This window comes from Corynebacterium sp. MSK218, assembly GCF_030232655.1.
In the GTDB taxonomy this organism is placed as follows: Bacteria; Actinomycetota; Actinomycetes; order Mycobacteriales; family Mycobacteriaceae; genus Corynebacterium.
The window spans coordinates 171,630-227,405 of the sequence record NZ_JASPGN010000002.1 but is presented as its reverse complement, the minus strand read 5'-3'; the positions used below and the strand labels follow the sequence as shown (position 1 = coordinate 227,405).

The following is a 55,776-nucleotide window of genomic DNA, read 5'->3' as shown; positions in this document are numbered from 1 at the left end:
GAATGTACTTGGTGTCTACGCTGTGGTCCTCACGGAATGGAGTGGGAACACAAACAATGTAGGCATCGGCATCGATCTGTTCCGTCTGGGCCGATAGAGTTCCCTCCTCGACGACTCGTGCAAGCAGCTCCCCGAAGCCTGGTTCAAAGAAAGGCACCGTGCCGGCGTTGATGCTGTCCACGGCATCCTGATTCACGTCGATGCCGACTACGGGGATTCCCTTGGAAGCTATGAACGCGGCGGTGGGGAGGCCGATGTAGCCAAGGCCAACGACGCTGACCTTGCCAAAGGCACGGGAATCGGTTTTGTTCGGAACCATGTCCGCCTTTCTATTAAATCGCTGCCAATTACGGTAGCACGGTGACGGTTACCTGCTTGCGGTCGAATGGGCCGATGTCGGTGTTTTGTCTCAGCCCATACTTCATTCCTGGATCCCCTGAGTGAGCGTTTCCCAAGTGTGTAGTGTGTGCGACTACAGTAGGCAGCTATGGCACTCAGGAGAAACTACGCGCGCTACGGCGCTTCAACGACTTTTTTCGACTCTGTCGAGGAGTTTCTCAATTCATCCGTGCCCGCCAGCTCTTCCGAGGAAGCTGAGGCCATTTCGATTCGCTACGGCGCTGCATTCATGGATGTGCTCGTTGAGGATCGCGGCGCCGATACCACGATCGTGTTGTTTCACGCGGCGATCAACCTGGCGCAGACAACTCTCCCGGTCTTCATTGGGAGGCAGATGGTTGAAGGCGTTGACGCGAACATGGTGTACATCTCCGATCCATCACTCGACCGAGGCACAAATATTGGTTGGTTCACAGGGGATGAGACGCGACCATTTCAGGAAGACCTCACTTCCTGCCTGACTCATATTTTCGCTAGCTTTTACCCTGATGTGCCTATCGAGGACCTGGGAAAGAAGGCAATCTTCTTCGGCGCATCAGCCGGTGGATTTGCCGCACTGTATTTCTCGCGTCGCTTTCCCGGTTCATTGGCCGTGGTGTCTAACCCCCAAACCCATATTGGGCGCTACTTAGAGCCGCAGGTAAAGGCGTACCGCAAGAAGTGTTGGAGTAGCCGAAAGCTTTCCGAGACCACCATGGCCTTCGATCTGGTTACTGAATACGGCAAAGGTTTCGATAACTACGTGGCTTACCTTCAGAACGAGGATGATGAGCTGCACTACACCCACCATTATCTACCTTGGTCCAAGGCAGTGGCTGAACGCACGCAGCAGTGGAGGCTTCTCCTCGGCGATTGGGGCGAAGGTCATGCCCCTGCTCCACAGATGCTTCTTACTGGCATTCTCGGCTACGCAGCATCGCTTGCTGGTGATTGGGAGCGACTCTTCGAGGATGAGGTGTTTGCCAACTCAGACTAGGGCCGCCCCTAGTTGCGCAGCTTCTTTTTCAGCTGGTCCAAGCGCGCGATGACTTTATTGGCACGGTCTTCCCCAAGAACGCTGCGCACGTTAGACACGATGCTCGTCCGATTCTGATAAACGCTGTCGATGGCTTGGTCAACAAGCCCACGCACGCCTTGGCTTCGCGCCGAATTCCAGCTCTCCTGACTGACGAAGTGCGCGTTCCCGCCTCGCTGTTGAATTACGAGTTTTTTTACTTGGACTCCCTCGGCTTGCTCGCTTTGTGCCAGAATACGGAAGCCACGAAGGACGTAGCCGTGCTCCAAATGAAGGCTCACCAAGGTTCGAAAAGTGCCACTCACCGTGGGAACGTACGCGAAATGCCCGATGCTTGGGTTATTGGAGGCAGCAAACCCCTCGACTGACTTGTAGGAGGGAACGCGTCGCCCACGGGAATCTTCGATCCACAGGCTCACAAGGAGCTCATTATCGAGCTCATCATCCAACTCGCCGTGGATGACGAAGCTGACATCCCCGCTGGCAGGCTGAAGAAGGTAGTGCTGGCCGCTGCCAACGGTGTCATCAATACTTAGCGATGTGCTCGTGCTCTGCATCTGCTTGGCAACCGAGGGAAAGGCCGACTCAAGGGCAGCTACATCCGTAAACGGAGGGAAAGCCGCCATGTTCTCCATGAGGCGTGCCATGACCACACCTGGCTCATGGCGCATGGCGTTGTCCTGGCCCGCGTGGATCGCACGCAAGTAGCCCACCTGGGAGGCGTCCAGAATCACGGGCGCATAGCGGTCTGATTTATCGTGTGGCCCGCTTTGGGGTTCCACTACGGTTCCGTCTTCCTTCACGGAGCAGATGGACATCAGACCCATCGAGTTCATCGGTGTGTGGGCCCCGCGCAGGTGAAAGAATTGGCCATCCACATAGACCGCTTCAATACCGAGGGGCAAACTAACGAGCATACCTTCAAACTCCGGCTTGATATAGGGCGCGGTGGTCTGGAAATAATGAGCGGACAAGACATCATCGTCGTCTAGGCGGTAGCGACCGAACGTGCCCTTAAAGCCAGTTGCTCGGACGTAGCGACGCACCGCTGTCCACCCGCTATCACCATCAGGAAGCTCATCGAGGTGCAAGACATCGAACTCGTCCGCTGCCTCCTGCAATTGTGCTTTGAACTTCTGAGGCAAAGACTCAGAGAAGGAGACAACGTGTTTCACATCGAAGCCTTTGGCGGCTTTCGCAAGTGTTGGCACGGTGTGGTTGAGAAAAATGTCCGTGCGTAGCGACAGGCGCGCATCGTCGTAGAGGTAGTCGCGGTATTCATCTTCCGAGAACCCGGACTCCTCGTTGCTCGCACGCCACGACGCCGAATCGGGGACGAAGAGACTAAAGCGAGTGTGTCCAACGAACATGAAGAAACCTCTACCTCTTCCCTGCGAGTGATATCTGACGGACAGTGTAGCTTTGCTTGGAGGTGGGCCTGTAAGGCGCCACACTGGACCGCTTGAAAAAGCGGGTTGTTCTGGCGATTTGTAATCATCACTGCAGACCTTATATAGTTACATCTCGTTGCAGCGAGCAAGGCTTCTTGCCCAAGCAACCCACACATATTCCTCCATAGCTCAGTTGGCAGAGCATTCGACTGTTAATCGAAGGGTCACTGGTTCGAGCCCAGTTGGAGGAGCACATAAATCACCTCCATTAGTTTACTTTTGCTGACTGGTGGGGGTTCTATCGTTTTTCGATTTCCCGCCCCGGATTCTAGCCCTAAGGGGCATACGTCGTAGGGTCCGCTCGCCTGAAAAGGGCGCACGGGACTGCCAACGTCACGCGCGGACCCTACCGCACATCGACGAGAAAGCCGCGCACGCACTCTACCCACCACAAGTAGTCGGGCATGCTCGTGGACCAATTTACGCGCGACTTACCAGCATAAACCCAAGTAACAATAGGGTGTACCCGAGAGAAGCATTTACATACTATAGCTAAGGAAATCGAGATTAGATATCCTCGACTTGAAGACCACTTGAACTAAGGAGTGCCAATGTCTGATGATTGGAAGCGCATTAATGGAACCGGATGGATTCCCCTGGAAGGCTTCGGGAGAATCAATCCTCGACGGGACAATGAGGGGGACGCTGGCCGGACATTCTTCACCGCTATGACAGATAATGGCGAATACGCTCGGGTGCTTGGTGATTGCATCACCGGCGGCCCTGAAACTTGGTCCTATGAGCTCGACCAGCCCTTCTATCTTTCGGATTCAACAGGGAAAACGTGTGTGGAGGTGGAGATTTCCCTCCTAGAGGGCGGGAAATATGGGATCCGGTTCCGCCCGGGGCAATGGCCACAGGCAAGTGGCGGTGCCTGGTAAAAGGTCACTGTCAACAATCCTCTACAGAATGGGCGCACGTCCTTCCAGATTACCGAAGACAACCTCCGCGCATCCATCACTCAGCCAGCTGCTGGCAACTCCCAGTGGGTCTACACCATGTAAACCCCAAAATCAGGAAGCTGATATCCTAACTCCCCGCCTTATGAGCGAATGGTGAGGTAATTTCCCCCTGGCGGTTTACAAAACGCTAGGGGAATTATTCTATCCCCACCCACGAAAGTTCGCCCCCTATGCCAGACCATAACAAAGCCCCTAAAATCCTGGGGCAAGGATCGCCATTATCGCCGCCTGATCAGCTCCAAGCCGCGACGTGGCAACATGACACCGAGCATTTGGAACTCATATGACAACTGGAATACATGGTTCACGCTGAGCAAGAAGGAGCGGAATTGCTCCGAGCAGTTTTGGCCAACAGGCTGATTACACCCAATTGACTTGGAACTCCTCCCAGTTAATTGGGCCCAGTTGGCTTAAGGGACATTTCACGTGGGTTTTCTCCCCACATATCTGACGTCCAGCCCCCCTAAATGCGGCCTGCGAACTCGTGCTCACCTTCCAAGCTTCCACTAAACTGTACTCATCACAACGAGGTGCCCCATCCACAACGTAACAAGATTTCAAGCAGCAGAAACCTAAGAGGGACAATGACGACAGTACGAGTGACCATTGAGCCGGCTGTGCTCGATTGGGCAATTGAACGGACGGGTCTGAGTCTCGACGATCTGGTGAAGGATTTTCCGCGGATTAGGGAATGGGTTGAAAATACTTCGCAGCCAACTCTGAATCAGGCGCAGGACCTCGCCAAGAAAGCTAAGATTCCTTTCGGCCGTCTTCTCCTGCAAACCCCGAGCGAGCCTAGGATTTCCATTCCGGATTTTCGGACGGTTCGAAATCTCTCCCTTGAGACTTTCAGCCCTAACCTTGAGGAAACCTTGGCCGCTTCGGAATCCCGCCTTGACTGGTACGCCGATTTCGCCGAGGAAGAGGGCGTCGATGGTCCTCCATTCCTCGGATGCGCTGATACTAGTAAAATCCCAGAAGCTATAGCCGATAGAACAAAAGAAATCCTTGGGCTCGCCATAGACACTTTTCTACAAGGCCCTGACAAAGTGAAGACTCTCTGTTCAGCTCTTGAGGACTCTGGTATTTTGGTGTCTCGCAATTCAATTGTCGAAAGCAGCACCACCCGTCCGCTGAGTATCGACGAGTTTCGTGGGTTCACGCTTATCCAAGCATCTTATGCTCTGATATTTATCAACACCCGTGACAGCAAGACAGCCCAGCTTTTCAGCCTTTCGCACGAACTAGGACACGTTGTTCTAGACCAGCCCGGAATCTCAGATCACGGGGAAAGTCGCGATATTGAGCGTTGGTGCAATCGATTCGCTGCAGGTTTCCTTGCCCCAGCGCCGCTCGTCTTGAGCACGGTTTCGCCACGTGATTCCCCATTCGATAGCATCAAAACTCTTTCCCGCAAGTCAGGGATGAGCCAAGAAGCCGCCCTGTGGAGACTGGTCCACCTCAACGTCATCGATAGGAATGAAGCTTCCACACTCCTTCCTCTCGTTGCAACACAGCCGGTTCAAGCCACGGACCCCTCGTCACAAAAAGGTGGCCCGGCGCGACACCGTGTGGTGAAAGCCCGCGTGGGAAATCGATTCTTCGATGCCGTAACCTACGCGGCTGTTGCAGGGAAAATTCCACAGAAGGAAGCTGCTCAACTCCTTGGATCTGCAACTGCTGACAGCCTAAGTAAGCTCATTGCGCACTCCCCCTCTGCAGAATGGAGGGCCAGTTAGCGTGTATTTGATTGACACGAACTTTATCGGGACAGTGGCGTCTGTCTATCCACGCGATGTATTTCCTTCTCTGTGGGTTCAGCTCGAAGAACCGATTTTCAGGGGTGATTCCTACTTCCATAAGACCGTCGATAAGGAAATGAAAGAGTGGAAGGATCCAACTCTCGATTGGTATCTGAAACACATAGATCCGCAATACATCGTGAGCACTGATGACAATGAGCTTGCGCTATATACGGATGTGGTTCGCTGGGTCGCGGACGAACGTCAACCCCGGTACAAGGACAGAGCTGTCAATGTGTTCTTGGATGCAGCGGATTCATGGCTAGTGGCTTCCGCTCTCAGGCACGACGCAACCATTGTGACCAACGAGGTACGTACAGCCCCTGATTCGAGGAGACACGTCAAAATTCCTGATGTAGCCGATCATTTCGGGGTGCGCTGCATCGGCCTTCTTGCCTTTCTACGGGAGATGAAAATCAGCATATAATTGGCTTCTACCGCTTCACCACGTGCACATCCACCCCGCCAAAAAGGCTGAAGCAGTTCACCACGACTTCTGGGGCGCTGGCGGGTAGGTCGGCGGGGTCGATGGCTCCCTTTTCGACCTTGATGTCGTGGCCGCCAAAAAGGCCAATGCCGCTGACGCGGACACGGAAGCCTTCAGGAACCCAGACATCAACGCCGCCGAATACCCCGACCGCTTGGATCGTCGTGACGTGTTCTTTGAGGGAGGCTCCGCGAAAGTCCACGTCAGTGCCGCCAAAGATGCCCATGGTGGTGTGATGAGAAGCGATGGGCGTACTACGCACCGTGGTGCCGCCAAAGATGCCGAGGGAGAGGCTCTTCGCGCCATGAACGGCAGGCTCAATCTGGGCCAAGGCACGGCTTACTACTGGTTCGTTCCCACTGTTGACGCGGGCAGTGTTGAGCTCATGGGAGCTCCGCTGTGTAACCTCATGGCCACCAAAAAGTACTCTTTCAGGGTTGTCGAGGAGGTCTGATACAAGGTCAAGCAACTCACCACGGGTTACTGCTTCCGCACAAGCATCAGAGCGTTCCTCAAACTCGGTAACGCTGAGTTGTCCCACAGACATCGCATCAGCCAAAATTTGTGAAGTCGTGGTGCGCTGGGGGGTTGTGCATTTAATGTCGCGTGGTTCCATACCTTCATTTTACCTAGTGCCGAGCTGTTCAGCGCGAGAAAAAGAAGTGGTCTCTCCCCCACACTGAAACAGGTTAAGCACCAATTTCCGGAGAAAAGTCTGGAAAGCGCTTCCCTATTCCAAGGAGCTCAGCAATGGCTGCCACGGCGCGTTGCGCCCCCTTGCCATCGCCGTATGGGTTTACGGCATTAGCCATAGCGTCGTAGGCAGCAGCATCATCAAGGAGCAGTTTCGCCTCTGCCACGATGAGGCTACGGTTCGTGCCCACCAGCTTCACGGTGCCGGCTACAACAGCTTCGGGGCGCTCAGTGTTCTGGCGCATGACCAGCACCGGCTTGCCCAAAGCCGGGGCTTCTTCCTGAACTCCGCCCGAGTCCGTGAGGATAATTGTTGCACGGTCTAGAAGCTTGGTGAACTGGTCATAAGGCAGCGGATCCGTGATGATGACGTTAGGCAAGGATTCGACCTCCGGAAGCACGGCCTCACGGACTTTGGGGTTGAGGTGCAGGGGCAGAGCGAAGTTGATGTTCGGGTAGGCCTCTGCCAAATCCTTAACAGCGCCGCCGATTTCCTTCATGGCTTCGAGGTTCTCGCGGCGGTGGGTGGTGGCAACGACTAGGCGCTTGTCGGATGCTGCGGCCTCCTGGAGTACTGCATCTTCAAACTCGGTGTCCCAGCTGGCAGCCTCAAGAAGCGCATCAATTACCGTATTGCCTGTCACCGCGATGTCCTTGGAGCGAACGTTTTCGCGACGGAGGTTCTCCATGGAGCCTTCCGTGGGAGCTAGGTGTAACTTGGCCACCTGGGTAATGAGCTTACGGTTGGCTTCTTCGGGAAAAGGCGAATCAATATCGCCGGTGCGCAGGCCAGCTTCGAGGTGCACGATTTTTACACCACGGTGGAATCCCGCAAGTGCAGCTGCCATGGCGGTGGAGGTATCTCCTTGGGCAATGATGACGTCGGGCTGTTCGGCATCGATAACCTCATCAAGGCCCATAAGAGCACGAGAGACAATCTCATTGAGGCTCTGCCCGGGCTTCATCAGGCGCAAGTCAAGCTTCGGTTCGATGCCGAACATTGTGTTGACCTGCTCCAGCATCTCGCGATGCTGGCCGGTAGAAACGGCAATAGATTCGAAGCGCTTGTCTTTGTCCAGAGCGGAGATGATGGGAGCGACCTTGATGGCCTCCGGCCGGGTGCCGTAGATGGTCATGATTCTAGGACGAGTCATTGTTCTCCTTGCTCTGAGAAAAATGGAGATAGTCCGATTCTTCCATACAAGATGAAGCGGGCTGAATTCCCTTCGCGGGGACTAGGTGTAAGGCTAGGCGTAAGGCACCGAATATTGTGCTCAGCGCCAATACTATGAGTCCACGTTTACCGAACCATCTGCGTTGATGGTCACCTGCGCACCCAACGCCTTCACCAGGTTGATGCGCTGCCACGAGCCGGAGCTGCCCTGCCAGTCCAGTGGGGTGCCGGGCGCGGTGGCGGTTTGACGGAGGACGTCGGCGCGCTGTTCGTAGTTGAGGTTGGGGTGGGCTGCCTCAAGGAGAACGGGCGCAGCTTTCGGGACAATCATGGGCGCGTCCGGGTGGTAGATGGTGCTCAATCCGTAATCGGCCATAGGTTCATACCGCTCGGCGGCTTGGGCAGCGGTGGCATAGGTGGTGCCGGCCGCATTCTGTTCGGACACGAGGGTGGCGATGTCCTTGCCGGTGCGCCACTGGATCTCAGCGCGGATTTCGGCCTCGGCTTGGCGGAGGGCATCGCGCATGCGGGGATCGTTGAGGCGGTCTGCGGCAGCGGCAAGGCCGGTCATGCGGCCGCCGATGACGTCCAGGGGCGAATGCACGCCCATAACCACGCGGTGATTGCCTGCCTCAACCCCGCGCAGGGCCAGCTGCGGGCCGACCTCCGGGAGCATGGTGACTAGCAGCGTGGTGACCCACACCGCTTGGTTAGTGTGGCCGGAGGGAAAGGCTGGGGAATCCAGGTAGTAATTCTTCCTGCCGTCGTTGTAGCGCTTGATGCGGTCCGGAGCCTGTTGGAAAGGACGGGCAGCTTTGAAGTAGTGCTTCTCGGCAAAGGTGGAGCTAGCTAGTCCACCCGCGCGGGCGAGGTAGCCGTTGCCCAGCAGGTATTCGGTCTTGGGCAGGCGGTGCTCAGCCAGGGCATCGCGGAAAGCCTGGCCAAGCTCAGGGCCCATAGCATCGGATACAGCGGCCATGACGCCATCGGTGTCCGCGGCGGCGTCGCGTTGGGCGCGGGCGATGAGGGTGGCGTCGCCAGCCGCGGCGTTGTTGATGGCCACGGCTTTATCGAGGTCCTCGGCCATTGTGGTGGGGTTGGTCTTGATGTCGTCATAAAGCCGCACCACTTCCCAGTACACGCCGTACTGATAGGACGAGACATCGCTGGGAAACCCCACGAGGTAGTCCGGGGTAAAGGGCCGGGGTGTGGGTGCGCCAGGGTGCTGTACTGGTGCTTCACCGGTGCTTGAACCCGTCATGGGGTCTGCGAGCGCGGGGATGGTGAAGGGAAGGTCGGCCGCCAAGGCTGTGGGCGGGGCGGAGGTGGCCACCAGTACGGCGGCAATCGGGGCCGCCAGCGCGCGGGAAAATGTAGGCATAAGGGATGTCTTACACCTTGGAGGTGTCCGCGACGTGACGGGAAGGTAAACGGCGATGGTGCGCCACTAGTCTTCCGCGGCGCTGACCTCGCGGATTTCCTCCGGGCAGGCAGCGCGGGTTTCGGCGGGGTTCAGGCTGGCGGTGAGAAGTGCCGCCATGGCCACGGCTGCCGACGCCGCATGCGTTCTCTTCGAATTCTCCACACATTTAACCTAACGTGAGGTGGGCCGCAGGGGAAGTCCTCAGCGGAAAACTATTCTCCACTCCCCACATAGCCTTACTTTGCGGGCTCGCGGCAGGTAGGCTGTGTCTCAGACGTGTACGTGCCGGCACAGCCGTCTGCGCGCGTACTGTGAACGCTGATGTGAACGCCACCGCTGGTACTCGTTGCCGGCTGAAGAAGGGGATGACTAGTTTCCGATGATCCAATTTGTTGTGGGCGCTGCCGCCGGATATGTCTTTGGAACCAAGGCTGGGCGCAAGCGCTACCACCAAATTAAGGGCGCCTACGAAAAGGCCGTGAACTCCCCTGTCACCAAATCCGCGGTGCGCTCGGCGCGCAAGGCTGTGGCCAACCGCTTGGATCCGGACCCGCGCATGCGCGAGCTCAAGGACTACAACAAGGGGAACCGCAGCAAGCGCGGTTCCCGAGGTAATGGAGACGTACAAGCGGATCGGATTTACGAGCCGGACGAAGATTAACGCGCACGCTGGTCGCGTGTGCGTGGACACGGATTAGTGCACTTATTAGCGCACGCCGCGGAAGGCGCGGTCGTTGAGCTCGCGGCGGGCTTGCTCGAGTGCGACGAGGTCGGCGAAGAGTGAGTTATAGGACTCTTCGTCATCGGAGGGGCGCATGCGGCCGAGTTGGGCCTTGAGTTGTGCGACCTGGTCGCCCACGCGGGCTTCCTGAAGGCGGGAGAGCACGGAATCGGCGTAGGCCTCAAGGTCGGTATCGGGGTTGCCGGTCTCCCCCAGCTTGATAGGTTCCACGGCCAGCTCAGAAACGAAGTTGCGGGCCATGAGATCCGGCATTTCGCCGGCCACGGCGGCTAACCATTCCACGCCGGGTTGTTCAGCGCCGGCGGTCACGCCACCGAGGGTGGAGATGGCCTGGCGCACGGTGCGGTAGGCCTCGTTGGAGTAGGCATCTTCCGTGATGCCATCGAAGTAGCTGCCGGCGATCTGCGGGTACTGCAGGGCCAGCTTGAGGGCCTCGCGCTGTGGCCACAGGTGCGGCTCGCGGGGACCGGGGATGTGCATGACGGGAGTATTAGCCTGCGCCGGTGCTGAGGACGTTTCCTCCAAGCTGGCAAAACGCGGGCGCTCCTGCTTTTTAGGTTTGCAGGCCTCCTGCCGCACCTGGTGGAGGACTTCCTCCGGGTCCGGCCAGCCAACCCACCCGGCCAGACGGCGGGCATATTCGCGTTGCAGGGGTTGGTCCCGGATCTGGGCCACGACGGGCACCGCGCGGCGCAGGGCTTGGAGGCGGCCTTCGGCCGAGTCGATGCTGAAGTCCGCGATGACGGAGCGAATGACGAACTCAAACATAGGGATGCGGTCCGCCACGAGATCGCGCACGGCGGCATCGCCGCGCTCAAGGCGCAGGTCGCAGGGATCCATGCCGTCGGGAGCAACGGAGACAAAGGACTGCCCGGTGAACTTCTGCTCACCTTCGAAGGCGCGCATGGCGGCCTTCTGGCCGGCCTCGTCGCCGTCGAAGGTGTAGATGAGCTCGCCGTGGAAGTAGGAATCATCGAGCATGAGGCGGCGCAGCACTTGGAGATGGTCCCCGCCGAAAGCCGTGCCACAGGAGGCCACGGCCGTCTTCACCCCGGCGGCATACATGGCCATGACATCCGTGTAGCCTTCCACCACCACGGCCTGGTGCTGCTCCGCGATGTTGCGCTTGGCCAAGTCGAGGCCAAAGAGCACTTTGGACTTGCGGTAGAGCATTGTCTCCGGGGTGTTCATGTATTTGCCCAGCTTGTCATCGTCGAAAAGCTTGCGGGCACCAAAGCCGATGACATTGCCGGAGAGATCCTTAATGGGCCACAGCAGGCGGCGGTGGAAGCGGTCAATCGGGCCGCGTTTGCCCATCTTGGAAATGCCCGCGGCCTCCAGCTCTTCGAAGGAAAAGCCCATGCGTAGCAGGTGCTTGGTGGCGGTATCCCAGCCCTCAGGCGCGTATCCACATTCAAAGTCGTAGATAATGTCCTTGGAAAATCCACGGTCAAGGAGGAACTCGCGGCCCGTTGCTGCCTGCGGGGTTTCTAGCTGCTGGCGGTAAAACTCGTGCGCGGCCTTGTTGGCAGCGATAAGTCTCTGGCGGGTGCCGGGCTTTTCATCGCGTGCGCCGGTGGAGCCGCCCTGATAGTTGATGTGGTAGCCAATTTTTTGGGCTACTGCCTCCACAGCTTCCGGGAAGGTGACCTGTTCCATCTCCATGAGGAAGCTAAAGACATCACCGCCTTTGCCCGTGGAGAAGCAGTGATAATAGCCGCGCTGCGGGCGCACGTGGAAGGACGGGGTCTTCTCATCTTTGAAGGGGCTCAGCCCCTTGAGCGAGTCATAACCCGCGGGCTTGAGCTGGACGTATTCGCCCACGATTTCCTCAATAGGCGCGCGTTCACGGATAGCTTGGATGTCGCTGTCCGGAATTCTGCCTCGTGCCATGCGTACAGACTACCCCGCGCGGTGGTGGCGGAGCCATCGATGGCTATGAAGCCTGCCGCGCGGCTTACAGTACGCGCGGACGGGATTTCAGTTTCGGCCCTATAGCTGCAATGATGGGAGGCATGTCCCAGTCCTCCCCCTCCAGGAAATCGCTACCGACCCTCATCGGCGGTGCGGTGCTCGTGCTCGTTGCGGGTTACTTCGGCATCGACCTCGGGAGCGATGGTGGGAGCAGCAACGGTGGCCAGACGGAGCAGGCCTCGGAGAAGGGCGATAAGGGGGACGTCGGCAAGCACGGCTCTGAAGAGGGTGACCTGCCCACCTGCGCTATGGACTCCCTACCCGAGCAGGCGGAGGAGACCGCGCAGGACATTCTGGCCGGCGGGCCCTATGACTATCCGGACAATGACAACGTGCGCTTTGGCAATTATGAGGGCGTGCTGCCGCAGCAGGATAAGAATTATTACCGCGAATACACGGTGGAAACGCCGGGCATTGGTCACCGCGGCGCTAAGCGCATTGTCACTGGTGGGGGCAGTGAGACGGACCCGGATGTGTGGTACTACACCGATGACCACTACGAGAGTTTCTGCACGATTCCCGACGCCGAGTAGTGCGTAAGAACTAAAGGATTGTTAAACAGCATGGACCGCATTCTCATTACGGAGGCTATCCGCAGCCGCGAGGATTTCTATGGCGCGCTGGGCCGTCTGCGCAGCAACGCGGCGGGGGCGCCGCATAACCTCGATGACCTCGCGGATTTCTTGCGGGAGCAGCACATTCAGGCGATTATCGCCGCCGACTTTGACCTAGAGCAGGATGACTTGTCGCGGATTTCCTCGGTGTTGGAGGATCAGGGCGTAGCGCTCGTGCGCTAGCTAAGGAATCCGAAAAGCTCGGCGCTGCGCTGGGCAAGGCGTTCGAGTCGGGATTCTGTCATGGAGGCGATCTGGTCGATGATAGCGCGGTCGCGCTCCAAGTCGGTCTCGGCCTGGTTCCACCACAGGGCGAAGGTGGCGTCCAGCGAGCCGGGGGCGCCGGCGACAAGGTAGTCGTAGACGCGGTAGATGCGCTCGCGCTGGCGGTCTTGGCGGGCAAGGTGGGCAGGCTCGTCCATGACGTAGAGGACGGCGATGGTCTTGAGCAGGGTAACCTCCGCGACTGCTCCTGGAGGGACGTGGAGGTCACCATTCATGCGGCCGAGCAGACCGTCATTGGCTTCGAGGGTGGCGGAGACGGTCGCGCCCACGTAGCGGCCGACGAGCTCGGAGGTCATCTTCTTTAAGTTGGTATAGGAGCGCAGGGAATAATCGAAGTTGCCGATGGCATTGATGATGTCCAGTTGGCGCAGGCGGTCGGCGGCCTCGAGGAGCTCGTCGGCGGTACCGCCGAAGGCCTTGGCGCCTTTGTCTGCGAGGTGGGCCAGCTCGACTAAGTCCCAGAGCACGCCCAGTGAAATGCGGCGAGAGATGATGCCGTCTTCGACGTCGTGGACGGAATAGGCGATGTCATCAGACCAGTCCATCACTTGGGCTTCCATGGACTTGCGCTGGTCGGAGTGGCCCTTTCGGAGCCACTCCAGGACACCCGCGTCTTCGTCATAGGCGCCGTATTTGCGGTTGAGTGTGCCGTCGGGGTTGGTCTTGGTCCAGGGGTATTTACAGGCGGCATCGAGCGAGGCGCGGGTAAGGTTGAGGCCATAGCTGCTCAGGCCGTCAGGTGTCTCGAGGACCACCTTGGGTTCCAGCTTGGTGAGGATGCGCAGGGTTTGGGCGTTGCCTTCGAAGCCGCCGAGGGCCACCTCGTTGAGCGCGTTCTCACCATTGTGGCCGTAGGGCGGGTGGCCGATGTCATGGGTCAGACCGGCCATATCGCACAGATCGGGGTCGAGGCCCAAGCCAGCGCCGATGCTGCGCGCAATTTGGCTGACCTCTAGGGAGTGGGTCAGGCGGGTACGCGGGGTATCGCCATCGCGGGGGCCGACGACCTGTGTCTTATCCGCCAGGCGGCGCAGGGCCGCCGAGTGTAGGACGCGGGCGCGGTCCCGGGAGAAGGCGCCGCGGTGCTCCTCGGTGGAACTTAGGGCCGAGCCTTTGGGGCTCTCGGCGGCCAAGCGGGCGACGTCATCGGCGGAATAGTTGTAGCTCACGAGGCTTTAGTTTAGGCGCTGTCCTTATCCTGCTGGGGCTGCCTCGCGCCAATGACGCGGTGGCGCAGAGCCTGGTTGGGGCGGATGATGCGCTCGATGCGGTAGAAGGCCGTGCGCAGGCCAGCGGAGCGCTTCTCCCCTACGACGGTACGCAAGCCCAAATAGATAAGCCCGCCGACCTCGTGGGCTAGATAGCGCCACCACGGGATGGAAAAGCGCGGCGAGGGGTAATAAGGCGTGCCGAGGACAGTGGCCGTGATTCCTTCCTGGCGGGCGATGAGGAAGGTGCGCAGGCGATGGAGCGGATCAGTGACGATGACGGCCTCGCGCACGTTGAGCTTCTCGCGCGCGGCAACCAGCGAGCTGCGGGTGTCGAGGCCTTCGGTGAGGGCGGTGACGTTAAGGGGGACGTCGGCAAGCATGGCCCTAGCTACCCCAGCTTCGGTGAACCGGTCTCCGGGCAAGTTGCCGCCCACGGTGATGATGGGGAGGTTGTGCGCGGTGGCGTACTCGGCGGCGTAGCGCACGCGGCCAGTCAGGATGCGGGAGGGGCGGCCGTCATACTGCGCGGCGCCTAAGACAATAACGTATTTCACTGCCTCACTACCTTAGCGCCGGGAAGGTATCGTGGTGCGCATGACTACTGCTGCTCGTATTGGCCGCGCTGCCCTCGCTGCCCTCGTGTTGGGATGTGCGACGGCCGGGCCTGCTTTGGCCACGGAATTCGTTGTTGCCGCACCTGAGGCTGCCTCGCTCAAGGACAAGGTGACGGATGAGGCTGGGGTGCTCTCAAGCTCGGAGAAGTCCGAGTTGGAGGACAAGATTGTCACGCTGCAGCAGGAACACCACGTGGTGATTTTCGTGGTCTTTGCGTCCTCCCTGCCGGAAGGTGCGGAAGCCTATGCGGGTGAGATTGTGAAAGCCAAGGGGCCGAATTCCGCTGCCTATGTGGTGGGCGTGGAGGATTCCACGATGGGCGTGCAAACCGGCAAGGAGTGGCCGCGCGGGCGCCTGGACGCGATGTATGACGCGGCGTACGGCAAGTTGGCTGGGGGCCGCGAGTATGGGGCATCGGCGCTGGCGCTTGTCGACGCTGCAGCTTCCGGCTCTTCCGGTTCCTCTGGCTCTTCGGGTTCTTCGGGCTCCTCTGGTTCTGCTGGTTCCTCTGATGGCTCCGGCGGCAACGGTGGGTTGTGGCTGGCTGGTGGTGCAGGCGCCTTGGTCCTGGCTGGCGGCGGCATTGCGGCGGCGAGCCGGCGCAAGACCAAGAAGGACTCCGCGGCCACGTTGGAATCTGCGCGCCAGATTGAGCCGGGGAATACTTCGCAGCTTGATCGTCTGGATATGGCCACTCTGTCACAGCTGGCGCAGGAAGAGTTGGTCTCTACTGACGAGTCCATTCGCCGAGGCAAGGAAGAGCTCGATATCGCAGTGGCCGAGTTCGGCCCAGAGCGAACCCGGCCGTTCACGCGCGCGATGAACCACTCAACGCTGACCTTGCAAAAGGCCTTCCAGTTGCAGCAGCAGCTCAATAACAACCTGCCGAAATCTGAGGGAGAGCGCCGCCAGATGCTGGTGGAGATTATTTCTTCCTGCGGCCAGGCTGATGACGCTTTGGACCAGCAGGCGGCGGACTTCGCCCAGATGCGTGACCTGCTGATTAACGCTGGCTCTAAGCTCGATGAGCTGACTCGCCGCACGGTGGATCTGCGGGGCCGCTTGCCGCAGGCTCGTACCACCTTGGCTTCGCTTCGCGGTTCCTATTCCGAGGAGGCGTTGTCCTCCATCGCGGATAATCCGGAGATGGCGGAGGTATCACTCACCGAGGCTGAGAAGCTTCTCGACCATGGCCGCTCGCTCCAGTCCCAGCCTGCCGGCCAGCAAGGTCCGCTCGTGGGCATTATTCGCGATGCCGAACATGCCCTTGAAGTCTCCGACCGTTTGCTCACTGGTGTGGAGAACGCCGAGAACTCCATCGCTTCTGCCAAAGACAACCTGCCGGCGCTCATCGATGAAATCGAGGGCGAAATCGCCGAGGCCCAGCAGCTGGAGCAACAGGGCAAGGCCCAGGGCTCGCCGGCCGATTGGTCCGCGTTGGAAGAACTGCTCTCCTCTGCTCGGTCCGCTGTAGATGAGGCTCGCAGAAACGGCCAGGCTGACCCGTTGGGCCAGTACACCGCGCTGACGGCTATCGATACCAAACTCGACGAGCAACTCGATACCGTCCGCGAGACCAATTCCACTCGTGAGCGCCAGATTGCGCTCTACCGCCAACAGATCGCCGCGGCCGAATCCGCCATCCAGGCAGCCGAGGACCTGCTCTCCTCCCGCGGCCGCGTGGTGGGCCCCGATGCGCGCGTCGCGCTTGCCGATGCCACCCGTCTCTACGCTCAAGCCCAGAATTCCGCATCCAAGGACCTCCGTGCGGCGCTTAACTTCTCCCGCGATGCGGCTGCGGCTGCCCAGACCTCGCTGAATCGCGCCAAGGCGGACCTGGAGGCCTACCGCCGCCAGGAGCAGCGCCGCCAAGCCACCGATGCTGCGGGCAATATCCTCACCGGCATGGTGCTGGGCCAGGTCCTCGGCGGCGGCAGCTCTCGCGGCCACAGCGGTGGTTTCGGTGGCGGCTTTGGAGGTGGTGGCTTCTCCGGAGGCGGCTTCGGCGGTGGTGGCTTCTCGGGCGGCGGTGGCGGCGGTTTCCGCGGCGGCTCCTTCTAGCCGCGCTGTACCGCATTTGACATCGGGCGATTGGACTCCGGTTCGGTAGTCGTCCATGCAGATGCTCGGATACGGGGTTGGTGCACATACATGGTAGGTGTAAGCCGGTCATGCACATGGTTCTAGTCAAAAGGTTGCAGTCAAACGGTTTACCTGGAGGCAAGTAAACCTTCTGCACCGAGCTAGAAGGTTCGTTTGGGGGGAAACAAACCTTATGACTGCAGCCATCTGACTAGAACCCTCTACTGGCATACCAACCCAAGCAAGCACACGGGGAGAGCTCCTCTTCGAGGACAAACTCCGCTTCTCACATGCCGGTGCAGGATATATCGCGGATGGTCCCATTAGTTTGGTGCCTTTATTCTGGTCTCTTTGCTCAGTAAAGGGACCATCTATCTGGCGAAAAGCCGCCTCAAATGGTCCCTTTACACAGACAAGGGACCAAAGTAGAGGGACCAAACTAGAAGGGCCGTCTATGGGTGAGCGGAAAGCTGGGTCAGGCGCGCAAACGGGCGGAGCTGCGCAAGGTGATTTAGGTGCGGAGGGGGCGGGTGGAGCCGTCGAGAAGCAGGCAGCAGTAGCTGGTGAAGGCGGCGTCGGAGGCGGGCAGGTCGCCGACGGCGACTTCGAGGTCGCGGCCGCGCGGAGTCGTGCGGGCAACGTCGTTGCCGGAGTTATCGCGGATGCGGCGCTCGCGGCGGAAAGGGTTGGTGCGCTCGAGGGTGTACTCGCGGCCCTCGCAGACTGCGCGCAGTGTGTTCACGGTAAAGCCCGCTTGCTCAGCCGAGAAGGAAGGCCCGCGCACGGCGAAGCGGCGAGCGCCCAGGGTGTGTTCAAAGGTGATGGCAGGCTGGCCCGGTATGAGCAGACCCGTCGGCGTCACGCGGGCAACGGTCTCGCCCTCCTCGTTCACCAGCGCCCCATCGCGCCACACCCAGCGCTGCATTAGATCAGCACCGTGATGATAGCGACGATGGATAACAGCACCAGCGTTGCGATGATGGGAATCGCGGTGCGCTGCGTGCGGGCTTCCAAGATGACGCGCGTAAACCAGCTCAAGCCCGCGACTTCCCAGTCGTCGAGATCGCCGGAGTCAGAGCTGTTCTCCCCCTCAAATTCGAGGATGGCCTTGCGCACGCCGGAGTTCTTGGAAGAGAATTGGGCCACCTTGGTGCCCGAGCTGTCCTCCACAATCCAGTCCCCGCCGGCCTCGTTGATGAAGGCGAAGGTACGGCCGTCCAGGGAGGCCTCCAGGCGCTTGTCGCGCTTGACATTGCCGGCGAGGCGGTAGACGCGGTCATCCTCCAAGGTGATGGAGGCGCCTAAATCGTCGAGGGCCAAGCGCCAGTGGTCGCCTTCCACATCGGCCGAACGTTCCTGGAACATGCCCAGCGATTCTGGCCCGTCCTCCACGAGGAGGACGGGGTTCTTGCTATCGCTGCGGTCCCAGCTGGTGTAGTGCATTAGCAGCCAACCAGGCGGGCAGCCAGGTATGCCTCAAGCTCGTCGAGCTTGACGCGCTCCTGCTCCATGGAGTCACGCTCACGCACGGTGACCGCGTTGTCCTCGAGGGTGTCGAAGTCATAGGTCACGCAGAACGGCGTGCCGATTTCGTCCTGGCGGCGGTAGCGGCGGCCAATAGCACCAGAAACATCGAACTCAACGTTCCAGTTCGCGCGCAGCTTGTTGGCCAGCTCGCGGGCCGGGGTCGACAGCTCTTCCTTCTTCGACAGCGGCAGCACGGCTACCTTGACCGGAGCCAGGCGGCGGTCCAGGCGCAGGACTACGCGCTTATCGGTGCCGCCCTTAGCGTTCGGAGCTTCCTCTTCGTCGTAGGCATCGATGAGGAAGGCCATCATGGCACGGCCCAGGCCAGCCGCCGGCTCGATGACGTACGGGGTCCAGCGCTCGCCGGCTTCCTGGTCAAAGTAGGACAGATCCTCGCCGGAGCCCTTCGCATGCACGGACAGGTCGTAGTCCGTACGGTTGGCCACGCCTTCCAGCTCGCCCCACTTGGAGCCCTTGAAGTTGTAGGCGTACTCCACGTCGACGGTGCGCTTGGAGTAGTGCGAGAGCTTCTCCTGCGGGTGCTCGTAGAGGCGCAGGTTCTCTTCCTTAATGCCCAGGTCGATGTACCAGTTGTAGCGGTCATCGATCCAGTACTGGTGCCATTCTTCGTCCTCGCCCGGCTTGACGAAGAACTCCATCTCCATCTGCTCGAACTCGCGGGTACGGAAGATGAAGTTACCCGGGGTGATCTCGTTGCGGAAGGACTTACCAATGTTCGCGATACCAAACGGCGGCTTCATACGCGCCGAAGTCATCACGTTCTTGAAGTTGACGAAGATGCCCTGCGCGGTCTCCGGGCGCAGGTAGTGCAGGCCCTGCTCATCGTCGACCGGGCCCAGGAAGGTCTTGAGCAGGCCAGAGAAGGCCTTCGGCTCCGTCCAGTCACCCGGCTGGCCGGTCTCCGGGTCATTGATGTCTGCCAAGCCATTTTCCGGCTCGTGACCGTGCTTTTCCTCGTAAGCCTCAATGAGGTGGTCAGCGCGGTAGCGCTTACCGGTGTGCTTGGACTCCACCAGCGGGTCGGTGAAGACCTCGACGTGGCCGGAGGACACCCAGACCTGGCGCGGCTGGATGACGGAGGTGTCCACACCGACGACGTCATCGCGGGACTGCACCATGTGGCGCCACCACTGCCGCTTGATGTTTTCCTTCAGCTCGACACCCAGCGGGCCGTAGTCCCACGCAGAGCGGGAACCGCCATAAATTTCACCTGCCTGGTAGACCAAGCCGCGGCGCTTACACAGGCTGACGACAGTATCAATGACGGATGCCATGGTTAGTGGGACTCCTCTGGTAGGGGACAGTCTTTTTCAATGCGGACTAGTCTAGCGTGCACGTGCACGCTCCGCGCCGTCACCCCACAAGTGTGGTGTATTTTATACACATTTTCGCATCCTTCGGCTATAGTATGTATATCTCTACCTCTATAGAAACGATCGAAAGTGAACGGCGTGAATACCACTCCTGAAGCCCCTCTCTCCTTTGATATCGATGCCGCCACAACGGTCATCAGTGCTTTAGATTCACCTTTGCGTATCGATATCATTCAGCGCCTAGCTGAACGTGATCACTATGTGCACGAGCTCGTTGCCGCTACGGGCAAGTCACAGCCGCTTATTAGCCAGCACCTGCGCGTTCTCAAGCGCGCGAACATTGTGGACAGCGAGCGCTCGGGGCGCGAGGTGCGCTACTCGTTGGCAGCCCCTAAGGTCTTGCCGCTGCTTGCCGACGCTGCCCTGGCCACCACCTAATACCCTTACTGAAAGTGTATTGATAAGCTGAGCACCATGGCCATCCACGACAGCATCCCGAAGCTCGGTGCACGTAATACTCGTCAGCGCACCGCCGTGGTCGAGGTCCTTAGGAAACTCGACAAGTTCGCGTCCGCTAAGGACATTCACCAGGCGCTTATCGACGACCACCAGAAGGTCGGCCTCACCACCGTCTACCGCACGCTGCAATCGCTCTCTGAGATCGATGCGGTCGATGCGCTCCACATGCCTTCTGGCGAGACACTGTACCGCCACTGCGACACCGATGCCCATCACCACCATTTGGTGTGCACCAAGTGCGGCCGCACCGAGGAGATCGACGGTGGCCCCATCGAGCAGTGGGCTTCCTCGGTAGCCAAGAAGCATGGATTCGAGCTCACCGGGCACGATGCCGAAGTCTTCGGCATTTGCGCCGACTGCTCCAAAGCTTCCTAAGCGCACCCGCTCCACACAGAGACCTTTTCACCTCAGCCTGCGCCCTAACATTGTGGCGCAGGCTGAGGTTTTTCTTTGCCTTTTACCTGCGGCAACGCCACTTCCTCCAGCAAATAACGTCAAGCACCCTTTACAGTAAAGGTTGCTTGACATATGGTGTCCGTAAAGCACGCTTTACAATCATCGCTGTCAGGAGGATCACCATGCCCACCACTCGCTTTGGCCGCCCCAAATTTGGCGGTACCCAAACCACACTCATCGTCTTATCCCTAGCCGTGGGTCTACTCATCGCCGCGGCCGCCGGCGCTGCCCTGGGGACCTTCGTTCACCGCGAAGCGCCGTTGCTTGCCGTTGCGGTGTACACCTTGTGTCTCCTGCCCGTTGCCTCTGTAGCTAGCTGGGCTTTCATGGTGGACCGTTCCACCATTCGGGGTGCTACCCCGGCCCCAGAGAATTCCATCGAGTCTCACTGGTATGCGCAGGCTTCCGAAAACACACTGCATGCCATGCTCTTTGCCATTGGTGGCCTGGGCATCATCTCATCCATCTGGGACTTCAGCGTCTCCGGTACTCTGCTCACCATCATTCTGGGCGCCTTCGTTACTGGCACCTTTGGTATTAGCTATCTCGCCCACAAGCAGGCGGCGAGCTAAGCCGTGGATAACCGCCTCAAAGAGATACGAGAACAACGCGGGCTCTCACAGCAAGGCCTCGCCACCGAACTGGGAGTCTCGCGCCAAACCATCATCAGCATTGAAAAAGGGCGCTACGATCCTTCGCTCCCCCTCGCCTTTCAGATTGCGCGCCACTTTTCCTGCCGCATCGAGGACATCTTTATCCCAGATGCCTAGGTGCCCTAAGAACCCGCGGGCTATTTGACCCCGCCGAAGCGGCGGTCACGCCGCGCGTACTCTTCCACCGCGGCAAAGAGGTCTTCCGGAGTGAAATCTGGGAAGAGCTTGTCTTGATAAATCATCTCCGCATAGGCCGACTGCCACAGCAGGAAGTTAGACGTGCGCTTCTCACCGGAAGGACGCAGGAACAAATCCACATCCGGCATATCGGGGTCATACATCACCGAGTTCACCGTCTTCTCGTTGATGGAGCGTGGGTCGAGCTCGCCGCGGGAGACTTGCTCGGCGAGTTCCCGGATCCCGTCGACAAGCTCGGCGCGCCCTCCGTAATTCACGCACATCACCAGGGTCATTGTGGTGTTGTCCTTGGTGAGCTCCTCGGCGGCCTCGAGCTCCTTGATAACCGAGCGCCACAGACGCGGGCGACGGCCTGCCCACACCACGCGCACTCCCCTCTCGTTGAGCCAGTGGCGCTGGCGGCGCAGCACGTCGCGGTTAAAGCCCATGAGGAAGCGCACCTCCTCGGCACTGCGGCGCCAGTTTTCCGTGGAGAAGGCATAGGCAGAAAGATAAGGAACGCCGAGGGCGAGGCAGGCATCGACGACGTCGAGAAGCACTGCTTCTCCCCTACGATGGCCCTCGGTGCGCTTCATGCCGCGCTCCTCTGCCCAGCGGCCATTTCCGTCCATGACCAGCGCGATGTGGCTCGGCAGGAACTCCTGCGGGATAGCGGGCGGGTGGAGGACTCGGTTCGGGTCAGGCGTAATCACGTTCTACAGTCTACTGTTCCATGATCCCCAGCGCGCCAACGCTTCGCTCAAGATGCCATTGCAGGTGGGCGCGGGTCAGGCGGTGGGCTTCCTGCGCCTGGGCGTGGGTAGGCTGGCTGGGGTGGCCGTGAGCGATAAGCCACATGTGGTGCAGGGTTTCCGGGTCTACCTCGGCGGCTCCCGGCGGGCGGCATTGGTGGCAGGCGGCTCCGCCCACGGCTGGGTGGAAAGCATGGTGGGGGCCTGGCCTTTGGCACTGCGCGCAATCGAACAAGCTAGGCGCCCAGCCGGCGTGGGACATGGCTTTGAGGAGGAAGGCGTCGAGAAGCACGAGCGGATCGCCGTGCTGGAGTTGGTTGAGTACGTCAACGCAGGCTTCGTAGAGGTAACGGTCCCCGGGGGCGTCGGCGGCAGCAAGGCGCTCAGCTGATTCGAGGGCGGCGCAGGCGGCGGTGTAGCGCTCGTAATCCTCGATGATGCGCGCACCGAAGTAATCCACCGTGTCTGCCTGCGCGATGGTGTACAGGTTGCGGCCTGGGTACAGCTGCACGTCGAGGTTGACGAAGAGCTGCAGGCGCGAGCCAAAGCGCGACTTCGCGCGTCGCACGCCTTTAGCCACACCGCGCACGAGGCCGTGGTTGCGTGTCAGCAGCACGATGATGCGGTCCGCCTCCCCGAAATCATAGGTGCGGATGACGAGGGCGCGGTCGCGGAAATTCTCGCGCATCTAGAAGCCGAGGCGGCCCAGCGCCTTCGGGTCCGACTGCCAGTTCTTCAGCACCTTAATACGCAGGTCAAGGTAAACGTTCTGGCCGAGGAGCTGGATAATTTCCTTGCGGGCAGTGCCGACGATGCGGCGGAAGCGGCGGCCGTCCTTGCCTTCAATAATGCGCTTTTGGCCGGGGCGCTCGAGGTAGAGCACGGCGTGGACGTTGAGGACGTCGGGGCGCTCCTGGTCAGGCAGCATCTCATCGACTTCCACGGCCACGGAGTGCGGGAGCTCGTGCTTCAGGCCAGCAAGGGCTGCCTCGCGGATGAGCTCAGCGATGCGCTCGGCCTGGTCCTCGTCGGTAACGTGGTCATCCGGGTAAAACTTCGGGCCTTCCGGCAGGTGGTCGACGATGACCTGCGTCAACTCCTCCAGCTGCACGCGCTCGGTAGCGGAGACGGGGATGACAACGGCGTCGGGGTTGTCCTCGCTGAGCAGTGCATGTAGTGCGAGCAGCTGCGCGCCGACTTGGTCCTTGGAGGCTTTGTCCAGCTTGGTCACGATACCGATGATGGGGGTCTTCGGCGCGACCTTGCGCACGTTCTCCAGAATCCAGCGGTCACCGGGGCCAATCTTTTCATCCGCGGGAATGGTTAGACCGATGACGTCGACGTCCGCGTAGGTGTCTTTAACCACTTCGTTGAGGCGCTCACCCAACAAGGTGCGCGGGCGGTGCAGACCAGGCGTATCGACGACAACAATCTGCGCATCCTCGCGGTGCACGAGTCCGCGGATGGGGTGGCGGGTGGTTTCGGGCTGGTCGGCGGTAATAGCGATCTTCTCGCCCACCAGCGCGTTGGTGAGCGTGGACTTGCCGGTGTTGGGGCGGCCCACGAAGGACACAAAGCCAGAGCGGAAGCCCTCTGGCGTGTTGGTGTACTGCGAATAGTCCGCGGCGGTGGCCTCGCCTTCTTCAGGCAGGTCCGCGAAGGCGGCGTCGAAATCGGTGCTCATATTGTTTTTCATCATAGCTCACGATTTCTGAATTCCCGCTCCCGCTGCGTGCAGGACAGAAGGTCCTTTTCGTTTGGTCCTCCTACTCTGGTCCCTTCTCTGTGCAAAGGGACCGCCTGTTGGCTGTTTTCGCGCGATAGGTGGTCCCTTTACGGTGCACAGGGACCGTACTAAAGGGACCACCTGCCAAAGGGGGCGGGAAAGAGGAGGGACCACCTGCCAAAGGGGTCGGCGAAGGGGCTAGAGCTCCTCGACGTGGAACTGCAGACGCGGGTTGGCAAAGACGTCCTGGGACTCAATGAGCTGCAGCTCACGGGCGTCGGCCTCGTAGGTGGTGTGCAGCAAGTCGTAGACCGAGGAGGCAGTGCGCTTCAGCGCTTCCTTCGCGTCGTGGGTTTCCACGTAGTGGCCGGTGAACAGCGCCGCGGTGACATCGCCCGAGCCGTTGCGCTTGAACGGCAGTTTCGGGGTGGCCACGAGGTAGGCGCGCTCGCCATCCACGGCGAGCATCTCAATCTCGTCCTCGTCGGTTTCAGGGTGCTGCACTGAGGTGACCAGCACGGTCTTCGGGCCGATGTCCTGGGCCTTCTTTACTGCAGCGAGGGTTTCCTCGAGGGTGTTGACGGAAGAGTCGGTAAGGTAGCCCAGCTCAAATTGGTTCGGGGTGATGATGTCGGCGACCGGTACGACCTTGTCACGCAGCAGCGGCGGGATTTCATCAGAGACGAAGCAGCCGGACTTGGCATTGCCCATGACCGGGTCGCAGGCATAGAGGGCCTTCGGGTTCACAGCCTTGATGCGGTTGACTGCATCCACGATGGCGCCGGCGATGTCCGGTCCGCCCTGGTAGCCAGAGAGGATTGCGTCGATGCGCGGGAAGGCGCCGCGCTTTTCAATACCGTCCACGATGGCGGTGACATCACTGGCTGGAATCATCGGCCCGCCCCAATCACCGTAGCCGGTGTGGTTGGAGAAGTTCACCGTGTGAATGGGCCACACTTCGTGGCCAGCACGCTGAAGCGGGAAGACGGCGGCGGAGTTGCCAACGTGACCGTAGGCAACATGGGACTGGATGGAGAGGATGTTCATAACCCTCCATTGTGCTACGCCCCTGAAAGCACCTCAACGTTAGGCCGGGTTTAGATTCCGCCGCCGGGAACTTCCTTGTCCAGCTCGGCGCGCTCGGCAGCATCCGGGAAGGCCTTGGGGCCAGAGGGCTTGGGCTGGTAGCTCACGCCGCGAGAGTCGAGGTCCTCGTACCAGTCAGCGAGCAGCTCGTTCTGCAAGCCGAACATTTCTTTCTCCTCCGCCGCGGTGGTGTGGTCATAGCCCAGCAGGTGCAGGCAACCATGGACGGTAAGCAAAGCCAGCTCGTGGCCTAGGGAGTGGCCGGCGGCGTTGGCCTGGCGCTGGGCAAACTCGGGGCAGAGCACGATATCGCCCAACATCGCGGGGCCAGCCTCAGGCGCGTCAGGCCGCCCGCCGGTTGCGCCCGGGGTGAGCTCGTCCATGGGGAAGCTCATCACGTCAGTCGGGCCTTCCAAGTCCATCCAGCGCACGTGCAGATCCGCAATGGTCTGCAGGTCCACGGCCGTAATGGTGCACTCAGCATCCGGGTTCACATCAAGGCGGCCGAGGGCATAGGAGCAGACGTCGATGAGCATCTCCTCGTTCACGCCATCAAAGCCGGACTCATTGATGAATTCGATGCTCATTTCTTCTCCTCCTGCTCAGCAAACTTATCGTAAGCGTCCACGATACGGCCCACCAGCTGGTGGCGCACCACATCGGCAGAGCCCAGCTCCGCGAAGTGAATATCCGGCACGCCCTTCAAAATGCGACGCACCAGACGCAGGCCGGAGACCTGGCCGCCAGGCAAATCCACCTGGGAGATATCGCCGGTCACCACGATGGTGGAACCGAAGCCCAGACGGGTCAAGAACATCTTCATCTGCGCAGGTGTCGTGTTCTGGGCCTCGTCGAGGATGACGAAAGCGTCATTCAGCGTGCGGCCACGCATATAGGCCAAAGGTGCGACCTCAATGATGCCTGCCTCCATGAGCTTCGGAATCATCTCCGGGTCAATCATGTCTCGCAAGGCGTCGTACAGCGGGCGCAGATAGGGGTCAATCTTGTCGTTGAGGGTGCCGGGCAAAAAGCCCAGCTTCTCCCCCGCCTCCACCGCAGGACGGGTCAAAATAATGCGGCTAACCTGCTTGGCACGCAGGGCCTGCACCGCCTTGGCCACCGCCAAGTAGGTCTTACCGGTACCGGCAGGCCCGATACCAAAGACGATGGTGTTCTCATCAATGGCCTGCACGTAGCGCGACTGCCCCAGCGTCTTTGGGCGCACCGACTTGCCGCGGCGGGAGACAATGTCCGCCGCGAGGGCCTCAGAAACGGACTCGGGGGCATCGACTGCGACGAGGTCGAGCGTGTGCTTGACCGTGTCGGTGCTGACCGGGTGGCCGCGGCGAGCAATCGCTTCGAGCTCTTCCAAAACCTTGCGCGCGCGGGCCACGTCATAGTCGGGACCGGCAGCAGTCACCGTGGTGCCGCGGGCAAAAAGGTCCACGCCAACGAGGTTGCCCAGAACGCGCAGATTTTCGTCCGCCGGGCCCAGCACGGTGGCCAGGTAGGCGGAATCGAGATCAAACTTGGTGGTGATAATAGGCACGCCCAAAAGGCTACCAGCGCGAGGTCAGCGTGCCGATGCTAGCCAGTGCCACCATGCTTGCCGACGCCGTCCTCAACACCTCCGGCCCCAGTTTGATCGCCGTGGCACCGGCCGCGGTGAGCTGGGCGAGTTCCTCCTCGCCAATTCCTCCCTCAGGCCCCACGAGCAGGTAGATCGTCTCAGTAGTGTCGAGGTCATCCAGGTCTTTGAGGCGCAGAGTGGCGTCCTCGTGAAGCACCAGTGCCCCCGTGCCGGAAATCTCCTCGCACAGCTGGCGGGTGGTCATGGGCCCGCGCACGGCCGGAATGCGGGTACGGCGCGATTGCTTCGCCGCTGCCACGGCTGCGGATTCCCACTTGCCCAGCGCCTTCGGGGCCTTCTTCGCGTCCCACTTGGACACGCAGCGATCTGCTTGCCAGGCGATGATCTCATCCGCGCCGGCCTGCGTGGCTAGGTCGACGGCGAGCTCGGCGCGCTCCGACTTGGGAATGGCCTGGACCACGATGACGCGTGGAGAAGGTTCGGGGGAGGTCGTGATGTCGTCGACAAGCGCGGCGAGGGTGTCTTTGCCCTGCACGTCGGTGATGGTGGCGGTGATGCGGAGCCCGGACCCATCGATCAGGACCAGGTGCTCCCCTGGTCCCATGCGCTTGACGGTGACCGCATGGCGGCCTTCCGCGCCGTCGAGGCCCACGGGCTGGCCGACCTTCGCGAGGGAGAGGTCCGGGTGCAGGAAGACAGGCAAAGACATTAGCGGCGGAACTTGTCTCGGAGTCGGGTAAAGAGGGACTCGCCTTGGTTGTCACCGGCGCGGTGCACCTCCGTGCCGCTGTGGCCAGCGGCGCGGACCTTTTCGAGGGCCTCGCGGGTCTTCTTGTCCAGGTCGGTCGGGATAACGACGTCCACGTGGGCATGGAGGTTGCCGAAACCATCCGTGCGCAGGCGCGGCATGCCCTTGCCTTGGAGGGTGATGGACTCGCCCGGCTGGGTGCCCGGTGCGATATCGAGGGTGAGCTCTTCGCCGTCGAGCTGCTCGACGGTGCAGGACGCGCCGAGGGCGGCATCCACCATGGGCACGCGAACGGTCAGGTGCAGGTCATCGGCGTTGCGCTCGAAGACCGGGTGCGGTTCGGTGTGGACCTCGACGTAGAGATCGCCGGCAGGGCCGCCGCCATGACCGACCTCGCCCTGGGAGGCCATGCGGATGCGCATGCCATCGCCGATACCCGCCGGGATGGTCACGGTGATATCGCGGCGCTTGCGCACGCGGCCATCGCCACCACAGTGGCCGCAGGGATCGGTAACGACCTCACCAAAGCCGTAGCACTTCGGGCAATCGCGAGTGGTCATCATGTTGCCCAGCATGCTGCGCTGGACCTCCTGGACCTGGCCCATGCCGCCACAGTGATCACAGGTAACCGGCTTCGCCTTGGACTCGGAACCGGTGCCCTCACAGCGGTCACAGAGCACGGCGGTATCGACCTTGACCTGCTGCTTGACGCCGCTGTAGGCCTCTTCGAGGGTAATCGTGGTGCGCAGCAAGGCGTCATCGCCCGGCTGGACGCGGGAACGCGGACCGCGGGAGGCCGCTCCGCCGCCGAAGAACTCGGCAAAGAGGTCACCCAAACCGCCTCCGCCAAAGCCGCCGAAACCACCGCCGCCCTGTGCGGCGCGGTCCTCCATGGGGTCTCCGCCCATGTCGACTACCTGGCGCTTCTGCGGATCCAGAAGTACCTCCTGGGCAAGGGAGGCCTCGCGGAACTTCTCCGCGGCCTCGTCATCACCCGGGTTCACGTCCGGGTGGTACTTGCGCGCCAGCTTGCGATAGGCCTTCTTAATCTCGGCATCAGAGGCCGACTTATCTACACCAAGAATGCCGTAGTAGTCACGAGCCACGTACTGTCATCCTTCTATATCTCGTTGATGCTTAATCTAATCCGACCGGCTAGCTTACTCGCCCGCCAAGATTTCACTCACATAGCGTGCAACGGCAGAGACCTTGGAGATTGTTCCCGAGTAGTCCATATACGTTGGCCCCACCACACCGAGCCCGCCGAGAGCCGCTGCCTCCGAGCCAGTACCGAAGCCATAGCGCGTGGCCACCACGGAGGTTTGGCGCAGCTCATCGGCCTCGTTTTCCTCACCGATGGAGACTGAAACATTGCCCAAGTCCGGCACGCGCGCCAGCAGTTTCAGCACGACGACCTGCTCCTCGAGGGCCTCGATGATGGAGGGCAAGCCATCCGGAAGTGCGACGCGCGTGAGGTTCGACGTGCCGGCCAAAATGAGGCGGTCGGAAGGCTGTTCAACGAGTGTCTCAATGAGCGTCGTGGCGGCTTTGAGGACGTGGGGGCGGATGTCGGTTGGGGAGTCGTCGACAAGCGCGGCGAGTTCTACCGAGGCTTCCGTGAGAGTCTTGCCCTCCAGGGTGGTGTTGAGGATATCGCGCAGGCGGTGGGTCTGCTCGGGGTCTATCACGTCATCGAGCTCGACATTGCGCTGATCGACGCGCCCATTATCAGTAATAAGCACCAACAGCAGTCGTACTGGTGACAGAGCCACGACCTCGCAGTGCTTGACGCGCGAAACCTTGAGGTTCGGCAGCTGCACCACGGCCGCTTGCTTGGTCACCTGGGCCAGCAGCTGGACCGAGCGGCGCAACACGTCCTCCAAATCCACGCCGCCTTCGAGGAAGGTGAGCATGGCGCGGCGCTCAGCTGTGGAGAGCGGTTTGACGTCGTGGAGCGTGTCGACGAATTGGCGGTAGCCCTTTTGCGTGGGCACGCGCCCGGAGCTGGCGTGTTCCTGGGCGATGAGCCCCTCGGCCTCGAGCACGGCCATGTCATTGCGGATCGTCGCCGAGGACACGCCCAGCTGGTAGCGCTCGAGCAGGGCCTTGGAGCCGACGGGCGATTGCGAGGCGATGTAGTCCGCGACGATGGCGCGCAGGACCTCTTGGCGGCGGGCATCGGTGGAGCTAGACATGTCTCTAAGGCTATCCGTTCTGGCGGGCAATAGTGAGATCTGGTGACAATCTGCCTAGGTGCGCTGGCAGCCCGTCACCACTTCCAGGTGGTTCCATATTGTGCTTCTAGAAGGGTTCATCATGCTCTTCCAGAGAGCTCGAATACTGATGGTCCGTACGGATGGTCCCTTTAGTCTGGTCTCTTATCGGTGCAAAGAGACCATCTACGGGCGCGATTCCTGCGATAGATGGTCCCTTTTCGCCGTAAAGGGACCAAATTAACGGGACCAAACTAGAAGGACCACTTAAAAAGACTAATCGTATCGAGAGCGACTAACAGGTTTCACGGCGTGAAGAGAGAAACTAACAAATTCCCGGCGGGGCTAACTTTAAGTCATGCTGTCCCCAGTATCGGAAGGTTGGGGACAGGCCACGAGCAGGTCGCGGCAGCTAGTGGGCGGTGTCTTCGGCGACGAGGAGGTCGGTGATGATGCCATCTGCGAGTAGGCGGCCAGCCTTGGTCACGCGGAGGCGATCGTCACAAAGCTCAAGCAGGCCGCGCTCGATGAAGCGCGCAGCTACAGGCTCGGCGGCGGGAGCGAGCCAGGACGCAGGGATGCCCTCGCGCAACCGCAGACCCAGCATGATGCGCTCGGTGTGGCGGTCAGCCTCGGTGAGCTGCTCGCGCTCCTTGATAGGCAACTCCCCCGCTTCAATCGCCTTGATATAGGTCCGCGGATTCTTCACGTTGAAGAAGCGCTCGTCGCCTAAGTGCGAATGCGCGCCCGGGCCCGCGCCCCACCAATTGCCATCGACCCAGTAGATGCGGTTGTGCTGGCACTCCCCGCCCGGCTTGGCCCAGTTGGAGACCTCGTACCATTCAAAACCAGCGGCTTCGAGCGTGGAAGAAATCATCTCGTAGCGCCGAGCCAGCACATCCTCATCCGGCGCAGGAAGCAGTCCCTTAGACACCTTGCGGGCCATACGCGTGCCGTCTTCCACGATGAGCGAATACGCACTGATGTGGTCCACCCCGGTTTCCAAGGCGCGCTCGAGAGTCAAGGCAACATCGGCGTCCTCTTCTGTCGGCGTGCCATAAATCATGTCCAGGTTGACGTGCTCAAAGCCTGCTGCGATTGCTTCGAGCGCGGCATCGAAGGCGCGGCCCGAAGTATGGGCCCGCTCCAGCACCGCGAGCACGCCCGGGGAAGCGGACTGCATGCCGAGGGAGAGGCGGGTAAAGCCGGCGTCGAGAAGCCCGGCGAAGTACTCCGGCGACGTGGACTCCGGATTGGATTCTGTGGTGACTTCCGCGCCCGGGGCCAAGCCAAAGGTGTCGCGAACGCGGCCCAAAATTCGGCCAAGCCCGTCGGCGCCCAGCAGGCTCGGCGTGCCGCCACCGATAAAAACGGTCTCCGCTTCGCGGCCGACCTGGGCCGCGGCCATCTCCAGCTCTTTTTCCAAGGCTGAAAGATAATCGCTGGTCAGATCCCCTCCCAGCTCACCCGGCGTATAGGTGTTGAAGTCGCAGTAGCCACAGCGCGAGGCACAGAAGGGCACGTGAATGTAAAGACCAAAGGGATCCATGGGGAACAAAATAACCGACTGAACCGTTGAAGCGGTAGTCTATAGTGCAGATTTGATTCCCCGATATTTAAAGAAAGGCCCCCTTTTCGTGGAACCTCCGAGTCGATGTCCCCGCCGCCAACCCAAGGCGGTGGGGTAAGCCGTGTTATCTGCCATCCTGATGATTGTGGCGGGTTTCGCCGTCATCGCTCTCATTATCGTGGCCAACGCGTACTTCGTGGCGCAGGAATTCGCCTTCATGTCGGTGGACCGCACGCAGCTGCGCCAGCGCGCTGCAACCGGGGATAAATCGGCAGAGCGCGCACTCAAAATTACGCAGAAAACCTCCTTCATGCTCTCCGGCGCGCAGCTGGGCATCACGATTACAGGCCTGCTCATTGGTTATGTGGCCGAGCCCCTCGTGGGTCAAGGCCTGGGCCAGCTGCTCGGCGGCGTGGGCGTGCCGGTCGGTGTGTCCGTCGCCGTGGGTACGGTAACCGCACTGGCGGTATCGACGGTTCTCACCATGCTCTTCGCCGAGCTCTTCCCCAAGAACTACACCATCGCCGCACCCATGAAGTCAGCCCTGTGGCTGTCCGCATCCACCATGTGGTACCTGCGGATTTTCGGATGGCTGGTCCACTTCTTCGAATACTCCTCCAACGCCCTGCTCAAGCTTTTCGGCATCGAGCCAGTGGAGGATGTCGATTCTTCCGCCACCACCGATGACTTGGAGTCCATCGTGGATGCCTCCCACGAGGCGGGTGACTTGGATGAGGACACCTACCTCGTCCTCGACCGCCTCCTCGACTTCCCCGAACATGACGTCGGGCACGCCATGATTCCGCGCTCACGCGTGGATGTCATTGAACCGGACACCACCATCGGTGAGGTCCGCGAGATGATGTCGGAAAACCACACCCGCTACCCCATCATCGATGATGAGCACAATCCCATCGGCGTGGTCCACCTCTACGATGTTCTGGGCACCGAGCTGCCTCCGGCTACCCCAGCCCGCGAAATCATGAAGGAACCCGTGGTGGTGCCGGAGCTCATGCCGCTTCCCGACGTCGTCACAGAGCTTCGCGACGCCGACGAGAAACTCGCCTGCGTCATCGACGAATACGGCGGCTTCGTGGGCATCGTGACCATGGAAGACCTAGCCGAGGAGATTCTTGGCGATGTCACCGACGAACACGACATCGAAGAGACCGAAGAAATCACCGAGCAGGACGAGACGCACTGGATCGTCGACGGTGACACTCCTATCGACGAAGTCGAGCGCGCCATCGGCCACGACCTGCCCGAGGGCGATTTCGAAACCGTCGCAGGCCTGCTCATCGCGCATTCCGGCATGCTGCCGGAAGAAGGCGAAGAACTCTCCATCGAGCTGGAGGCTGAGCCTGAAGACTGGGTCGACGGCGACGAGGCTCCCACGCGCACACTCAACGTGCGCGTCGAGGAAATCGACCGCCACGTGCCCTCCGTCCTGGCGCTCGAGCTGGTCGAGGAATTTCCGGAAGGAGAAGATGACTAATGACTGATACCTGGTGGTTTAACCTCATCGTCACCCTGCTCATCATCGCTGCTTCCGCGTTCTTCGTGGTCATCGAGTTCTCCCTCATGGGCGCTCGCCGCAACCGCTTGGAGGAAACCGCGGAGTCCTCGGCGGCCTCGCGCGCGGGTCTGCGCTCGCTCAACGAGCTGACCATCATGTTGGCCGGCGCCCAGCTGGGCATTACCGCCGCAACCTTCGTCCTGGGTGCCGTGACCAAGCCCTGGGTCCATCACCTGCTGATGGGCCCACTGGAGGCCCTTGGCCTGCCGCTGGGCGTTGCGGACGTCGTCTCCTTCCTCCTTGCGCTGCTCGTCGTGACCTTCCTGCACTTGGTCATCGGTGAGATGGCGCCAAAGTCCTGGGCCATTGCCCACCCGGAGACTGCCCTACAGCTCATCGCAGTGCCCGCCCGCGGCTTCATTTGGCTCTTCCGCCCGCTGCTGATCTGGATCAACAAGATGGCGAACAAGCTGGTCCGCATGACTGGTGAAGAACCGGTGGACCGCGCCGGTGCAGCCGGCTACGACGCGGAAACCCTCCGCCACCTGGTGGAGCACTCGCGCCTGGCGGGCACGCTTGACGACGACTCCGCCAACCAAATCACCGGCGTCATCGAGCTGGAAGCCGCCACCGCGGCACAGTTGGCCCGCGAGCACGGCTCGGAAATCTTGCCGTTGTCCGCGGATGCCACTGTGGCCGAACTCCATGACCTCGTAGTGCGCAAGTCCATCATGCGCGTGCTGGTCTACCCACGTGCCTCGCGTATCCCCCGCATCGTCCACGTGCGCGATACCTTGCTCGCGGATCCGGATACCCCGGTGCTGGACTTCTCCCGCCCTGCCCTGGCTGTGGGTTCGTCTTCCACCGTGCAGAAAACCCTGGACCAGATGCGTGCCCGCAACGAGCAGCTTGTTGTCGTGGGCAAGCCCACCAAGGACAAGACCGTGTGGATCCTCACCTGGGATGACATCATGGGCCAGCTGTGGCCGCAGATTACAGAGCAGCTGGACCAGGCTGTGCCGGCGTCGAAGAACCCGGGGGCTTAGCGCGTTCGCGCTAAGCGTGGCACACGAAGCTAGGCGCGACACACAAAGCGACGAAAAGCGCCACCGAGAGAGGGAATCTCGGCGGCGCTTTCCTTTTGTCCTTGTGTGTTGGCAACAAGGAAGTCTGTGATGCGACTGCTATGCGGTCGTGGCGGCCTGCTTCTGGCGCTTGGCCCGGACGCGGGCCACGACGGCGTCGATACGCGCGCGCTCTTCAAGGAAGGGCGGCGGGTTGTGGCCGCGCATGGTGCGCACGAAAGCCGGGTGCGCTTCGACGACGGTATGGCGCCAAGCCTGCACGGCAATAAGGGAGGATTCACCCGCGCGTTTGTAGAGGTTGGGCAGGGAGACCACGTCGAGGTTGCGTGCCACGGCGTCGGTTTGCGCCAGCACGTACTCGACCAGCTCGCGCAGGTAGGCAGCGACCGCTGCAGTGCGGCCGCGCAGGGTTTCTGCCAGCTCCGAGACCACGACGGGTGGGCCGGAGATGGGCAGTCCTTCGGCGAGCGCACGGGCAGTCAGCTGCTTGGGCTCCTCGACGTCATAGTCACCGGAAGACGCAGCCGAAATGGTGCCGGACTTCAGACCAGACACGAGCGCGTGGCGCAGGCCAATAAGCTCGCCGACGCACCGCCCGGAATCCACGCGGGCGTCTTCAACGATGTCCCCCAATTCGGCCAAGCAGTCGAGGGACAGTTCATCATCCCAGTCCTCGATGGCCTCGATGAGGTGCTCGATGTAATCGACAACTTCATCGCCGATGTTGTAGATTTCCTGGGTCAGCTCACGGTGGCGCAGCTCGGCTGCGATCTTGTGCATAGGCTGCCCTTTCCGCGAGAACCTCTAGTTGAGGTTTAGAGTTTTTCTGACCCCGCTGACTCTATTAGAGATCCTCGCGTCGGGCAGCGCGACACTCCGAAGGAATTCACAGACTCCGCCCAGCGGCCGAATGCCGCCGGACCGTCCACCCAGCCGGCGCTACTTCAGGCCGGCATTACTTCTTGCCGGCGTAGAGGCGCTCGATATCGGCGGCGTAGCGCTGCGCCACGACGTAGCGCTTGACCTTCATGGTCGGGGTGAGCTCATTGCTTTCCTCGGTAAGGTCCTGGTCCAGGATGACGAACTTCTTAATGCCCTCGGCATGGGACACCGTGGCATTGACCTGGTTGATGGCGTCCTGGATATCGGCGCGCAGGCCCGGATCGGCGGCCACCTCACGCATGCCCTTGGCTGCGGAAATATTGTGCTCAGCCTTCCAGCGCTTGAGAGCATCTTCATCCAAGGTAAGCAGCACGCCGACGAAAGGCTTGCCGTCGCCGACCACCATGGCCTGAGAGATAAGCGGGTGGGAGCGCAGAATGTCTTCCATCGGGCCGGGCGACACATTCTTGCCGCCAGCAGTCACGATGAGGTCCTTCTTGCGTCCGGTGATGACGAGCTTGCCGTCTTCATCAATTTCGCCGAGGTCACCGGTGTTGTACCAGCCGTCGTTCAGCGCGCCTTCGGTAGCCTCCGGGTTCTGCCAATAGCCCTTGAAGACGATGTCGCCCTTAATGAGGATTTCGCCATCCTCATTAATGCGCAGCGTCGTTCCTCCCAGCGGCGGGCCGACGGTGCCGATGGACTGGTCCACAAAGTCCACGGCGGCAGCAGCGGCGGTTTCCGTCAGACCGTAGCCCTCGTAGATGGTCACGCCGATACCGCGGTACCAGTGCAGCAGCTCCTGGGAAATCGCCGAGCCGCCAGAGATGCAGTACTTCACCTCGCCGCCCATAGCCTCGCGGATGGCGGCGTAGACCAGCTTGTCAAAGGCCTTGTGCTTGGCCTTGAGCACACGGTTGGGGCCTTCCGGAGTATCCAGCGCCTTGGAGTATTCAATGGCGACCTTCTCTGCACGGTCGAAGATGGCTCCCTTGAGGGCGGACGAGCCGTGTGCCTTAGCTGAGGCGCCATTGCGCACCTTCTCAAACACGCGGGGCACGCCGAGAATCAAGTTAGGGCGCGAACGCGCGAACTCGATGGTGATGGTGCCGAAGTCCGACCAGTGGTTCTGGGAGGCACCACCGATGGTGACCGCGAGGGACACCGCGCGGCTAAAGACGTGCGCCAGCGGCAGGAAGGTCAGCACGTGAGCGCCGGGAACGGCAATGGCACCAATCGGGTTGGTGAGCAGGCCGCGGGCTTCTGCCAGCCAGTTACGGTGCGTCAGCATGCAGCCCTTCGGGCGGCCGGTGGTACCAGAGGTGTAGACCAGCGAGGCCACGTCGTCGGTGCTGGTGGCTTCGATGCGTTCGTTCACGGCGGCGTCGGAAATCTCGCGGCCCTCAAACTTCAACGTATCGATAGCAGAAGAGTTAATCTCCAGGATGCGGCGCAGCTGGGAGGGCGAGCCGTGCAGCTGCGGCGTGCCGTCGTCCTGCAGCTTCAGGTGCTTGACCAGCTCCGAGTGCTCACGCGTTTCCGTAATAGCGAGGATCGCACCGGAGTCCTCGATGATCCACTGCACCTGTGACAGCGAGGAGGACGGGTACACCGGCACCGAAATGGCACCAGCAGCCCAGATGGCGTAATCCAACAGCGACCACTCGTAACGCGTCGTCGAAATGAGCGCAACACGGTCGCCCTGCTCGACGCCGAGGGCCATAAGGCCCTTGGCCACCGCATACACCTCTTCAACGAATTCCTTCGCGGTGACGTTGACCCACTCGTAGTTCGCGGGGCGGGTAAACATAACGCCGTGTGGGCGGGCCTTTGCCGTGGCCATCATGGCCGTAAGACAGGTCTCCCCTTCATCAATCTGGAACTGAGCTTTGGTGTGTGCCTCATTCAAAGTCACAGGTGTGTCCTTTCCCACAAAAAGTAATTCCAGCCCACTCTACCAACCGGTTTCAACGCACGCGCGCGGAGGGCGTGGCACAATTGGGACCTGTGACTACCCGTGATCTGCTTCAAGAGCTCGCCCAGCGCCACGGAGTGGCCTGCGAGTACACCGCCCAGAACGGACAGCCCGTCTACGTCAGTGAAGAGACGATTACCTATACGCTGCGCGCACTCGGCGTCTCCATCTCCGATCGGCCTGATGACGACGAGCTAACCCAGGCCCTGTTTGAGGATTACCTGGCTCGCGCCTCCCGTCCCCTGCCGCCGTGCGTGGTGGCTCGAGAAGGAGCAGAAAAGTCCTTTGACGTTCACGTCCATGATGGTGATCCGGTCACGGTCACCATCGAGTTGGAGGATGGCGGGACTCGCCCGACCTACCAGGACCCCAACGACGCCCCGGCTGCCGACGTCTCCGGGACCATGTGGGGCGAGGCCAGCTTCCACGTCCCCGGCGATCTACCACTGGGCTTTCACACTCTGCAGCTATCCTCGCCAGGCATCGGCGAGTATGAGTGCCCGCTCATCGTCGTGCCGAACCACCTGAGCACGGCTGATCGTTATCTTGAGCGCCCGGCCGCAGGTGCCATGGCGCAGCTGTACTCCGTGCGCTCGGAGAAGTCTTGGGGTATGGGTGATTTCGGCGACTTGGCTGAGCTCGCGGAGACGTTGGCTAAAGACTACGACTTCCTCCTTATCAACCCGCTGCATGCAGGCGAGCCCATCCCACCGGTGGAGGATTCACCGTATCTTCCGACTACCCGCCGCTTCATCAATCCGATTTACCTGCGCATCGAAGATATCCCGGAGCTAGAGCTGCTAAGCCCTGAGCTGCAGGAAGATGTGGCCGAGCTGGCTGCCGAGTTCCGTGAGCGCAACCGCTCCGCTGATGAGATTGACCGCGATACCATCTTTGAGGCCAAGCTGCAGGTTCTGCAGGAGCTCTTCAACCACGAGATGACCCCGGAGCGTCGCACTGCCTTTAGCGAATACCAGCGCCGCGAAGGTCGAGGTCTGCGCAACTTCGCCCTGTGGTGCGCAGAAACCGAGCTGGAGCGCCATAGCGGTCGCCGCCATGCGCTGGATCTCGATGTTTCTGATTTGGCCGAGTTCTACGCCTGGCTGCAGTTCCTCTGCGATGAGCAGCTGGACTCAGCCCAGCGCCGAGCACTGGAAGCCGGCATGTCTATTGGACTCATTACCGATATGGCCGTGGGCATCCACCCGAGTGGTGCGGATGCCGTGAACCTGTCGGAGTACCTCGCCCCGCAGTGCTCGGTAGGCGCACCACCGGATGATTACAACCAGCAAGGCCAGGACTGGTCCCAGCCGCCGTGGCACCCGGTACGCCTTGCTGAATCGGGCTACCAGCCGTGGCGCGATTTGCTGCGCACCATGTTGGGCAACGCTGGCGGCCTGCGCGTCGACCACGTTCTGGGCTTGTTCCGCCTGTACTGGATTCCGCGCCATTCCTCCCCGCTCAACGGCACTTACGTGACCTATGACTGGGAAGCCATGCTTGGCATCTTGGCGCTGGAAGCTGAGCGCGCCGGCGCAGTCCTCGTAGGCGAGGACCTGGGCACCTTGGAGCCGTGGGTTCAGACCGCCCTGCAGGACATGGGTGTCTTGGGCACCACGATCATCTGGTTCGAACATGCTGAAGAGGGCCCCACCCCACGCCCACAGGACCAGTACCGCCGCATGGCGATGTCTTCGGTAGGCACACACGATCTGCCGCCCACCTTGGCTTTCCTGCGCGGTGATCACATCGCTCTGCGCGCCCGTCTGGGGCTGCTGACCACCTCCGTGGCGGAGGAGGAAGAGCAGGACCGCGAGTGGCAGAACCAAGTCAAGGACAACCTGCAGGCCTACGGCATACTGAACAATCGAGAGAACGAAGAAGACGTCCTCGTCGCCCTCCACGAGTACGTTGCCGGCACGCCTTCGGCGCTTACGGTGACCAACGTTGTGGACATGGTCGGTGACGTGCGCGCACAGAACCAGCCGGGCACGACGAAGGACCAGTACCCCAACTGGTGCATCCCGCTGTGCAATACCGCCGGTGAGCCGGTGCTACTAGAGGACCTTCCGAAGCAGGAGCTCTACCAGCGCCTCGCCCAGGTAGCCAAGCGGCCACGGGACGAACGCTAAAGCGTCGTCCCTTTAAAGGACGACGCCCACCACTGCCACGACAACGACGAGCGCAATCATGAGCCATAAGGTCAGGCTCACGCGGGATTTCGGCAGGGCCCGCTTGCGTCGGGGCTGCTCGGGGCGCTCGGGGTCCCAGAGCCCTTCTCGGTGATCATCGGGAGTCATGGTCATTTATCCTAGTCCGCCCCTCCACAAGTGTGTACACGCGGTCGATGGCCCACATCAGCCCCCACCCCATCACGGTTGCGGCCGGCACTGCGGTGACGGCAAGCACCGCCATTTGCGCCCACACGGGAGCTTGCACGAGCCATTCCATGCCCTCAGGGTAGCCTGTTGGGCATGAGCAGCGCACCTTTCGACGTCACCTGCCCCGCAGGCACCATCACCGGCTACCTCACGGAAGATGTGGCCCACTTCCACTCCATCGAGTATTCCCACATCCCCGGTGATTTCGAGAACCCCGAACCTGCATCTCCACGTGACCAGGATGCGCGTAGGCCTCACCCAGAGAAAGTTGCGCTCACCATCACCGCGCCTTCCGCGCCGCTTGTCGCCGGTAACCTGACCACTTCCTCGCTCGCCCCCGTGTTGGTCTACGTCCACGGCGGGCGCTACGAGCACGGTTCCCACGAGGACCGCCGCGCGGAGGGAACCCCCACGGCAGAGGCTGGGATCGTGCATGTGCAGCTGGGCTACCGCGTGGGTCTTCCGGGCCTGGCGCGCTTCCGCGACGATGAGCCTCACCGCTACCGCGCCATTGAGGACCTGCAGCTGGGCTTGGAGTGGATTCAGCGCAATATCGAATCCTTCGGTGGGGATCCCACCAACGTCACGCTCCTCGGCCAGTCTGCCGGTGCCAATGCGGTGCTGTGGCTGGCTCGCCGTGATCACTATCGTGGCGCATTTCGCCGCGTCATTGCGCTCTCCCCTGGTTTCCCGCGCGAGAGTTTTGAGGAGCGCAAGGCCACGCTGCGTCAGGTGATGAAGAAGCCGATTACGCGCTCGTCGCTGGCCTCGATGAGCGAGGAGGAGCTCAACGCCGGATATAAGAAGTTCCGTACCAAGTACAACCTTGATATGGCACTGGGCCCCACGCCGCTGGAGTGCGCGCAGCTTGCCGACGTCCCCCTCATCCTCGGCAGCACCCGCGACGAGTTCTACAACATCCCGGCTACCCAGAAGATTGACCGCTCTCCCTTCCGCGGGATTGCCTTGCGTTACCTCGCCCCGCGCCTCGGTTTCCCGCGCAATGGGTTCAAGCCCTGGTATCAGGTGGCGCAGTTCTTGGATAAGGATCGGCCCACTGGGCGCATGGTCGGTGATGCCATCATTCGCCGCTGGGCGGCAGAAGTGGCAGAGAAGGCTCCGGGGCAAACATGGATGGTGGAATTTACCCGGTCCTCAGGCCCCGCGCTGCACTGCGAGGAGCTCCGCCCGCTCTTTGGCCGCACGGAGCTGGCCGCTTGGCTGCAGGAGTTTGTGTGCACCGGCGAGCCCGGCTTTGAGGAATACCGCCCGGAGCACGCCATCTGGGAATACAACTTGGACGACGGCTCGCACCGCGTGGCGCACTCCAGCTTGGATTATATTTCCGCGGCCTTCGCTAGAGATGGCGCTCTGCTCTAGCGCAGGAGCGCCGCTCTAGCGCAGGAGCGCCGCCCTAGCGTAGAAGTGCATCGCGCAGTGCGGCGTGGGAAAGCTCCTCCACCATCCATGGGCTAAAGGCAAAAGGCGTGGCCTCCGCAGCGGCGATAACCTCGCGGGCCGGAGCCCACGCCAGAGAGTCCACCTCATCGGGGTTCGGCTGCGGATCATCGCTGGTCTCAAACAGGTAGACCGGGCAGATTTCATTTTCCACCACGCCGGAGGAGTCCTCGGCGCGGTAGGCAAAATCCGGAAGCACTAGTTGTGGGCTGCCGCTGAGGCCAAGTTCGAACTGGGCGCGGCGCACGACGGCGTCGGCAGTCGGCTCCCCCGGACCTGGATGCCCACAGAAGGAGTTTGTCCACACACCGGGCCACGTCTTCTTCGACAGGGCGCGGCGGCTGAGCAGAATGTTGCCATCACGCACCACCCACGCGGAGAAGGCGAAGTGCAGCGGAGTATCCGCGGTGTGCACCACGGATTTATCTGCCGTGCCGATGGGAGTGCCGTCAGGCGAGGCCAAAACGACGAGTTCCGTCATAGATTGAGGTCTCCTACAAAGCGCACATTGCCAATAGTAAAGCGCGCGTTCCACAGGTTTCCGGCGGAAACGTTATAGACATACTGCAGGTTGGTCGAGGCTCCTGCGCCCAACGGTTGATCCAAGCCCGGCGCGGGCAAGGAAACGTTGACCTCGGGGTCATACGGCACCGGGTCCACCGATGCCCAGCCGCCATTGCCGTCGGCGCGCTCGAGGGTGGGTTCCGGGAGGGCGTCGACAGGCAGCGGCAGCTCGCCGAGGTTGTGAATCTTCACGGTGAGCACCGTGCCACCACCGCCGGAGTACAAGCCCTGCAACTCATATTCGACGTTAAGGCCCTCGTCTTTGACCGGCTCTGCTAGGTTCTCGGTCACCTCGCGGACCTCCACGTCTTTCGCCTCGAACGTGGGTGGCTCCGAGCTGGAGACCACGATGTTGTCCTGCGGGCCCACGTCTGGTGGCTGCAGGATGCTGCAGGCAGAAAGGGCAGCCAGGCACAGCGGGGCACACGCTAGGGGGAGGTACTTCTTCACCGCGAATCCTTTTCCATCACGTCTACGGTTTCTCCCCTACCTTAGTCCACGGGTTGGATATTCCTATGAAGGGCGTAACATCGGCCGACGATGAACTCTATTCTCCGCATCGTCCGCAGTGCTTCTGCCCTGTGGCCGTTTTATCTCGGCGTCCTCATAACCGCATCAGTGACCGCGATTCTCTCGCTACTCACCCCGTTCATTCTCCGCGAGGCTACCGACACCGTCGTCGAAGGCGGCACCCTGCGCACCATCCTGTGGTGGGTCTTCGCTCTCTTCCTGGCTGATGCGCTGGGCAACGTGGTGAAGAATATCGGCGGCTATATCGGTGACGTCATGGTCGCGCGCCTGCGCCAGATTCTCTCCACGCGCTACTTTGCCAAGCTGCTGTCGGTACCGCAGGGCTATTACGACAACCAGGTCACCGGTACCATCATCGCGCGCCTTGACCGCTCGATTGCGAACGTGACGCAGTTCGTGCAGTCCTTCTCCAATAACTTCTTCGTCATGCTCATCCAGGCCGCCGCAGTCCTGGTGATCACTGCGGTGTATTACTGGCCGCTGGCGATTCTCTTGGCTGCGCTCTTTCCCATCTACATGTGGCTCACTGCGAAGACGTCGACGCGCTGGCAGAAGTTTGAGGCCATCAAAAATGAGAACATCGACGTGGCCAACGGCCGTTTTGCCGAGGTCATCGGCCAGGTGAAGGTGACCAAATCCTTCGTGGCCGAAGCCCGCGAGCTGGCCTCCTTTGGCGAGCGCTACCGCACCGTGGTGGATACTACGAAGCCGCAGTCGCGCTGGTGGCATTCCATGGATACCGCGCGCGGAGTGGCCATGGCGCTGATCTTCTTCGGAATATACGGACTGATTTTCTGGCGCACGTTGGAAGGCCACTTCTCCATCGGTGACATGGTCATGCTCCTGCAGCTGGTCAACATGGCCAAGCAGCCGGTGTTCATGATGAGCTGGATCGTGGATATCAGCCAGCGCGCCGTGGCCGGTTCCAAGGATTACTTCAAGGTGATGGAGGAAACCCCGGAACCTACGGTCAACCCGCAGCTAGTGAGCGCTGCCTCCGCCTCCGACGTCCCCGAGCTCGACCTCTCCCCGACCGAGCCCCTCACTCCCACCGAGGGCCCCGTCTTTGCCTTCGATGATGTCTCCTTCGCCTACGAAGAGGATAAACCGGTGGTCGAAGGCATCACCTTCAGCGCCCACGAAGGACACAAGGTAGCGCTCGTCGGCGAGTCAGGCGGCGGCAAGTCCACGTTGGTCAACTTGTTGCTGGGCCTGTACCAACCAACCGCAGGAAAGCTGACGGTGCTGGGTCATGACGTGGCCAAGCTCACGGCAGAACGCCTGCGCGCGTCGGTAGGTGTGGTGTTCCAGGAGTCCTATCTTTTCTCCGGCACTATCAAGGAAAACATCGCCTACGGCAAACCCGGCGCGACGATGGAGGAGATCGTCGCCGTGGCCAAGCGCGCCAACGCCCACAACTTCATTGAGGAATTCCCCGATGGCTATGACACCATCATTGGTGAGCGCGGCTTGAAGCTCTCCGGCGGTCAGAAGCAGCGTGTGGCCGTGGCCCGCGCCATGTTGAAAGACGCGCCGATTCTCGTGCTCGATGAGGCCACCTCCGCGCTCGATACCAAGGCCGAACGCGCCGTGCAGGCAGGCTTGGACGAGCTCATGAAGGACCGCACGACGCTGATTATCGCGCACCGCCTGTCCACCATCGCGGACGTGGATACCATCGTCACACTTGACCACGGTGTCATCTCCGAAATCGGAGCGCCAGCGGAGCTGGCACAGTCGGACGGCATCTATGCCGAGCTGCTGCGTCTGACCCAGTCTGCGTCGGCGGCAGACCGCCAGAGGCTGAAAAAATACGGTTTCGTGCAGAACACCTCCGAGTAGGGTGGGGACCATGCATTTTCCTAGCCTGAAAGAACTCTCCGCCCGCGGTACCCGCAAGTGGACCGTCTACGACGAGGACATCATCCCCCTCTGGATCGCTGAATCGGATTTCCTTACCGCCCCCGCGGTGAAGGAGCGAATCCAGGAGGCCGTGGATGCCGAGTCCTTCGGCTACACTCCTGCCCCGAAGGCTTCCGAGCTTAATGCCGCCGTGTCTGACTTCTATGAGACTCGCTATGGTTGGCGGCCACAGCATGTGTTCTGGATCGGCGATGTTGTCCGCGGCTTGTTGCTCGGCGTGCAATACTTCACCGAGGGCCCGGTCATCGTGCCGGTTCCCTCCTACCCGCCGCTTCTGGAGCTGCCGGAAACGGCGGGACGCGAGAAGATTGAGACCTCTCTGGAGCTTGAGGACATCGAGCGCGCCTTTCAGGCCGGCGCCGGGTCCATCCTGCTGTCCCACCCGTATAACCCGCTGGGCATCGTCTTTGATGAGGAGTGGCTGCGCGGCCTAGTGGAGTTGGCGGACAAGTACGATGCCCGCATCCTCTCCGATGAGATTCATGCCCCGCTGGTCTACGACGGCCGCCACATCCCGCTGGCTTCCCTGTCAGATCGCGTCTTTACCGTCACGGCCACGTCCAAGGCCTGGAACACCGCAGGCCTTAAGTGCGCGCAGGTTCTCTTGTCGAACACGCAGGACGTGGAGCGTTGGAACAGCCTGACCGGTGTGGCCAAGGACGGTACCGGCACTCTGGGTGTGCTGGCAGCAGAAGCCGCCTACCGCCACGGCGTTGACTTCCTCGATGAAGAAGTGGAGTACCTCACAAAGACTCGCGATTGGCTGGTGGAGGAGTTGCCCAAACGCGTACCGGGCCTAAAGACCTCCCATCCGCAGGCCACCTACCTGTTGTGGCTCGACTTCTCTGAGACCGCCATTGGGGATAACCCGAAACCCGCCGCATGGGTTCGCGAACACGCCAAGGTAGCCCTCAATGAGGGAGTCACTTTCGGTACAGGCGGCGAGCACCATGCCCGTCTCAATTTTGCGACCTCCCGTGAGCTGCTGGAAGAAGCACTCGACCGCCTGGAGAAGGCCTTCAGCTAGAATTTACATCTCACGTCATGGGCATTATCCTTAGGAAAATGTCCATAAATGACGTTCAGGCCTCTCCTCGTGTGGGCTCTCCGCTCAAGACGATTGTCGTAGCTGCCCTCATGCTCTTCTCCATGTTCTTTGGAGCGGGCAACCTCATCTTCCCACCGGAAGTCGGTGTCTCCTCCGGCACCAACTTCTGGCCCGCCACCCTGGGCTTCTTGGCTGCTGGTGTGGCACTACCGGTCCTCGCGATCGTAGCTGTGGCCATTTCTGGCCAATCCGTGCGCGATATTGGCAACCACGGCGGCAAAATCTTCGGCGTGGCTTTCTCCGTCATTGCCTACCTGGCCATCGGCGCGTTCTACGCCTTGCCGCGCACCGGCGCGGTGTCCATGGAGACGGCCATTACCCCGCTGCTGGGCTGGGAAGGCACCGCCGCGAGTGGCGCCTTCAACGTGGTTTTCTTCCTCATCGCCTTGGCACTCGCGTGGCGTCCCAACAACATCATTGACACCCTAGGCAAGTTCCTCACCCCGGCGCTGGTCGCCCTGCTCGCAGTGCTCATCATCGTGGCCACAACCACGAACCCGCGCGTTCCCGGCACGCCTACGGAAGAGTATGCGTCGTCCCCGTTCGTCACCGGCCTGTTCGAGGGTTATAACACCATGGACGCCATCGCGGGCCTGGCCTTCTCCATCGTCATTGTGAACTCCCTGCGTTCTAAAGGTTTTTCCAAGAACACTGAGCTGCTGCGCGGCACGATCATCTCCGCACTCATCGCTGGTGGACTTCTGGCCTCCATCTACTTGGGCTTGGCGTGGATTGGCCAGACCATGCCGAATGGTTCCGCCTATGACTCTGGCGCCACCTTGCTTGCCGACGCCTCCAATCTCACCCTCGGCACCGTCGGTCAGGCAGTCTTCTCCGCCATTGTCATCCTGGCTTGCATGACCACTGCGGTGGGCCTCATCTCCGCCACCTCGGAGTTCTTTGCCCTACTGGTACCGAAGACGGTCTACCACTTCTGGGCCTGCCTGTTTACCGCAATGTCCATCGCCTTTGCCTTCCAAGGCCTGGAAACCGTGCTATCCATCGCGGTGCCCTTCATCGTCTTCTTGTACCCGCCAGCCATCTCCCTTATCGCACTGACGCTGCTGCAGCCGGTGGTCAAGCGCTGGGTCACCTTCTACTGGGCCTTCCGCTTGGCCTTGTGGGTCTCCGTCCTGTGGTCAGCCGCGACCTCTCTGGGCGCGCCGTTGGACTTCTCGCCTGGCCAGGGCGTGGGCTTGGGCTGGGTTGTTCCGGCCCTCCTCGCTTTCGCCGTTGGGGTTATCATCGATGTTGTATCTACAGGATCGTCTACAGGATCGAAAGAAAGAAGCGAGTAACTCATGACGCAGCGCGCCGCCTTGTCCATCCTCGATTTCTGCACCATCTACGAGGGCGAAGCCCCCTCCCAATCTATGGCTCGGTCGGTCGAATTGGCGCAGCGCGCGGAGGCCCTGGGGTTTAAGCGCATGTGGTACACCGAGCACCACAACATGCCCTCCATTACCTCCTCGTCCCCAGCGGTACTCATCGCTCACATTGGGGCTAAGACCGAACGCATCCGCCTAGGCTCCGGCGGCGTCATGCTGCCCAACCACGCCCCCTACGTCATTGCCGAGCAGTTCGGCACCTTGGCCGAGCTCTACCCCGACCGCATTGACTTAGGCCTGGGCCGCGCCCCGGGCACCGACATGCAGACCCTCGGCCGAGCACTGCGCCGCGATGGCCATGCCGCCGAACGCTTTCCGGAGGACATCAAGGAGCTGCAAGGCTATCTCTCCGGTAAGTCCCTCATCCCGGGCGTGCAAGCCATCCCGGGCGCTGGCACCAACGTGCCTATCTACATCCTGGGTTCCTCCATGTTTGGTGCGTCGCTGGCAGCCAAGTACGGCTTGCCGTACGCCTTTGCCTCACACTTCGCTCCGCAGCACCTCGAGTCCGCCACTTCCTACTACCGCGAGAACTACCAGCCTTCCGAAGCTTTCCCCGAACCCTACGTGATCGCCGGCGTCAACGTCACCGCCGGTGAGGACGCCGAGGAGGAATTCGAACGCGTCTGTTTCCGCCGCGTAAAGGCCTTCGTGGGCCGAGGCAAGCAGCTGAGCGACGCCCAAGTGGAACAGATCATCTCCACCGCACAAGGCCAGCAGATTCTCGACATGCTCAAGTACTCCGCCGTGGGTACCGGCGAGCACGTGCGCGAGTATCTCACCCAGTTCCAAGAGCTTTCTCATGCGGATGAGCTGATGATTTCGCTGCAGTCGACAAATCATGAGAAGGTGTTGGGTAACATGGAGACCCTGGCACACGCGTGGGAATTGTAGGGTTTTCTCCATTTGGCAAGACTTTTCACCTACGCGTGAATTAATATTCTTCTGCAATAGCAGTGTCAACTTAGAGGAGCATGTCCGTGTCACTTCGCGGTTCCCAGCAGCACAGCAAGATTGCTGACTATCTGCGCGGGCTCATTCGCAGCAAGAAGCTCTCCCCGGGTGACTTTCTACCCAGCGAGGCCGAGCTGTGTGAGCAGTTCTCCTCCTCTCGCGGACCTGTCCGCCAGGCCGTGGCGGCCCTGCGCTCCGAGGGCCTTATCTCCTCCGGCCGCGGCCGCCGCTCAGTGGTGTTGGGCCGTTTTACTTCCGAGTCCTTCGACTCCATCTTTTCTGTCACGCATTGGCTGCGCGAGCGCGGCTTCGAACCCGGCGCGAAAACCCTCTGGCTCGCTCGCTGCCCCGCTACAGAACAGGTGGCTAACTTCCTGCGGGTTGCCGCAGGCGACCCGGTAATCTTCGTGCACCGAGTACGCAGTGCCAATGGCTTCCCAATCTCCATCGAGCGTATGTACTTCCCGCTCGACGTAGGCAGCCACATCCTCAACTTTGATGCGGATAACGGCTCTATCCACGATCACCTCGGCGCCCAAGGCGTGGAGTTCGACAATGTGAACCGCGAACTTTCCCTAGCCTCTGCCAGCGATGAAGACGCCCGTTCCCTCAACATCGAGCCGGGAACCCCGCTGTGGCGTCTGCACCTGGACATCTCTGATCACTCCGGCCACCCGGTGGAGTGCACCGAGATACTCTACTTGGGAGATCGCCTCACGCTCGGCATGACGAGCGTGCGCGGCACCACCTCCCCGCTTGAGGTCAAGCTCTCCGAAGGATGAGAACCCGACTGAGTGTGGTGGGGTTGATGGGGGTGGCGTCGATAAGCGCCTGCTCCGCCGGCTCCACCGCGATCGTGGATTCAGACTCCACGGCGCTGACCCTTGCCACCACCACGCCCGCTACCTCCCTGGACTTCACCACAGTGGGCGGCGCTGCCATCCCGGCCGCGCTCATGAGCAACGTCTACGAGACCCTCGTGCGCATCTCTCCCGACGGCGACATCAAGCCGGGCCTGGCTGAGTCCTGGGAGGCCGAGCCCACGCGCTACACCTTCCACCTACGTGAGGCCGCGTTCTCCAACGGGGAGGCATTCACCGCGCACACCGCCGCGTGGTCCATCAACGCGGTGAAGACGGAGTGGACCAACGGCCTCAAAAAGCAGATGGACGTGGTGGAATCGGCCGAAGCTGTTGACGACCACACGCTCGTCGTTACCCTGTCCCACCCCTCGGCCGGCTGGCTGTGGTCCATGGGCACCGCGATTGGCGCCATGCGTACCCCTACCGACGCCGTGGGCACTGGTCCTTTCGCCGTGGCGGGATTTTCTCCCGGCGAATACATCGCGCTGGAAGCACGCGACGACTACTGGGGAACCCCGGCTCAGGAGGACATCACCATCCGCTACTTCCCCGATTCCCTCACCGCAGTCAATGCGCTGCGCTCCGGCGGGGTAGATGCGGTGTGGGGCGTGCAGAACCCCGAGCTGCTCGATACCCTCGAAGACTCCATCCACACCGCCGTCGGTACCACCAATGGTGAGGTGCTGTTGTCTATGAATAACCAGGCAGCGCCTTTCGACGACCCCCTCGTGCGCCGCGCCGTGGCCTACGGCATAGACCGCCAGGCCGCCAACGACATCCTGTGGGAAGGCCGCGCCCGCGATACTGGCGGTGCTCCGGTTCCGCCAAGTGACCCCTGGTTTAGCGGCAAGAACTACTACCCCTATGATCCCGCGCGCGCCCGTGCGCTTATGGAAGAAGCCGGCGCGGTAGGCACCCCGCTGACGTTGACGGTACCCAGCCTGCCCTATGCGCAAACGCTGTCGGAGTTTTTGTACTCACAGCTCACTGAGGTTGGCTTCGACGTCACGCTTGAGACCGCGGAGTTTCCCGCGGTGTGGCTCAGCCAAGTCATGGGTGCCAAGGACTATCAAATGTCCCTCGTCGCGCACGTCGAGCCGCGCGATATCCCCACCATCTTTGGCAACCCCGAGTACTACATTGGCTATGATTCCGAGCGCGCCCGTACCTTGTTACAGCAGGACGATATGAGCGGTGCTGTAGACCAGATTATGGCCGATATGCCCGCCCTGACCTTGATGAATATGCCCAATATTGTGCTCTACCGCGAAGGCCTAAGCGGCCTTCAGCCCAATCAGATTACTGACGCTATCGAATTACGAGGCGTGCGATGAGGTTTCTGCGTTTTATCGGCACCCTCTTTGCAGCATCGGTCATCATCTTCTTGCTCATGCGAGCCGTGCCCGGCAACCCGGCGCGCGTGGCGCTTGGCGTCAACGCCACCGACGAGGCCGTCGAGAAGCTCACGCACTCCATGGGACTGGACCGCCCGCTCCTCGTGCAATACCTGGAGTGGATGAAGGGGCTGGTAACAGGCAACTTTGGCATCTCGTTGTCCTCCCAGCAGGACATCACCCCGCTCGTGCTCGACCGCGCTCAAGTCACGCTCTTGCTCATCGGCTTGGCCATCGCACTGGCGCTGGCGGGCGCTATCCCTATGGGCATTCTGCTGGCCCGTTTTCGACTCCCCGTGCTCAATGCGGCCACGCAGCTGGGCATCGCGGTGCCGAGTTTCTTGGTCGGTATCTTGCTTGTCGCGGTGTTCTCCGTGCATTTAGGGTGGCTGCCGGCAAACGGCTGGCAACTGCCGCGCGAGGGCCTAAGTCACCTTGTCCTGCCCGTCATTTCCCTCGCCTTGGTTCAAGGCGCGATGCTGACGCGCTACGTGCGCGCCACGCTCATGGAGGAAATGGGCAAGGACTATATCCGCACCGCCCGCTCGCTCGGCGAGTCCCGCACCGAGGCACTCATCCGACACGGCCTGCGCAATGCTGCCCTGCCCGTTCTCACGGTCACCGGCGTGCAGCTGAGCACGCTCGTGGTCGGCGCGGTGGTCATTGAGAATGTCTTTGTTATCCCGGGTTTGGGCTCCATGCTTCTCGACGCCGTCTCCACCCGCGATCTCATCACCGTCCAGACCCTCGTCATGGTTTTTGTCACCTTTACGCTGACCGTCAACCTGCTCACGGACCTGGCCTACCGCGTCATCGACCCACGTCTGAAGGAGGCCCGATGAAACCCGGTTACCTCCTCGTTGGGCTTACCGTTGTGCTTGCACTGGTGTCTGTGGTGTGGACGCCTTATGACCCAAACCTCATCTCGCCCGACCGCCTGGCCTCGCCCAGCTTCGAGCACCTCATGGGAACCGACCGCTTCGGCCGCGATACCTTCTCCCGCATTCTCACCGGCGCGCAGGTAACACTTCTCGTCGGCGTGTTGGCGGTGGTCATCGCAGCACTCATCGGCGTGCCCCTCGGCATCATCGCCGGGATGCGCGGCAGCACCGTCATCATGGCCGCCACCGACCTGTTGCTTGCCTTCCCAGCGTTGTTGCTGGCCATCGTCGCCGGCGCGGTATGGGGCTCATCGACGCTTACGGCCACCATCGCCATCGGTATTGCGGGAATCCCCTCCTTCATCCGTGTCACGCGCTCCGGTACGCTCCAAATCATGACGCAGGACTACATCGCTGCCGCGCGCATTTCCAAGGTCCCGCCCGTGCTCATCGCCTGGCGCCACGTCCTGCCCAACCTGGGCGGCATCATCGCCATTCAGGCCTCCGTCTACTTTGCGTTGGCCGTCCTCGCCGAGGCTGGCCTGTCCTACCTCGGTCTGGGCACGGCCCCTCCGACGGCCTCGTGGGGCCGCATGCTTCACGACGCCCAACCTCTCCTCTCTACCCATCCCCTCCAAGCTGTGTGGCCTGGGCTCGCCATCGCCGGCACCGTGCTGGGATTTAGCCTCTTAGGACGCCATGCTGACCGTCACTGACTTAAACATCGGCCCCGTCGGCCCCATCAACTTTGAGATTGCTCCCGGCGAGCGCGTAGGCCTAGTTGGCGATTCCGGCAGCGGTAAATCGCTCACTGCCCTGGCCATCATGGGGCTTCTCCCCAACAACCTTCAAGCCACCGGCTCCATCCGCTTTGAAGGCCGCGAGCTGCTGGGTATGCGCGACCGTGAACTGCGCAGACTTCCCTTGGCCATGGTCTTTCAAGAGCCCATGACCGCCCTCGATCCGCTCATGAAGGTCGCCGAATACGGCCGCTTCCCGCACCAGCTCTCCGGCGGACAGCGCCAGCGCGCACTTATCCACATGGCCATGGCCCGCAAACCCAAGCTGCTCATCTGCGATGAGCCCACCACCGCCCTCGACCCCCTCACGCAAGCAGAAATCCTCGACGAAATTTCCGCCGCCACCCAGGACGATACCGCGCTGCTCTTTATCAGCCACGACCACGCAGCCGTCGAGCGCATGTGTGACCGCGTCATCCGCATCGGAGACATCACCACACCTAATCTCAGCCTGCCGCCTACCCCTACTGTGGGCGAACCAGTCATCACCCTGAAGAATGTCACCAAGACTTACCGCGGGGTTACCGCCCTCGATGACGTATCGCTGGAGGTACGCGAAGGCGAGCGCCTCGGCATCGTCGGCGGCTCCGGCTCGGGCAAATCCACGCTGCTCAAGCTCCTCACTGGTCTCACCGAGCCCACCAGCGGCACCGTCACCGTCACCAAGCCCCTCCACATGGTCTTCCAAGACCCCAAAAGCTCGCTCAACCCACGCATGCCCGTGTGGAAAACCGTCGCCGAAGGCGGCGGCACCCGGGAGGAAGCCGAACGCGTGCTTCACGACGTCGGCATCGACCACGCCGAGCGCTACCCCCACGACTTCTCCGGCGGTCAACGCCAACGCATCTCGATTGCCCGGGCCGTCGTGGGAAAACCCGAGATCCTCCTCGCGGACGAAGCCGTCTCCGCCCTCGATGCCACCTCCCGCGCGCAGGTTCTTGAACTGCTCCAGCGCGTGACGAAGGACATGACGTTGGTGTTTGTGTCGCACGATATGGACGTCGTCAAGCACTTGTGTCCCACCGTGGCCGTGCTGCAGGACGGCCGGATAGTGGATCGCGGCGAAACGGGTAAGGTGTTGTCCCGTTATGGAACATCCCCTGCCGCAACGCCCTAGCGCCCTTCAGCTCTTTACCGCGTACAACTCTTCCGCGCGCCGCTGGCCCGGTGCCCTGCGCGCAGCCTTGGCCATCATCATCCCGGGCGCGGTCGCCATCCTCATCGGCCACCCCGATGCCGTGCTGCTGGTCTCCGCCGGCGCGTTCTCCGTCATCTATGGCGAGGGGCACCCCTACCGCACGCGGCGCCGCATCATCCTCACCGCCGGCGCGCTGCTCACGCTCGCGGCCACGGTCGGCTCCCTCATCAATGGCTTGGTCTTAACGGCGATATTCACGGTGACGCTGGCGACGGTTGGCGCGTTCATGCAGAATGCGCTGCGCCTACCGCCGCCCGGCACGTTCTTCATGGTGATGGTGGCGGGCGGTTCGACCATGTTGCGCGGGATTTCGCCATGGGAGGTCGCCGGGTGGAGCCTGGCGGGTGTGGCCGCCGGCTATGTGCTGGGCATGTTGCCGCGATTCTGGGATCCGCACGGGCCGGAAACGCGCGCGGTGGCGGCGTTGGAAAAGGCCGCGGATGCCTTCGAAGGGGCCTCGGATATCCTGGCTAAGCACCACCAGGCGCAGTCGGCTTTGTCCACCGCGTGGCAAGCGCTTTCCGACGCCGGCATCATCCGCGGCGGCCGCATCCGCCGCCCCGACCAGGCCTCACTGGTGCATCGCACTTTGGCCGCGCAGCAGCGCATCGTGGCCCACCACCAGCAGGTAGGAGGCAACTCGGACGACCTGTCGGATGCGCCTACCTATGTTGACCCCAACCGCACCACGATTCCGCACACGAAACCCACGATGCGCTACCGCATTTATCGTGCGGCCGTGGGCAATTCCCATGCGGTGGTCACGGCGGAAAAGATTGCGCTGGGTGGTCTAGCCACGGCATTCATTGGCTTAGCGCTGGGGCTCAGCCGCCCGGACTGGGGCGCGGTATCGGTGCTATTGCTTCTGCAGTGGGGACCTGATCGGGTGCCGGGCACGATTCGCGGCGTGCAGCGCATGCTGGGCTCGGTTTTAGGCGTGTGTGTCTTCGCGCTCATCGCCTCCTTTAGTCCGCATGGCTGGGCGCTACTGCTGGCATTGGCCGCCTGCCAGTTCTGCGCGGAGATTCTCGTGGTGAAGAACTACGCGCTGTGTGTTATTTTCTCTACTCCTTTGGCACTGCTGATGGGCAACCCACAAGGGCATCTCGCACACACAATTGGCCAGCGTATGGCGGAGATTGGATTGTCGGTAGTGGTGGCCATGGTCGTGCTGTGGTTGTGGAAGCCGCATGCGCAGGTGACCAATCATTACCGCCTGCAAACGCGCTGCCTTGAGGCCATGGCGGCGCTGCTTGGCGCGCTGCTCATTAAGACTCCTGAGGAAGCACTGGCACAGCGCCGCGACCTGCATTACGAGTTGCTGTCGGAGCGCCGCAGTATCCAATCCCTCGCCGCCAATGACTCCACCATCGATCCCTTCTGGCAGCGCCACACAGCCCTGCAGACGGCCGGCTATTATCTGTTGGATTTCTGCGTGGTCAACCCGCTTTCGCAGCCCAGCCGGGCAGAGCTCAACACGCTGATTGAGAAGGTTAGCGAAGCGGAAACTGGTCAATGACCTCGTAGCGCGGCCCGCCCCCGCGGCCTTCCCCGAGGAAGGACTGCACCAGGCTAATGTCGCTCACCTCAAATTCTGGGCCGCGGTACACGCTGAGTGCATGGACAGCATCTGGGATAAGCCACGGGTCGCGCGTGCGGCGCCCCTCGCGCGCCAAGGTGAGATGTGGGCGGGATGGCTCAAGCATGAGGTGTTTGATACGGCCTTGCACGCCAGCCCACAGCACGTGTTTGTCGAAGGACCCCGCCCCGCTTAGGTTCAGCGTCACCGGCGAGCCCTCGATGCCGCGGAGCATCTCTCGGACCTCGGCGGCGTCGTTGGGCTGCTCCCCGAAGAAATCCAAGGTGATGTGCCAATTGTCCGGATCAACCCAGCGCAACCCATTGTCCTTCAGTGGGCGCACTGCCCGCACCAGGTGTTCGCGCGCTTCCGGGGAGGGAAAGACAGCACTGAACAGTCGGATCATTTCACCGTGAGCAGAAGGTTCGGATCCAGCACATGTTCCTCGACGCGCTCAAAGACGGCAAAGGCCTCCTCCAGCTCACGGACATTCTCATCAAAATTAGGCAGCGACATGGCATTCCAATCGACGCAGAAATAGGTGCTCTCATCCTAACTCACACCGCTGTCATTTCGCTTATCTGCGACAAAGGTGGCCGTAAACTCTCAAAAAGCCACCGGCCCTGCGGTCGGTCTCTATCCTCATAACATGCATCCTGGCCTAGTCCCCGGCATTGGTGTGGAGGACCAGCGCAACACCTTTGGCGTGGATAAGATAACCTTCTTCACCAACGCCGGTTGGCTGCTGAATGTCACCATGATGATGGCCATTGTCACCATGGCGTATATCGGCTTCTCGCGGCTTGGCCGCATCAAGCTCGGCACCAACGACGAAGAGCCCGATTTCGGCTGATTCAGTTGGGTCGCCATAATGTTCGGCTCGCGCGATACCGACGGCCGCGATGCCGGATCTGATTTCGACTCCTCCGCCCACCGCTATACCGACTGGTACCAGCGCACGGACGAAGAAGGCGAGAATGTAGACTACGACTTTAAGACCGATACCTGGTCCGATGGCTACGACCCAAACTCTGAGCAGAAGGAGACCTAAGTGGGCATCCCCGACGATGTCGTCCTCGACGGCTACACGCTTATCGAACAGCACGAAGTGGACCACGAGTTCCTCATCAACGGCTCACCACTCGCCGTGGACACCCCTCTGCTTTTCGCACTCACCATTGTTGGTGTTCTCCTCGTGGCAGCCAGCTTCTTCCTGCGCAGACCCGTCCGCATCATCGCCGGGCTCCTGGGCGCGATCCTGACACTGACCAAGCTTTGGTGGATGCCCATCGCACTGGCCCAACAGTTCAACGACAGCCAGGTCTTCGGCTACACGCTGAAGTACTACCCCCAATACTGGCCGGTGGCCTCCATTATCGTGGTCGTCATCGCTGTAGTCGGCCTCGTCTCCTCGTTTATCCTCCGACGCTAGCGCGACTCCAACACCGCAATCGCGATGTGCACCCGGTTGGTGCCGCCGAGTTTGTCCAGGATGTGCTTGATATGGGTCTTCACCGTGGTCACGGAGACGTAGAGCTGCCCCGCAATTTCCTGGTTATCCAAGCCTTGGGCCACTAACTGCGCCACCTCGTTTTCGCGTTCGCTTAGCTCTTCCAGCGGGCGGGGCTCATGCACCTCCGCTGCCGGCGCGGGCTCGGGGCGCTTGAGCGCCAGCAGGTTCTTCAGAGCCTTGGGGCTTAGCAACTGCTGCCCCGCGGCCACGGCCCGCACCGCGGAGACCAGTCCTTCTGGCTCAATGGTTTTCAGCAAGAAGCCCATCGCGCCGGCGTGCAGCGCATCCACGATGAACTCATCCGTATCAAAAGCGGTGAGCATCACCACCGGGATATCCGGCGCGCTCGTACGCAGTTTCCCGGCCGCCTCGATACCGTCCATGACCGGCATGCGGATGTCCATGAGGACAACGTCCGGTTGCAGGTCCAGCACTCGGGCCACGCCGTCGCGCCCATTGCTGGCCTCGGCCACGACCTCAATGTCTGCTGCGCCTTCCAGGA

At 61.3% G+C, this 55,776-nt stretch carries 57 protein-coding genes, 1 tRNA gene and 1 pseudogene (2 of these 59 running past the window's edge); 30 read left to right on the top strand and 29 right to left on the bottom strand.

The genetic code is table 11. The features are described from left to right. A protein-coding gene (wecC, locus tag QP922_RS02750; RefSeq protein WP_284807809.1) for a UDP-N-acetyl-D-mannosamine dehydrogenase crosses the window boundary here: on the bottom strand, window positions 1-319 show its start. 947 nt of this gene lie to the left of the window's left edge; the window shows 319 of its 1,266 coding nt (coding positions 1-319); the start codon lies at window positions 317-319; its stop codon lies off the left edge, out of view. Window positions 320-487: 168 nt separating this feature from the next. Here wecC and QP922_RS02745 point away from each other — a divergent pair, with 168 nt between their 5' ends. After that, window positions 488-1,375, top strand: a complete 888-nt coding sequence (locus QP922_RS02745) for a hypothetical protein (protein ID WP_284807808.1) — start codon at window positions 488-490, stop codon at window positions 1,373-1,375. An 8-nt stretch (window positions 1,376-1,383) separates the two neighbouring features. On the opposite strand, the gene QP922_RS02740 is transcribed toward QP922_RS02745, so the two are convergent. Then, window positions 1,384-2,784 carry a glycosyltransferase gene (locus QP922_RS02740; protein WP_284807807.1) on the bottom strand — a complete coding sequence of 467 codons (1,401 nt, stop codon included), beginning with the start codon at window positions 2,782-2,784 and terminating at the stop codon, window positions 1,384-1,386. A 199-nt stretch (window positions 2,785-2,983) separates the two neighbouring features. Between QP922_RS02740 and QP922_RS02735 the strand changes: the two genes are divergently transcribed. The 4 genes from QP922_RS02735 to QP922_RS02720 all read left to right on the top strand — a co-directional run bounded on the left by QP922_RS02735 (window position 2,984) and on the right by QP922_RS02720 (window position 6,056). Then, window positions 2,984-3,056: transfer RNA gene (locus tag QP922_RS02735), tRNA-Asn, on the top strand. 360 nt (window positions 3,057-3,416) lie between these two features. After that, complete coding sequence (locus QP922_RS02730; protein ID WP_284807806.1) at window positions 3,417-3,746, top strand: hypothetical protein; 330 nt, start codon at window positions 3,417-3,419, stop codon at window positions 3,744-3,746. 665 nt (window positions 3,747-4,411) lie between these two features. Then, entirely contained in the window at window positions 4,412-5,566 is a 1,155-nt protein-coding gene (locus QP922_RS02725; protein WP_284807805.1) for an ImmA/IrrE family metallo-endopeptidase, read from the top strand. A 1-nt stretch (window position 5,567) separates the two neighbouring features. Further along, window positions 5,568-6,056: a DUF4411 family protein gene (locus QP922_RS02720; protein WP_284807804.1), complete on the top strand. Its 489-nt coding sequence runs from the start codon at window positions 5,568-5,570 to the stop codon at window positions 6,054-6,056. Between the two features lie 7 nt (window positions 6,057-6,063). Here the strand turns inward: QP922_RS02720 and QP922_RS02715 are convergent, their stop codons facing one another. From QP922_RS02715 to QP922_RS02700, 4 genes are all read right to left on the bottom strand, one after another. After that, window positions 6,064-6,663, bottom strand: coding sequence for a DUF1707 SHOCT-like domain-containing protein (locus QP922_RS02715; RefSeq protein WP_502869582.1), 600 nt, complete (start codon window positions 6,661-6,663; stop codon window positions 6,064-6,066). 142 nt (window positions 6,664-6,805) lie between these two features. Further along, window positions 6,806-7,963 (bottom strand): non-hydrolyzing UDP-N-acetylglucosamine 2-epimerase, encoded by a 1,158-nt coding sequence (wecB, locus tag QP922_RS02710; RefSeq protein WP_284807802.1) that lies wholly within the window; start codon window positions 7,961-7,963, stop codon window positions 6,806-6,808. A 132-nt stretch (window positions 7,964-8,095) separates the two neighbouring features. Then, entirely contained in the window at window positions 8,096-9,364 is a 1,269-nt protein-coding gene (locus QP922_RS02705; RefSeq protein ID WP_284807801.1) for a phosphatase PAP2 family protein, read from the bottom strand. Window positions 9,365-9,430: 66 nt separating this feature from the next. After that, window positions 9,431-9,568, bottom strand: a complete 138-nt coding sequence (locus tag QP922_RS02700) for a hypothetical protein (protein WP_181815387.1) — start codon at window positions 9,566-9,568, stop codon at window positions 9,431-9,433. A gap of 217 nt (window positions 9,569-9,785) precedes the next feature. On the opposite strand from QP922_RS02700, the gene QP922_RS02695 reads away from it, so the two are divergent. Then, window positions 9,786-10,067 carry a hypothetical protein gene (locus QP922_RS02695; RefSeq protein WP_284807799.1) on the top strand — a complete coding sequence of 94 codons (282 nt, stop codon included), beginning with the start codon at window positions 9,786-9,788 and terminating at the stop codon, window positions 10,065-10,067. A 45-nt stretch (window positions 10,068-10,112) separates the two neighbouring features. Here the strand turns inward: QP922_RS02695 and dnaG are convergent, their stop codons facing one another. Beyond that, on the bottom strand, window positions 10,113-12,041 hold the full coding sequence (gene dnaG, locus QP922_RS02690) for a DNA primase (protein ID WP_284807798.1): 1,929 nt from the start codon (window positions 12,039-12,041) through the stop codon (window positions 10,113-10,115). A 122-nt stretch (window positions 12,042-12,163) separates the two neighbouring features. Here dnaG and QP922_RS02685 point away from each other — a divergent pair, with 122 nt between their 5' ends. Together QP922_RS02685 and QP922_RS02680 are read left to right on the top strand one after the other, a co-directional pair. Further along, a complete protein-coding gene (locus tag QP922_RS02685) occupies window positions 12,164-12,655 on the top strand; it encodes a guanyl-specific ribonuclease (protein ID WP_284807796.1) in 492 nt (163 codons plus the stop codon). Between the two features lie 30 nt (window positions 12,656-12,685). Continuing rightward, window positions 12,686-12,919, top strand: coding sequence for a hypothetical protein (locus QP922_RS02680; protein ID WP_039676338.1), 234 nt, complete (start codon window positions 12,686-12,688; stop codon window positions 12,917-12,919). On the opposite strand, the gene QP922_RS02675 is transcribed toward QP922_RS02680, so the two are convergent. Then, window positions 12,916-14,190, bottom strand: coding sequence for a deoxyguanosinetriphosphate triphosphohydrolase (locus QP922_RS02675; protein ID WP_284807793.1), 1,275 nt, complete (start codon window positions 14,188-14,190; stop codon window positions 12,916-12,918). The genes QP922_RS02680 and QP922_RS02675 overlap by 4 nt on opposite strands. An 11-nt stretch (window positions 14,191-14,201) precedes the next feature. Continuing rightward, the gene (locus tag QP922_RS02670; RefSeq protein WP_284807791.1) at window positions 14,202-14,786 is read right to left on the bottom strand and encodes a YdcF family protein; all 585 of its coding nucleotides are present in this window, start codon (window positions 14,784-14,786) and stop codon (window positions 14,202-14,204) included. A gap of 40 nt (window positions 14,787-14,826) precedes the next feature. Between QP922_RS02670 and QP922_RS02665 the strand changes: the two genes are divergently transcribed. After that, on the top strand, window positions 14,827-16,908 hold the full coding sequence (locus QP922_RS02665; protein ID WP_284807789.1) for a TPM domain-containing protein: 2,082 nt from the start codon (window positions 14,827-14,829) through the stop codon (window positions 16,906-16,908). Between the two features lie 532 nt (window positions 16,909-17,440). Here the strand turns inward: QP922_RS02665 and QP922_RS02660 are convergent. From QP922_RS02660 to QP922_RS02650, 3 genes are read right to left on the bottom strand one after another with little or no spacing between them, the layout of a single operon-like run. Next, entirely contained in the window at window positions 17,441-17,854 is a 414-nt protein-coding gene (locus QP922_RS02660) for a hypothetical protein (RefSeq protein ID WP_284807787.1), read from the bottom strand. Beyond that, window positions 17,854-18,372 carry a hypothetical protein gene (locus QP922_RS02655; RefSeq protein ID WP_284807785.1) on the bottom strand — a complete coding sequence of 173 codons (519 nt, stop codon included), beginning with the start codon at window positions 18,370-18,372 and terminating at the stop codon, window positions 17,854-17,856. The genes QP922_RS02660 and QP922_RS02655 overlap by 1 nt, the downstream gene beginning before the upstream one ends. Then, window positions 18,372-19,751 (bottom strand): glycine--tRNA ligase, encoded by a 1,380-nt coding sequence (locus QP922_RS02650; RefSeq protein WP_284807783.1) that lies wholly within the window; start codon window positions 19,749-19,751, stop codon window positions 18,372-18,374. The genes QP922_RS02655 and QP922_RS02650 overlap by 1 nt, the downstream gene beginning before the upstream one ends. 177 nt (window positions 19,752-19,928) lie before the next feature. Here QP922_RS02650 and QP922_RS02645 point away from each other — a divergent pair, with 177 nt between their 5' ends. From QP922_RS02645 to QP922_RS02630, 4 genes are all read left to right on the top strand, one after another. After that, entirely contained in the window at window positions 19,929-20,228 is a 300-nt protein-coding gene (locus QP922_RS02645; RefSeq protein ID WP_039676462.1) for an ArsR/SmtB family transcription factor, read from the top strand. Between the two features lie 36 nt (window positions 20,229-20,264). Next, window positions 20,265-20,684 (top strand): Fur family transcriptional regulator, encoded by a 420-nt coding sequence (locus tag QP922_RS02640; protein ID WP_284807781.1) that lies wholly within the window; start codon window positions 20,265-20,267, stop codon window positions 20,682-20,684. 203 nt (window positions 20,685-20,887) lie between these two features. Then, window positions 20,888-21,337 (top strand): hypothetical protein, encoded by a 450-nt coding sequence (locus QP922_RS02635; protein ID WP_284807779.1) that lies wholly within the window; start codon window positions 20,888-20,890, stop codon window positions 21,335-21,337. 3 nt (window positions 21,338-21,340) lie between these two features. Beyond that, window positions 21,341-21,535, top strand: coding sequence for a helix-turn-helix transcriptional regulator (locus QP922_RS02630; RefSeq protein ID WP_039676346.1), 195 nt, complete (start codon window positions 21,341-21,343; stop codon window positions 21,533-21,535). Window positions 21,536-21,555: 20 nt separating this feature from the next. On the opposite strand, the gene QP922_RS02625 is transcribed toward QP922_RS02630, so the two are convergent. The 10 genes from QP922_RS02625 to hemW all read right to left on the bottom strand — a co-directional run bounded on the left by QP922_RS02625 (window position 21,556) and on the right by hemW (window position 31,260). Then, window positions 21,556-22,308, bottom strand: coding sequence for an isoprenyl transferase (locus QP922_RS02625; RefSeq protein WP_284807775.1), 753 nt, complete (start codon window positions 22,306-22,308; stop codon window positions 21,556-21,558). 10 nt (window positions 22,309-22,318) lie between these two features. Continuing rightward, on the bottom strand, window positions 22,319-23,035 hold the full coding sequence (gene recO, locus QP922_RS02620; RefSeq protein ID WP_284807773.1) for a DNA repair protein RecO: 717 nt from the start codon (window positions 23,033-23,035) through the stop codon (window positions 22,319-22,321). Further along, window positions 23,036-24,031: a GTPase Era gene (gene era, locus QP922_RS02615; protein ID WP_370552151.1), complete on the bottom strand. Its 996-nt coding sequence runs from the start codon at window positions 24,029-24,031 to the stop codon at window positions 23,036-23,038. 240 nt (window positions 24,032-24,271) lie between these two features. Next, entirely contained in the window at window positions 24,272-25,120 is an 849-nt protein-coding gene (gene pdxY / locus QP922_RS02610) for a pyridoxal kinase PdxY (RefSeq protein WP_284807771.1), read from the bottom strand. 50 nt (window positions 25,121-25,170) lie between these two features. Beyond that, window positions 25,171-25,746, bottom strand: a complete 576-nt coding sequence (gene ybeY, locus QP922_RS02605; protein WP_039676349.1) for an rRNA maturation RNase YbeY — start codon at window positions 25,744-25,746, stop codon at window positions 25,171-25,173. Further along, window positions 25,743-26,708: a PhoH family protein gene (locus tag QP922_RS02600; protein WP_070670677.1), complete on the bottom strand. Its 966-nt coding sequence runs from the start codon at window positions 26,706-26,708 to the stop codon at window positions 25,743-25,745. The genes ybeY and QP922_RS02600 overlap by 4 nt, the downstream gene beginning before the upstream one ends. Window positions 26,709-26,718: 10 nt before the next feature. Further along, the gene (locus tag QP922_RS02595; protein WP_284807766.1) at window positions 26,719-27,459 is read right to left on the bottom strand and encodes a 16S rRNA (uracil(1498)-N(3))-methyltransferase; all 741 of its coding nucleotides are present in this window, start codon (window positions 27,457-27,459) and stop codon (window positions 26,719-26,721) included. Further along, a complete protein-coding gene (gene dnaJ, locus QP922_RS02590) occupies window positions 27,459-28,604 on the bottom strand; it encodes a molecular chaperone DnaJ (protein WP_284807764.1) in 1,146 nt (381 codons plus the stop codon). Before dnaJ ends, QP922_RS02595 begins: the two co-directional genes overlap by 1 nt. 54 nt (window positions 28,605-28,658) lie before the next feature. After that, window positions 28,659-29,693: a heat-inducible transcriptional repressor HrcA gene (gene hrcA / locus QP922_RS02585; protein WP_284807762.1), complete on the bottom strand. Its 1,035-nt coding sequence runs from the start codon at window positions 29,691-29,693 to the stop codon at window positions 28,659-28,661. 430 nt (window positions 29,694-30,123) lie between these two features. Further along, entirely contained in the window at window positions 30,124-31,260 is a 1,137-nt protein-coding gene (hemW, locus tag QP922_RS02580; RefSeq protein WP_284807760.1) for a radical SAM family heme chaperone HemW, read from the bottom strand. Between the two features lie 142 nt (window positions 31,261-31,402). Here hemW and QP922_RS02575 point away from each other — a divergent pair, with 142 nt between their 5' ends. Then, on the top strand, window positions 31,403-32,776 hold the full coding sequence (locus QP922_RS02575) for a hemolysin family protein (protein ID WP_284807758.1): 1,374 nt from the start codon (window positions 31,403-31,405) through the stop codon (window positions 32,774-32,776). Further along, a complete protein-coding gene (locus tag QP922_RS02570; protein ID WP_284807757.1) occupies window positions 32,776-33,843 on the top strand; it encodes a CNNM domain-containing protein in 1,068 nt (355 codons plus the stop codon). The genes QP922_RS02575 and QP922_RS02570 overlap by 1 nt, the downstream gene beginning before the upstream one ends. A gap of 138 nt (window positions 33,844-33,981) precedes the next feature. Here QP922_RS02570 and QP922_RS02565 read toward each other — a convergent pair whose 3' ends face one another. Both QP922_RS02565 and QP922_RS02560 read right to left on the bottom strand, forming a co-directional pair. Continuing rightward, complete coding sequence (locus QP922_RS02565) at window positions 33,982-34,662, bottom strand: hypothetical protein (protein ID WP_039676357.1); 681 nt, start codon at window positions 34,660-34,662, stop codon at window positions 33,982-33,984. Between the two features lie 175 nt (window positions 34,663-34,837). Beyond that, window positions 34,838-36,679, bottom strand: coding sequence for an AMP-dependent synthetase/ligase (locus QP922_RS02560; RefSeq protein ID WP_284807754.1), 1,842 nt, complete (start codon window positions 36,677-36,679; stop codon window positions 34,838-34,840). Window positions 36,680-36,771: 92 nt separating this feature from the next. On the opposite strand from QP922_RS02560, the gene malQ reads away from it, so the two are divergent. Beyond that, complete coding sequence (malQ, locus tag QP922_RS02555) at window positions 36,772-38,871, top strand: 4-alpha-glucanotransferase (RefSeq protein ID WP_284807752.1); 2,100 nt, start codon at window positions 36,772-36,774, stop codon at window positions 38,869-38,871. A gap of 12 nt (window positions 38,872-38,883) precedes the next feature. Here malQ and QP922_RS02550 read toward each other — a convergent pair whose 3' ends face one another. Then, on the bottom strand, window positions 38,884-39,039 hold the full coding sequence (locus tag QP922_RS02550; RefSeq protein WP_284807750.1) for a hypothetical protein: 156 nt from the start codon (window positions 39,037-39,039) through the stop codon (window positions 38,884-38,886). Window positions 39,040-39,213: 174 nt separating this feature from the next. Here QP922_RS02550 and QP922_RS02545 point away from each other — a divergent pair, with 174 nt between their 5' ends. Then, on the top strand, window positions 39,214-40,500 hold the full coding sequence (locus QP922_RS02545; protein WP_284807749.1) for a carboxylesterase family protein: 1,287 nt from the start codon (window positions 39,214-39,216) through the stop codon (window positions 40,498-40,500). 34 nt (window positions 40,501-40,534) lie between these two features. Here QP922_RS02545 and idi read toward each other — a convergent pair whose 3' ends face one another. Both idi and QP922_RS02535 read right to left on the bottom strand, forming a co-directional pair. After that, window positions 40,535-41,059, bottom strand: coding sequence for an isopentenyl-diphosphate Delta-isomerase (gene idi, locus QP922_RS02540; protein ID WP_284807747.1), 525 nt, complete (start codon window positions 41,057-41,059; stop codon window positions 40,535-40,537). Next, window positions 41,056-41,592: a hypothetical protein gene (locus tag QP922_RS02535; RefSeq protein WP_284807745.1), complete on the bottom strand. Its 537-nt coding sequence runs from the start codon at window positions 41,590-41,592 to the stop codon at window positions 41,056-41,058. Before QP922_RS02535 ends, idi begins: the two co-directional genes overlap by 4 nt. Window positions 41,593-41,682: 90 nt before the next feature. On the opposite strand from QP922_RS02535, the gene QP922_RS02530 reads away from it, so the two are divergent. The 10 genes from QP922_RS02530 (at window position 41,683) to QP922_RS02485 (ending at window position 53,701) form a co-directional block, all read left to right on the top strand. Then, entirely contained in the window at window positions 41,683-43,515 is a 1,833-nt protein-coding gene (locus QP922_RS02530; protein ID WP_284807743.1) for an ABC transporter ATP-binding protein, read from the top strand. Window positions 43,516-43,525: 10 nt separating this feature from the next. Beyond that, window positions 43,526-44,623, top strand: coding sequence for a MalY/PatB family protein (locus QP922_RS02525; RefSeq protein WP_284807741.1), 1,098 nt, complete (start codon window positions 43,526-43,528; stop codon window positions 44,621-44,623). Between the two features lie 38 nt (window positions 44,624-44,661). Further along, window positions 44,662-46,002, top strand: coding sequence for a branched-chain amino acid transport system II carrier protein (gene brnQ / locus QP922_RS02520; RefSeq protein WP_284807739.1), 1,341 nt, complete (start codon window positions 44,662-44,664; stop codon window positions 46,000-46,002). A 3-nt stretch (window positions 46,003-46,005) separates the two neighbouring features. Continuing rightward, window positions 46,006-46,986 carry an LLM class flavin-dependent oxidoreductase gene (locus QP922_RS02515; protein WP_284807737.1) on the top strand — a complete coding sequence of 327 codons (981 nt, stop codon included), beginning with the start codon at window positions 46,006-46,008 and terminating at the stop codon, window positions 46,984-46,986. Between the two features lie 80 nt (window positions 46,987-47,066). Continuing rightward, complete coding sequence (locus QP922_RS02510) at window positions 47,067-47,828, top strand: GntR family transcriptional regulator (protein WP_502869581.1); 762 nt, start codon at window positions 47,067-47,069, stop codon at window positions 47,826-47,828. Then, the gene (locus QP922_RS02505; protein WP_284807735.1) at window positions 47,825-49,243 is read left to right on the top strand and encodes an ABC transporter substrate-binding protein; all 1,419 of its coding nucleotides are present in this window, start codon (window positions 47,825-47,827) and stop codon (window positions 49,241-49,243) included. The genes QP922_RS02510 and QP922_RS02505 overlap by 4 nt, the downstream gene beginning before the upstream one ends. After that, on the top strand, window positions 49,240-50,145 hold the full coding sequence (locus QP922_RS02500; RefSeq protein ID WP_284807733.1) for an ABC transporter permease: 906 nt from the start codon (window positions 49,240-49,242) through the stop codon (window positions 50,143-50,145). Before QP922_RS02505 ends, QP922_RS02500 begins: the two co-directional genes overlap by 4 nt. Next, window positions 50,142-50,900 carry an ABC transporter permease gene (locus tag QP922_RS02495; RefSeq protein WP_284807731.1) on the top strand — a complete coding sequence of 253 codons (759 nt, stop codon included), beginning with the start codon at window positions 50,142-50,144 and terminating at the stop codon, window positions 50,898-50,900. Before QP922_RS02500 ends, QP922_RS02495 begins: the two co-directional genes overlap by 4 nt. Next, window positions 50,884-52,101: an ATP-binding cassette domain-containing protein gene (locus QP922_RS02490; protein WP_284807729.1), complete on the top strand. Its 1,218-nt coding sequence runs from the start codon at window positions 50,884-50,886 to the stop codon at window positions 52,099-52,101. The genes QP922_RS02495 and QP922_RS02490 overlap by 17 nt, the downstream gene beginning before the upstream one ends. Beyond that, a complete protein-coding gene (locus QP922_RS02485; RefSeq protein ID WP_284807727.1) occupies window positions 52,073-53,701 on the top strand; it encodes an FUSC family protein in 1,629 nt (542 codons plus the stop codon). The genes QP922_RS02490 and QP922_RS02485 overlap by 29 nt, the downstream gene beginning before the upstream one ends. On the opposite strand, the gene thpR is transcribed toward QP922_RS02485, so the two are convergent. Beyond that, entirely contained in the window at window positions 53,676-54,167 is a 492-nt protein-coding gene (gene thpR, locus QP922_RS02480) for an RNA 2',3'-cyclic phosphodiesterase (RefSeq protein ID WP_284807725.1), read from the bottom strand. The two genes, QP922_RS02485 and thpR, sit on opposite strands and share 26 nt — an antisense overlap. Window positions 54,168-54,410: 243 nt before the next feature. Between thpR and QP922_RS02475 the strand changes: the two are divergent. The 3 genes and pseudogenes from QP922_RS02475 to QP922_RS02465 all read left to right on the top strand — a co-directional run. After that, a pseudogene (locus QP922_RS02475) lies at window positions 54,411-54,611 on the top strand (BCCT family transporter); the annotation flags it as partial. 21 nt (window positions 54,612-54,632) lie between these two features. Further along, on the top strand, window positions 54,633-54,812 hold the full coding sequence (locus QP922_RS02470) for a hypothetical protein (RefSeq protein ID WP_284807723.1): 180 nt from the start codon (window positions 54,633-54,635) through the stop codon (window positions 54,810-54,812). After that, entirely contained in the window at window positions 54,813-55,193 is a 381-nt protein-coding gene (locus tag QP922_RS02465) for a hypothetical protein (protein ID WP_284807721.1), read from the top strand. It begins immediately after the preceding gene. On the opposite strand, the gene QP922_RS02460 is transcribed toward QP922_RS02465, so the two are convergent. Further along, window positions 55,190-55,776: the 3' portion of a response regulator gene (locus QP922_RS02460; RefSeq protein WP_284807719.1), read on the bottom strand. The gene runs 58 nt beyond the window's last position; the window shows 587 of its 645 coding nt (coding positions 59-645); the start codon falls outside the window, past its right edge; the stop codon is at window positions 55,190-55,192. The two genes, QP922_RS02465 and QP922_RS02460, sit on opposite strands and share 4 nt — an antisense overlap.

What these genes read in the sequence shown, in the direction of transcription:
- QP922_RS02745 (WP_284807808.1), top strand. Translation starts at nt 488, where the DNA reads ATGGCACTCAGGAGAAACTACGCGCGCTACGGCGCTTCAACGACTTTT.
- QP922_RS02740 (WP_284807807.1), bottom strand. Translation starts at nt 2,784, where the DNA reads ATGTTCGTTGGACACACTCGCTTTAGTCTCTTCGTCCCCGATTCGGCG.
- QP922_RS02730 (WP_284807806.1), top strand. Translation starts at nt 3,417, where the DNA reads ATGTCTGATGATTGGAAGCGCATTAATGGAACCGGATGGATTCCCCTG.
- QP922_RS02725 (WP_284807805.1), top strand. Translation starts at nt 4,412, where the DNA reads ATGACGACAGTACGAGTGACCATTGAGCCGGCTGTGCTCGATTGGGCA.
- QP922_RS02715 (WP_502869582.1), bottom strand. Translation starts at nt 6,663, where the DNA reads ATGTCTGTGGGACAACTCAGCGTTACCGAGTTTGAGGAACGCTCTGAT.
- wecB (WP_284807802.1), bottom strand. Translation starts at nt 7,963, where the DNA reads ATGACTCGTCCTAGAATCATGACCATCTACGGCACCCGGCCGGAGGCC.
- QP922_RS02705 (WP_284807801.1), bottom strand. Translation starts at nt 9,364, where the DNA reads ATGCCTACATTTTCCCGCGCGCTGGCGGCCCCGATTGCCGCCGTACTG.
- QP922_RS02695 (WP_284807799.1), top strand. Translation starts at nt 9,786, where the DNA reads ATGATCCAATTTGTTGTGGGCGCTGCCGCCGGATATGTCTTTGGAACC.
- dnaG (WP_284807798.1), bottom strand. Translation starts at nt 12,041, where the DNA reads ATGGCACGAGGCAGAATTCCGGACAGCGACATCCAAGCTATCCGTGAA.
- QP922_RS02685 (WP_284807796.1), top strand. Translation starts at nt 12,164, where the DNA reads ATGTCCCAGTCCTCCCCCTCCAGGAAATCGCTACCGACCCTCATCGGC.
- QP922_RS02680 (WP_039676338.1), top strand. Translation starts at nt 12,686, where the DNA reads ATGGACCGCATTCTCATTACGGAGGCTATCCGCAGCCGCGAGGATTTC.
- QP922_RS02665 (WP_284807789.1), top strand. Translation starts at nt 14,827, where the DNA reads ATGACTACTGCTGCTCGTATTGGCCGCGCTGCCCTCGCTGCCCTCGTG.
- QP922_RS02660 (WP_284807787.1), bottom strand. Translation starts at nt 17,854, where the DNA reads ATGCAGCGCTGGGTGTGGCGCGATGGGGCGCTGGTGAACGAGGAGGGC.
- QP922_RS02655 (WP_284807785.1), bottom strand. Translation starts at nt 18,372, where the DNA reads ATGCACTACACCAGCTGGGACCGCAGCGATAGCAAGAACCCCGTCCTC.
- QP922_RS02650 (WP_284807783.1), bottom strand. Translation starts at nt 19,751, where the DNA reads ATGGCATCCGTCATTGATACTGTCGTCAGCCTGTGTAAGCGCCGCGGC.
- QP922_RS02640 (WP_284807781.1), top strand. Translation starts at nt 20,265, where the DNA reads ATGGCCATCCACGACAGCATCCCGAAGCTCGGTGCACGTAATACTCGT.
- QP922_RS02635 (WP_284807779.1), top strand. Translation starts at nt 20,888, where the DNA reads ATGCCCACCACTCGCTTTGGCCGCCCCAAATTTGGCGGTACCCAAACC.
- recO (WP_284807773.1), bottom strand. Translation starts at nt 23,035, where the DNA reads ATGCGCGAGAATTTCCGCGACCGCGCCCTCGTCATCCGCACCTATGAT.
- era (WP_370552151.1), bottom strand. Translation starts at nt 24,031, where the DNA reads ATGAGCACCGATTTCGACGCCGCCTTCGCGGACCTGCCTGAAGAAGGC.
- pdxY (WP_284807771.1), bottom strand. Translation starts at nt 25,120, where the DNA reads ATGAACATCCTCTCCATCCAGTCCCATGTTGCCTACGGTCACGTTGGC.
- ybeY (WP_039676349.1), bottom strand. Translation starts at nt 25,746, where the DNA reads ATGAGCATCGAATTCATCAATGAGTCCGGCTTTGATGGCGTGAACGAG.
- QP922_RS02595 (WP_284807766.1), bottom strand. Translation starts at nt 27,459, where the DNA reads ATGTCTTTGCCTGTCTTCCTGCACCCGGACCTCTCCCTCGCGAAGGTC.
- hrcA (WP_284807762.1), bottom strand. Translation starts at nt 29,693, where the DNA reads ATGTCTAGCTCCACCGATGCCCGCCGCCAAGAGGTCCTGCGCGCCATC.
- hemW (WP_284807760.1), bottom strand. Translation starts at nt 31,260, where the DNA reads ATGGATCCCTTTGGTCTTTACATTCACGTGCCCTTCTGTGCCTCGCGC.
- QP922_RS02570 (WP_284807757.1), top strand. Translation starts at nt 32,776, where the DNA reads ATGACTGATACCTGGTGGTTTAACCTCATCGTCACCCTGCTCATCATC.
- QP922_RS02565 (WP_039676357.1), bottom strand. Translation starts at nt 34,662, where the DNA reads ATGCACAAGATCGCAGCCGAGCTGCGCCACCGTGAGCTGACCCAGGAA.
- QP922_RS02550 (WP_284807750.1), bottom strand. Translation starts at nt 39,039, where the DNA reads ATGACTCCCGATGATCACCGAGAAGGGCTCTGGGACCCCGAGCGCCCC.
- QP922_RS02545 (WP_284807749.1), top strand. Translation starts at nt 39,214, where the DNA reads ATGAGCAGCGCACCTTTCGACGTCACCTGCCCCGCAGGCACCATCACC.
- idi (WP_284807747.1), bottom strand. Translation starts at nt 41,059, where the DNA reads ATGACGGAACTCGTCGTTTTGGCCTCGCCTGACGGCACTCCCATCGGC.
- QP922_RS02530 (WP_284807743.1), top strand. Translation starts at nt 41,683, where the DNA reads ATGAACTCTATTCTCCGCATCGTCCGCAGTGCTTCTGCCCTGTGGCCG.
- QP922_RS02525 (WP_284807741.1), top strand. Translation starts at nt 43,526, where the DNA reads ATGCATTTTCCTAGCCTGAAAGAACTCTCCGCCCGCGGTACCCGCAAG.
- brnQ (WP_284807739.1), top strand. Translation starts at nt 44,662, where the DNA reads ATGTCCATAAATGACGTTCAGGCCTCTCCTCGTGTGGGCTCTCCGCTC.
- QP922_RS02515 (WP_284807737.1), top strand. Translation starts at nt 46,006, where the DNA reads ATGACGCAGCGCGCCGCCTTGTCCATCCTCGATTTCTGCACCATCTAC.
- QP922_RS02510 (WP_502869581.1), top strand. Translation starts at nt 47,067, where the DNA reads ATGTCCGTGTCACTTCGCGGTTCCCAGCAGCACAGCAAGATTGCTGAC.
- QP922_RS02505 (WP_284807735.1), top strand. Translation starts at nt 47,825, where the DNA reads ATGAGAACCCGACTGAGTGTGGTGGGGTTGATGGGGGTGGCGTCGATA.
- QP922_RS02500 (WP_284807733.1), top strand. Translation starts at nt 49,240, where the DNA reads ATGAGGTTTCTGCGTTTTATCGGCACCCTCTTTGCAGCATCGGTCATC.
- QP922_RS02495 (WP_284807731.1), top strand. Translation starts at nt 50,142, where the DNA reads ATGAAACCCGGTTACCTCCTCGTTGGGCTTACCGTTGTGCTTGCACTG.
- QP922_RS02490 (WP_284807729.1), top strand. Translation starts at nt 50,884, where the DNA reads ATGCTGACCGTCACTGACTTAAACATCGGCCCCGTCGGCCCCATCAAC.
- QP922_RS02485 (WP_284807727.1), top strand. Translation starts at nt 52,073, where the DNA reads ATGGAACATCCCCTGCCGCAACGCCCTAGCGCCCTTCAGCTCTTTACC.
- thpR (WP_284807725.1), bottom strand. Translation starts at nt 54,167, where the DNA reads ATGATCCGACTGTTCAGTGCTGTCTTTCCCTCCCCGGAAGCGCGCGAA.
- QP922_RS02470 (WP_284807723.1), top strand. Translation starts at nt 54,633, where the DNA reads ATGTTCGGCTCGCGCGATACCGACGGCCGCGATGCCGGATCTGATTTC.